This window comes from Limimaricola cinnabarinus LL-001, assembly GCF_000466965.1.
Classification (GTDB): Bacteria; Pseudomonadota; Alphaproteobacteria; order Rhodobacterales; family Rhodobacteraceae; genus Limimaricola; species Limimaricola cinnabarinus.
Genome location: NZ_BATB01000014.1, coordinates 1 through 56224, shown reverse-complemented (window position 1 = coordinate 56224; position 56224 = coordinate 1). Strand labels below are relative to the sequence as shown.

Annotated in this window: 52 protein-coding genes, 1 tRNA gene and 7 pseudogenes (1 of these 60 cut by a window edge); 24 read left to right on the top strand and 36 right to left on the bottom strand. The window is 68.3% G+C overall.

The annotated features are described in order from the left end of the window. The 9 genes and pseudogenes from MBELCI_RS07325 to MBELCI_RS07290 form a co-directional block, all read right to left on the bottom strand. Positions 1-228 carry the 5' portion of an ABC transporter permease gene (locus tag MBELCI_RS07325; RefSeq protein WP_021693544.1) on the bottom strand. Its footprint begins 570 nt before the window's first position, so 228 of the gene's 798 nt are visible here — the first part of the coding sequence; it begins with the start codon at positions 226-228; its stop codon lies off the left edge, out of view. Continuing rightward, positions 225-1085, bottom strand: coding sequence for an ABC transporter permease (locus tag MBELCI_RS07320; RefSeq protein ID WP_045319818.1), 861 nt, complete (start codon positions 1083-1085; stop codon positions 225-227). The genes MBELCI_RS07325 and MBELCI_RS07320 overlap by 4 nt, the downstream gene beginning before the upstream one ends. Beyond that, positions 1057-2043: an ABC transporter substrate-binding protein gene (locus MBELCI_RS07315; protein WP_021693542.1), complete on the bottom strand. Its 987-nt coding sequence runs from the start codon at positions 2041-2043 to the stop codon at positions 1057-1059. The genes MBELCI_RS07320 and MBELCI_RS07315 overlap by 29 nt, the downstream gene beginning before the upstream one ends. Further along, complete coding sequence (locus MBELCI_RS21535; protein ID WP_021693541.1) at positions 2013-2273, bottom strand: hypothetical protein; 261 nt, start codon at positions 2271-2273, stop codon at positions 2013-2015. The genes MBELCI_RS07315 and MBELCI_RS21535 overlap by 31 nt, the downstream gene beginning before the upstream one ends. A gap of 119 nt (positions 2274-2392) precedes the next feature. Next, positions 2393-2575, bottom strand: a complete 183-nt coding sequence (locus MBELCI_RS21530) for a hypothetical protein (RefSeq protein WP_500778220.1) — start codon at positions 2573-2575, stop codon at positions 2393-2395. Beyond that, positions 2545-4119 (bottom strand): c-type cytochrome, encoded by a 1575-nt coding sequence (locus MBELCI_RS22515; protein ID WP_021693539.1) that lies wholly within the window; start codon positions 4117-4119, stop codon positions 2545-2547. Before MBELCI_RS22515 ends, MBELCI_RS21530 begins: the two co-directional genes overlap by 31 nt. Further along, on the bottom strand, positions 4116-4538 hold the full coding sequence (locus MBELCI_RS07300) for a hypothetical protein (protein WP_021693538.1): 423 nt from the start codon (positions 4536-4538) through the stop codon (positions 4116-4118). Before MBELCI_RS07300 ends, MBELCI_RS22515 begins: the two co-directional genes overlap by 4 nt. 10 nt (positions 4539-4548) lie before the next feature. After that, positions 4549-7118: pseudogene (ctaD, locus tag MBELCI_RS07295) on the bottom strand (cytochrome c oxidase subunit I). Then, positions 7115-8123 (bottom strand): annotated as a pseudogene (locus tag MBELCI_RS07290) (cytochrome c oxidase subunit II). Before MBELCI_RS07290 ends, ctaD begins: the two co-directional pseudogenes overlap by 4 nt. 159 nt (positions 8124-8282) lie before the next feature. Here MBELCI_RS07290 and MBELCI_RS07285 point away from each other — a divergent pair. Then, complete coding sequence (locus MBELCI_RS07285) at positions 8283-8945, top strand: DUF8692 domain-containing protein (RefSeq protein WP_021693534.1); 663 nt, start codon at positions 8283-8285, stop codon at positions 8943-8945. Here MBELCI_RS07285 and queE read toward each other — a convergent pair. The 12 genes and pseudogenes from queE to pdxH form a co-directional block, all read right to left on the bottom strand. Beyond that, entirely contained in the window at positions 8942-9679 is a 738-nt protein-coding gene (gene queE, locus MBELCI_RS07280; RefSeq protein WP_045319817.1) for a 7-carboxy-7-deazaguanine synthase QueE, read from the bottom strand. The two genes, MBELCI_RS07285 and queE, sit on opposite strands and share 4 nt — an antisense overlap. Continuing rightward, on the bottom strand, positions 9658-10014 hold the full coding sequence (locus MBELCI_RS07275; protein ID WP_021693532.1) for a 6-pyruvoyl trahydropterin synthase family protein: 357 nt from the start codon (positions 10012-10014) through the stop codon (positions 9658-9660). Before MBELCI_RS07275 ends, queE begins: the two co-directional genes overlap by 22 nt. Continuing rightward, a complete protein-coding gene (gene queC / locus MBELCI_RS07270; RefSeq protein WP_021693531.1) occupies positions 10014-10712 on the bottom strand; it encodes a 7-cyano-7-deazaguanine synthase QueC in 699 nt (232 codons plus the stop codon). The genes MBELCI_RS07275 and queC overlap by 1 nt, the downstream gene beginning before the upstream one ends. 92 nt (positions 10713-10804) lie before the next feature. Next, positions 10805-12421 carry an NAD(+) synthase gene (locus MBELCI_RS07265; protein ID WP_021693530.1) on the bottom strand — a complete coding sequence of 539 codons (1617 nt, stop codon included), beginning with the start codon at positions 12419-12421 and terminating at the stop codon, positions 10805-10807. Next, the gene (locus MBELCI_RS21520) at positions 12418-12858 is read right to left on the bottom strand and encodes a nitrilase-related carbon-nitrogen hydrolase (RefSeq protein WP_235047588.1); all 441 of its coding nucleotides are present in this window, start codon (positions 12856-12858) and stop codon (positions 12418-12420) included. The genes MBELCI_RS07265 and MBELCI_RS21520 overlap by 4 nt, the downstream gene beginning before the upstream one ends. A gap of 83 nt (positions 12859-12941) precedes the next feature. Continuing rightward, positions 12942-13544 carry an exopolysaccharide biosynthesis protein gene (locus tag MBELCI_RS07260; RefSeq protein ID WP_021693528.1) on the bottom strand — a complete coding sequence of 201 codons (603 nt, stop codon included), beginning with the start codon at positions 13542-13544 and terminating at the stop codon, positions 12942-12944. Positions 13545-13615: 71 nt separating this feature from the next. Continuing rightward, the gene (locus MBELCI_RS07255) at positions 13616-14257 is read right to left on the bottom strand and encodes a hypothetical protein (RefSeq protein ID WP_021693527.1); all 642 of its coding nucleotides are present in this window, start codon (positions 14255-14257) and stop codon (positions 13616-13618) included. After that, on the bottom strand, positions 14254-15456 hold the full coding sequence (locus MBELCI_RS07250) for a hypothetical protein (protein WP_021693526.1): 1203 nt from the start codon (positions 15454-15456) through the stop codon (positions 14254-14256). Before MBELCI_RS07250 ends, MBELCI_RS07255 begins: the two co-directional genes overlap by 4 nt. A 546-nt stretch (positions 15457-16002) precedes the next feature. Next, positions 16003-16079: transfer RNA gene (locus MBELCI_RS07245), tRNA-Pro, on the bottom strand. A gap of 61 nt (positions 16080-16140) precedes the next feature. Continuing rightward, positions 16141-16614: a DUF192 domain-containing protein gene (locus MBELCI_RS07240; RefSeq protein WP_021693525.1), complete on the bottom strand. Its 474-nt coding sequence runs from the start codon at positions 16612-16614 to the stop codon at positions 16141-16143. A 116-nt stretch (positions 16615-16730) separates the two neighbouring features. Beyond that, a pseudogene (locus MBELCI_RS07235) lies at positions 16731-17261 on the bottom strand (cold-shock protein); the annotation flags it as partial. A 100-nt stretch (positions 17262-17361) separates the two neighbouring features. Next, positions 17362-17967 carry a pyridoxamine 5'-phosphate oxidase gene (pdxH, locus tag MBELCI_RS07230; RefSeq protein ID WP_045319823.1) on the bottom strand — a complete coding sequence of 202 codons (606 nt, stop codon included), beginning with the start codon at positions 17965-17967 and terminating at the stop codon, positions 17362-17364. A 168-nt stretch (positions 17968-18135) separates the two neighbouring features. Here pdxH and fabI point away from each other — a divergent pair, with 168 nt between their 5' ends. The 5 genes and pseudogenes from fabI (at position 18136) to trpE (ending at position 24242) form a co-directional block, all read left to right on the top strand. Further along, a complete protein-coding gene (gene fabI, locus MBELCI_RS07225) occupies positions 18136-18942 on the top strand; it encodes an enoyl-ACP reductase FabI (RefSeq protein WP_045319816.1) in 807 nt (268 codons plus the stop codon). 4 nt (positions 18943-18946) lie between these two features. Continuing rightward, positions 18947-19453 carry a xanthine phosphoribosyltransferase gene (gpt, locus tag MBELCI_RS07220; RefSeq protein ID WP_021693521.1) on the top strand — a complete coding sequence of 169 codons (507 nt, stop codon included), beginning with the start codon at positions 18947-18949 and terminating at the stop codon, positions 19451-19453. Between the two features lie 124 nt (positions 19454-19577). After that, complete coding sequence (locus MBELCI_RS07215) at positions 19578-20753, top strand: aminotransferase (protein ID WP_021693520.1); 1176 nt, start codon at positions 19578-19580, stop codon at positions 20751-20753. Between the two features lie 77 nt (positions 20754-20830). After that, complete coding sequence (locus MBELCI_RS07210; RefSeq protein WP_021693519.1) at positions 20831-22729, top strand: peptidylprolyl isomerase; 1899 nt, start codon at positions 20831-20833, stop codon at positions 22727-22729. A gap of 5 nt (positions 22730-22734) precedes the next feature. Then, positions 22735-24242: pseudogene (trpE, locus tag MBELCI_RS07205) on the top strand (anthranilate synthase component I). Positions 24243-24297: 55 nt separating this feature from the next. Here the strand turns inward: trpE and MBELCI_RS07200 are convergent. Beyond that, complete coding sequence (locus MBELCI_RS07200; RefSeq protein ID WP_021693517.1) at positions 24298-24702, bottom strand: DoxX family protein; 405 nt, start codon at positions 24700-24702, stop codon at positions 24298-24300. Positions 24703-24802: 100 nt separating this feature from the next. Beyond that, positions 24803-26521 carry a divergent polysaccharide deacetylase family protein gene (locus tag MBELCI_RS19215; RefSeq protein ID WP_021693516.1) on the bottom strand — a complete coding sequence of 573 codons (1719 nt, stop codon included), beginning with the start codon at positions 26519-26521 and terminating at the stop codon, positions 24803-24805. A 212-nt stretch (positions 26522-26733) separates the two neighbouring features. Here MBELCI_RS19215 and MBELCI_RS07190 point away from each other — a divergent pair, with 212 nt between their 5' ends. The 7 genes and pseudogenes from MBELCI_RS07190 to lexA all read left to right on the top strand — a co-directional run bounded on the left by MBELCI_RS07190 (position 26734) and on the right by lexA (position 32258). Next, the gene (locus MBELCI_RS07190; protein ID WP_021693515.1) at positions 26734-27336 is read left to right on the top strand and encodes an anthranilate synthase component II; all 603 of its coding nucleotides are present in this window, start codon (positions 26734-26736) and stop codon (positions 27334-27336) included. Beyond that, the gene (gene trpD, locus MBELCI_RS07185; protein ID WP_021693514.1) at positions 27333-28352 is read left to right on the top strand and encodes an anthranilate phosphoribosyltransferase; all 1020 of its coding nucleotides are present in this window, start codon (positions 27333-27335) and stop codon (positions 28350-28352) included. The genes MBELCI_RS07190 and trpD overlap by 4 nt, the downstream gene beginning before the upstream one ends. Next, positions 28349-29011 carry a uracil-DNA glycosylase gene (locus tag MBELCI_RS07180; protein WP_021693513.1) on the top strand — a complete coding sequence of 221 codons (663 nt, stop codon included), beginning with the start codon at positions 28349-28351 and terminating at the stop codon, positions 29009-29011. The genes trpD and MBELCI_RS07180 overlap by 4 nt, the downstream gene beginning before the upstream one ends. Positions 29012-29050: 39 nt before the next feature. Further along, positions 29051-29859 (top strand): annotated as a pseudogene (trpC, locus tag MBELCI_RS07175) (indole-3-glycerol phosphate synthase TrpC). After that, positions 29856-30329 carry a cyclic pyranopterin monophosphate synthase MoaC gene (gene moaC, locus MBELCI_RS07170; protein WP_110546376.1) on the top strand — a complete coding sequence of 158 codons (474 nt, stop codon included), beginning with the start codon at positions 29856-29858 and terminating at the stop codon, positions 30327-30329. The pseudogene trpC and the gene moaC overlap by 4 nt, the downstream one beginning before the upstream one ends. After that, complete coding sequence (locus MBELCI_RS07165; protein WP_021693510.1) at positions 30326-31498, top strand: molybdopterin molybdotransferase MoeA; 1173 nt, start codon at positions 30326-30328, stop codon at positions 31496-31498. The genes moaC and MBELCI_RS07165 overlap by 4 nt, the downstream gene beginning before the upstream one ends. A gap of 70 nt (positions 31499-31568) precedes the next feature. Beyond that, the gene (lexA, locus tag MBELCI_RS07160; RefSeq protein WP_021693509.1) at positions 31569-32258 is read left to right on the top strand and encodes a transcriptional repressor LexA; all 690 of its coding nucleotides are present in this window, start codon (positions 31569-31571) and stop codon (positions 32256-32258) included. Between the two features lie 21 nt (positions 32259-32279). Here lexA and MBELCI_RS07155 read toward each other — a convergent pair whose 3' ends face one another. Further along, positions 32280-34370 carry a ComEC/Rec2 family competence protein gene (locus MBELCI_RS07155; protein WP_021693508.1) on the bottom strand — a complete coding sequence of 697 codons (2091 nt, stop codon included), beginning with the start codon at positions 34368-34370 and terminating at the stop codon, positions 32280-32282. Positions 34371-34421: 51 nt separating this feature from the next. Here MBELCI_RS07155 and gltX point away from each other — a divergent pair. From gltX to MBELCI_RS19210, 3 genes and pseudogenes are all read left to right on the top strand, one after another. Beyond that, positions 34422-35824 (top strand): annotated as a pseudogene (gltX, locus tag MBELCI_RS07150) (glutamate--tRNA ligase). A 103-nt stretch (positions 35825-35927) separates the two neighbouring features. Then, the gene (locus MBELCI_RS07145; protein ID WP_021693506.1) at positions 35928-37223 is read left to right on the top strand and encodes a citrate synthase; all 1296 of its coding nucleotides are present in this window, start codon (positions 35928-35930) and stop codon (positions 37221-37223) included. Between the two features lie 463 nt (positions 37224-37686). Next, complete coding sequence (locus tag MBELCI_RS19210; protein ID WP_021693505.1) at positions 37687-38295, top strand: hypothetical protein; 609 nt, start codon at positions 37687-37689, stop codon at positions 38293-38295. A 4-nt stretch (positions 38296-38299) separates the two neighbouring features. On the opposite strand, the gene MBELCI_RS07135 is transcribed toward MBELCI_RS19210, so the two are convergent. The 8 genes and pseudogenes from MBELCI_RS07135 to MBELCI_RS07100 form a co-directional block, all read right to left on the bottom strand. After that, complete coding sequence (locus MBELCI_RS07135; RefSeq protein ID WP_021693504.1) at positions 38300-39076, bottom strand: enoyl-CoA hydratase-related protein; 777 nt, start codon at positions 39074-39076, stop codon at positions 38300-38302. 69 nt (positions 39077-39145) lie between these two features. Continuing rightward, the gene (locus MBELCI_RS07130; RefSeq protein ID WP_021693503.1) at positions 39146-39589 is read right to left on the bottom strand and encodes a cytochrome c-type biogenesis protein; all 444 of its coding nucleotides are present in this window, start codon (positions 39587-39589) and stop codon (positions 39146-39148) included. Next, complete coding sequence (locus MBELCI_RS07125) at positions 39586-41559, bottom strand: heme lyase CcmF/NrfE family subunit (RefSeq protein ID WP_021693502.1); 1974 nt, start codon at positions 41557-41559, stop codon at positions 39586-39588. The genes MBELCI_RS07130 and MBELCI_RS07125 overlap by 4 nt, the downstream gene beginning before the upstream one ends. A gap of 79 nt (positions 41560-41638) precedes the next feature. Continuing rightward, positions 41639-42178, bottom strand: a complete 540-nt coding sequence (locus MBELCI_RS07120; protein ID WP_235047586.1) for a holin family protein — start codon at positions 42176-42178, stop codon at positions 41639-41641. A 185-nt stretch (positions 42179-42363) separates the two neighbouring features. After that, a pseudogene (locus tag MBELCI_RS07115) lies at positions 42364-42765 on the bottom strand (glycosyl hydrolase 108 family protein); the annotation flags it as partial. An 80-nt stretch (positions 42766-42845) separates the two neighbouring features. After that, positions 42846-43304 carry a cytochrome c maturation protein CcmE gene (gene ccmE / locus MBELCI_RS07110; protein WP_021693499.1) on the bottom strand — a complete coding sequence of 153 codons (459 nt, stop codon included), beginning with the start codon at positions 43302-43304 and terminating at the stop codon, positions 42846-42848. Further along, positions 43304-44332: an N-acetyl-gamma-glutamyl-phosphate reductase gene (gene argC / locus MBELCI_RS07105; RefSeq protein WP_021693498.1), complete on the bottom strand. Its 1029-nt coding sequence runs from the start codon at positions 44330-44332 to the stop codon at positions 43304-43306. The genes ccmE and argC overlap by 1 nt, the downstream gene beginning before the upstream one ends. Before the next feature lie 42 nt (positions 44333-44374). Beyond that, positions 44375-45187, bottom strand: a complete 813-nt coding sequence (locus MBELCI_RS07100) for a glutamate racemase (RefSeq protein WP_021693497.1) — start codon at positions 45185-45187, stop codon at positions 44375-44377. 284 nt (positions 45188-45471) lie between these two features. Between MBELCI_RS07100 and MBELCI_RS07095 the strand changes: the two genes are divergently transcribed. The 4 genes from MBELCI_RS07095 to grxD all read left to right on the top strand — a co-directional run bounded on the left by MBELCI_RS07095 (position 45472) and on the right by grxD (position 49662). After that, on the top strand, positions 45472-46377 hold the full coding sequence (locus MBELCI_RS07095) for a LysR family transcriptional regulator (RefSeq protein ID WP_021693495.1): 906 nt from the start codon (positions 45472-45474) through the stop codon (positions 46375-46377). Between the two features lie 353 nt (positions 46378-46730). Continuing rightward, positions 46731-48920 carry a phosphoribosylformylglycinamidine synthase subunit PurL gene (gene purL, locus MBELCI_RS07090; protein WP_045319813.1) on the top strand — a complete coding sequence of 730 codons (2190 nt, stop codon included), beginning with the start codon at positions 46731-46733 and terminating at the stop codon, positions 48918-48920. Positions 48921-49012: 92 nt separating this feature from the next. Then, a complete protein-coding gene (locus tag MBELCI_RS07085) occupies positions 49013-49255 on the top strand; it encodes a BolA/IbaG family iron-sulfur metabolism protein (RefSeq protein ID WP_021693492.1) in 243 nt (80 codons plus the stop codon). A gap of 26 nt (positions 49256-49281) precedes the next feature. Continuing rightward, the gene (gene grxD / locus MBELCI_RS07080) at positions 49282-49662 is read left to right on the top strand and encodes a Grx4 family monothiol glutaredoxin (protein ID WP_021693491.1); all 381 of its coding nucleotides are present in this window, start codon (positions 49282-49284) and stop codon (positions 49660-49662) included. Positions 49663-49739: 77 nt separating this feature from the next. On the opposite strand, the gene MBELCI_RS07075 is transcribed toward grxD, so the two are convergent. Together MBELCI_RS07075 and MBELCI_RS07070 are read right to left on the bottom strand one after the other, a co-directional pair. Further along, complete coding sequence (locus MBELCI_RS07075) at positions 49740-50147, bottom strand: cell division protein ZapA (RefSeq protein WP_021693490.1); 408 nt, start codon at positions 50145-50147, stop codon at positions 49740-49742. Further along, entirely contained in the window at positions 50147-50614 is a 468-nt protein-coding gene (locus MBELCI_RS07070) for a hypothetical protein (RefSeq protein WP_021693489.1), read from the bottom strand. Before MBELCI_RS07070 ends, MBELCI_RS07075 begins: the two co-directional genes overlap by 1 nt. Positions 50615-50837: 223 nt before the next feature. Between MBELCI_RS07070 and tkt the strand changes: the two genes are divergently transcribed. Both tkt and MBELCI_RS07060 read left to right on the top strand, forming a co-directional pair. Then, positions 50838-52853, top strand: coding sequence for a transketolase (gene tkt, locus MBELCI_RS07065; RefSeq protein ID WP_021693488.1), 2016 nt, complete (start codon positions 50838-50840; stop codon positions 52851-52853). Between the two features lie 141 nt (positions 52854-52994). Next, the gene (locus tag MBELCI_RS07060; protein WP_021693487.1) at positions 52995-53819 is read left to right on the top strand and encodes a class I SAM-dependent methyltransferase; all 825 of its coding nucleotides are present in this window, start codon (positions 52995-52997) and stop codon (positions 53817-53819) included. On the opposite strand, the gene MBELCI_RS07055 is transcribed toward MBELCI_RS07060, so the two are convergent. Next, positions 53816-54244, bottom strand: coding sequence for a DoxX family protein (locus tag MBELCI_RS07055; protein WP_021693486.1), 429 nt, complete (start codon positions 54242-54244; stop codon positions 53816-53818). The two genes, MBELCI_RS07060 and MBELCI_RS07055, sit on opposite strands and share 4 nt — an antisense overlap. Between MBELCI_RS07055 and MBELCI_RS20970 the strand changes: the two genes are divergently transcribed. After that, the gene (locus tag MBELCI_RS20970) at positions 54243-54386 is read left to right on the top strand and encodes a hypothetical protein (protein ID WP_021693485.1); all 144 of its coding nucleotides are present in this window, start codon (positions 54243-54245) and stop codon (positions 54384-54386) included. The genes MBELCI_RS07055 and MBELCI_RS20970 overlap by 2 nt on opposite strands. 106 nt (positions 54387-54492) lie before the next feature. After that, positions 54493-55497 (top strand): type I glyceraldehyde-3-phosphate dehydrogenase, encoded by a 1005-nt coding sequence (gene gap, locus MBELCI_RS07050; RefSeq protein ID WP_021693484.1) that lies wholly within the window; start codon positions 54493-54495, stop codon positions 55495-55497. 51 nt (positions 55498-55548) lie between these two features. On the opposite strand, the gene MBELCI_RS07045 is transcribed toward gap, so the two are convergent. Then, positions 55549-56224 (bottom strand): extensin-like domain-containing protein (locus MBELCI_RS07045; RefSeq protein ID WP_045319812.1); only part of this gene is annotated, 676 nt, incomplete at its 5' end.

Here is a 56224-nt window from a genome sequence, read left to right as displayed (position 1 = left end):
CGCCAGCGCCGAGGCGGCCAGCGCGATCAGTGTCGTGGACACGAGCGCGCCGGGGATCTCCGAGCGCGGCGCAAAGGCCTGCATCCATGGTGCGAAGGTCCAGTTGGCGGGCAGGATCTGCGGAAAGAACCAGCCGCGTGCCACCGACCACAGCGCCAGCGGCAGCAGCGGCGCGATCAGCGCCACGATCAGCACGAGGCCGAGCGCGACCCGCGCCCGCGTGCTCATTCCCGCCTCGCAAAGGCGGCGCGGATCAGCACCGCCGAGACCAGCCCGATCAGCATCGCAATCGCCATCGCCTCGGGGCGCGCGGCGAGGTCGGGGTCGGTGAAACGCTGCCAGGCCAGCACCGGCAGCGCCGTCGGCGCGCTCTGACCCAAGAGCACCGGCACCTCCCATGCGCCAAAGGAAAAGGCGAAGACGATGGCTCCGGCGCGGATCAGCGCGGGCCGCAGCAGCGGCAGCAGCACCAGCCGCATCGCCCCGAAGGGCGAAGCCCCCAGGCTCCGCGCGGCGCTTTCGGGGTCGTCGCCCAGACTTTGCATGTTGGCCAAGAGGATCAGCCCGATGAAGGGCACCTCTTTCCAGACGTAGTGGGCGATGATGCCGATGGCGAAGCGGTCCTGCGTCAGCGCCGGAAATCCGGCGGGGCCGTCGATCAGCCCGGCGCCCGCCGAGAGCCGCGCGAGGAAACCCGATTGCGACAGGAGCCACAGGATGCCCAGCGCGCCCACGGCGTGAGGGATGGTGAGGTTGATCTGGAACAGCAGCCGCGCCATCCCCTGCCCCGGAAAGCGGCGGCGCAGCAGCAACGCGGCCCCCAGCCCGATGACACAGGAAAGCGCGGTCGAAGCGAAGGCGATCCACAGCGACAGCCCGAGCGAACGCCAGACCCGCCCCTCCGACAGCACGGCGATCCACGCGTCTAGGCCGGCATCCCCGCGCCCCATGCCGAAGGAGCCCGCGAGACCCAGCACGAGGCCGCCGCCGAACAGCACCGCGATCACGCAAAGCGCGGGCGCGAGCGACAGCCATGGATGCCCGCGCCCGATCACCTCAATTGCCGACGTTGTCGATCCAGCCATCCTCGATCGCCGAGGTCCAGTCGGCCTGCAGCTCCGGCAGCGCCGCCTGACCCAACTCCTCGATCGACACGACCGAAGGATGCCGCTCAAGCGCGGCAAAGCCCGCCTGCACCTCGTCCGACGCGCGATCCGGCTCGATCACCGTGGCAGCACCCCAGACTTCGGCCTGCGCCTTTTCAAGCTGCGCCTCGCCCGAGAGCAGCAGGTTCTGCGTCACCATGGCGGCGGCCTTGTTTGCGGCGTTGACCGGGATCACCATGTAGTTGGTGTTGGCCAGCGTGCCGTCACGCAGCCCGTAGGAGCGCGCGGTTTCGGGGAAAATGCCGTTCACCACCGCGGTGCCGACCTCGGCCGGGTCGTAGGTGAAGAAAAGGTCCACCTCCTGATTGGCGAACATCTGCTGAAGCTGGGTGATCGAAGTCGGGTAGGTCGTGCCCTCGCGCCACAGATGCGGCTCGATCCCGTTCAGGATCTCCCATGTCTCATCGGCCACCTCGTCGAACCTGGCCTGATCGAAGGGGCCGATCAGCGCGTCCGGCCCGCCCGCCACATGGGTGAAGACGTGGCGCACGAAGGCCGCGCCGGTGAAATCGGGCGGCGCGGGATAGGTGAACCGGCCCGGATTGGCCGCGATCCAGTCGAGCAGTTCGGGGATCGAGCGTGGCGGCGCGTCGGTGCGCGCGGTGTCGTGGGCAAAGGCGAACTGCACCCGGCTCCACGGCACCTCGCAGCCCTCTACAGGCGTGCCGAAATCATTGGCGATGGCGGGGTTGTCGAAGTTGACAAGTTCCGCATTGGGCAGCTTCTCGACATAGCCGCACCAGGCCAGGTCGCCCTGCTTCATGGTGCGGAAATTCTCGCCGTTGATCCAGATCATGTCGACCGCGCCCGTCGTCGCGCCCGCCTCGACCTCGCCCAGAACGATGTTCACCGCCTCGGCGGTGTCGGAGAGAGGCACACGGTTGAGCGTGATGTCGTACTCGTCTTCGAGCAGGCGCCGATGTAGTCCGAGACATAGGCGTTGATGTTGTCGGCCCCGCCCCACATGAAGACGTTGACCTCGCCGCCGCGCGCCGTCTCGACGATCTCGTCCCAGCTCATTTCGAGCAGCGCATCGCCCTCCTGCGCATGGGCCATTCCGCCCGCGAGGATCAGCGCGCCGCCAAGCCCTGCCATCATCCGCTTCATGCCGTTCTCCCGTCGATGCCGCCGGGTCGTGCCGCCCGGTCTCCCTGCCCGGGGTTTGCCCTTGCGGCGGTGATGGCGCAACACACCAATATGTCAGTCCCTTGCAACATCGAAAGGTTTCAGTGGTCGGCGGACAGGCGCATCGGGTTGATCCGGCGGCGCGGAGCCTCGCCGGCCCCGGCGATCTCCCCGGTCTCGGGGTCGAGCGCGGCATACCACGCGGCCAGCGCCTCGATTTCCTCCTCCTCCAGTTCCTGCGCCGCGACGCGCATCAGATTGTAAGCCTCGGTCCCACCGCGCACCCCGTCGCGCCAGAGCCGCAGCTGCGTGATGAGATAGGCCTCGTCCTGCCCGGCCAGCGGCGGGAACCTCCCCTCCAGATCCTCGCCGCCGAAACCCGCGAGATCGCGCGGCCCCGGCCCATGGCAGGCGGTGCAGGCCGGCACGTCGTCGCTGCCGCGCGCGCCAGCTCTTCGCCGAGCGTCAGCGTCTCGGGCGCGGCGGCACCGGTTGTCTTCGGCTCCGCCTCGTGCCCGGCGAACCATTCGGCCAGCGCGCGCAATTCATCGGGCGACATCTCCGAGGCCGCGTGCTGCATGATGCCGCTTTCGCGCCGCCCCTCGCGGTAGGCGATGAGGGCAGCCTCGATGTAATCGGCCTCGAAGATGTCGAGCCGGGGCACATGCGCCTCCGTTTCCCCATGGCAGCCCGCGCACCACCCCGCACCTTCGGGGGCGTCCAGCGCCTCGCGCGCGGTGATCTCGGCCTGCCGCCCGGGCGTGATGGCGCCGTTCTGGATCGCGCGCAGATAGGCCACGGCGGCCCAGACGTCATCCTCGCGCGATGAGGGCCATTGCGGCATGCCGGACATCTTCACGCCCTCGTAGACGATCCAGTGCAGCTCCTCCTGGCTCCATGTGCCCACGGCCTCGGTGATGTGCGGCGGCTCGGGGTTCATGCCGCGCATGGTGGCCGTGCGCTCGCGCCCCGGCACCGCATGACACATGGCGCAGGCCGTCTCGAAATGCCGCGCACCCAGTTCGATCAGCGCCGGGTCGTCAAGGTTCGGGGCGGGCGTCTCGGGGGCGCCGGAATAGAGATCGACCGCATTGCGATAGGTCGTGTGCAGCGCCCAGTAGGTGGGCGGCAGGTGCCCCGCCCGCGCCGACACGTTGTAGAGCCCGAAGGCGATGGTGGCGCCGCCCGCCACCGCCCCCGCCACGGCGAGCGCGCCCAGCGTGTAAAGAACCGTTCTCGTCCGCTGCTTCATGCCGCGGCCTCCTTTTCCTTCACCGCGCGGGAGGTGAGCCACAGCCCCGCCACGAGATAGACCGGCGTGCCGATGCCGAGCATGATCATCCCGCCCAGCCTGCTGGCCCGACAGGTTCGGCATCAACCCGCACCACGCCGCATAGAGATCGCGCGGCGCGAGGATCAAGAGCGCGCCCAGAAGCGTCATGTGCATCGATGTGAGCAAAAGCCCCCCCGCCCCGGCGAGCGGATGGCCCGCGCGCAGGCAGCCCGACCAGACCAGCAGCCCCGCGAGCAGGAAGCTCGCCTGCTCGGCCACGAACCACCCCCCCGCGCCATAGGCCAGCCCATGCGCGCGCGGCAAATGCCACGCCCAGACCACCGCGAATTCGAGAGCTGCGGCGGCGAGCGGACCCAGTGCCATGGCCCGACCCAGCGCGGGCCAGCCGATGACCAGAAGCGGTGCTGCCAGCGCCACGATGGTCATGTGCCGCAACATATGCCCCGCGAAGGCCGAGCCGAGCCACATCGACAGCGGCGCGACCCAGATCGCCGCCAGCAGCCCGGTCCCGAGGATCAGCGGCACCGGCTTCACCGGCAGGTTCCCAGCACGATCAGTGGCAGCGTGTCGTAGACGACGCCGATGAACGACACGACCGCCAGCAGAAAGCCCGCATGGCCGAGGAACTGGTGCCGGTCCTCGGCGCTGCCCTCGGGGTTCGAAAATTCACCGGTGCCGCGCACATCCCAGCGCAGATAGGCGCGCCAGCCGATCCACGCGATCGCGGCGAGCATCGCCAGCGTCATCGCGATCAGCCCCGCGCGCAGAACACCCATCGAGGCCACGGGTTCGAACTTGAAGCAATAGACCGAGACGGCGGCATAGCTGATCGCGAAATGGAACGCCCAGATGGTCGGCGCGAAGGCGATGCGCCATAGGCTCTCGCGCTCCTCGCCGAACTCGTGCTCGTCCTGCCGCGAGTGCGATGGCCGGTCGTGGTGGTTGCTGCTCATGCCGCCCTCCTCACATCAACCGGGGCACGAGGCCCATCATCGCGCCGGTCACCAACGCGGTGAGGCCCATGAAGTGCCAGAACAGCGTGACGTTCCACAGATCCGCGTCGTAGCGCGGGGTGAGCTTGCCGAAGAGCGACCCGGCGAGGCAGTAGAGCTGCATGATCGTGGCAAGAAGCCCATGCGCCACGACCCAGACCATCAGCGCCCACATCATCGCCGGATAGACATGCGCCGTCGGATCGAGATCCATGACCGACAGCACGAAGCCGCCCATCCCCGCCAGCGTCAGCACAGGCGCCAGCGCCAGAGCGCCGCGCGCCAGCCCGACGCGCCCGGCCCGGTTGAGGCTCCGCGCGCCGCGCGTCAGCGCCCATGACGCCGCGAAGGCCGCCGTGGCCAGCGCCACGAGATAACCGCTCGCATGCTCGGCCCCCGGCGGCGGGAAGGCGGTGTTCGAGGTCCAGTAGAAGAACACGCCGAAGACGAGGCTTGCAAAGGCCGTGGAATCGCCCAGCATGGTGATCCAGACCGCCCACCAGCCCACCGCCTGCGGGCCCGCCGCATAGGTCGCAGGCTCAGGCCGAGGCCGACATCCTTCATGTCCTTCTCGGGCGGCCGCGCGGTCGAGGTCCAGAGCCAGTAGAGGATGCAGACCACCGCGAAGGCCGCCGAGACGATGGCCGGACCATAGATGTGGAAGGTCGGAAGGATGAAGGCGCCGCCGGTGAAGACTGCGGCCCAGATGGTGACATAGGCCGGTCCCGTGACCCGCTGCACCTGAATGGGCCGCGCGTCGATCACGCTGGTCACGATGGTCTCGCGCAGGCCCTCCTCGGCATCGGGAAGGTAGTAGCGCCCGGCATCCATGCGCTCCACGAGCTTGGGCTGGTCCCAGAGCGGGTAGCGCGAGGTGATGTGCGGGATCGAGCGGACGCCCCACTTTGTCTCGGGGACCTCGTGGCTCCACTCCAACGTGCCGCCGCCCCACGGGTTACGCTCGATCTGCGGCTGGTCCTTCTTGGGGCGCACAATGTCCCATGCGAAGACCGCGAAGCCCGCGGCGACGATGAACGACCCCACGGTCGAGATCTGGTTGAGCCAGTCGATGCCGAGCCCCTGCGGGTAGGTGTAGACCCGGCGCGGCATCCCCAGAAGCCCGGTGAGGTGCATGGGCAGGAAGGTGATGTTGAAGCCGGTGAAGATCAGCCAGAAGGCCCAGCGCCCGAGCTTCTCGGACAGCATCTTTTTCCGGAAGAACGGGAAGAAGTAATAGACCCCCGCGATCACCGGAAACACCATGCCGCCGAACAGCGTGTAATGCAGGTGCGCCACGATGAAGTAGGTGTCGTGCACCTGCCAGTCGAAGGGCGCGACGGCGACCATCACGCCGGTCAGGCCACCGGCGGTGAAGATCGCCAGCGCCCCCGCGATCCACAGCATAGGCAGCGTCATCTTCACCCGCCCCGCGATCAGCGTGGCGACAAAGGCGAAAAGCTGGATCCCGGTGGGGATGACGACGGCTTCGGAGGCGGCCGAGAAGAAACCGAGGCTGATATTCGGCAGGCCGGTGGTGAACATGTGGTGCACCCAGAGCCCGAAGCTCAGGAACCCCGTCCCCACCGCCGACAGCACGATCCACGAATAGCCAAGGATCGGTCGCCGCGCGACCGTGGGCACGATCATCGCCGCGATGGCGATGGAGGGCAGGAAGATGATGTAGACCTCCGGATGGCCGAAAATCCAGAACAGGTGCTGCCACAGCATCGGGTCGCCGCCGCGCGTGTGATCGAAGAAAGGCCAGTCGAAAGAGCGCTCCAACTCGAACAGGAAATCGCCCGCGATCAGCGGCGGGAAGGCGAAGAGGATCATGCCGCCGACCACCAGCACGTACCACGCATAGAGCGGCATGACGTTGACACGCATGCCGGGCGGTCGGCATTTCAGTGCGCCGACGATCAACTCCACTGCGGCGGCGATCGAGGCCACCTCGATGAACGACAGACCCAGAAGCCAGATGTCGGAGCCGATGCCAAGCTCGATCGTGGCCAGCGGCGGATACATGAACCAGCCCGCCTTGGGCGCGGCCGAAAACAGGATCGAGCCGATCACGAAGATACCGCCGATCAGGAAGGCCCAGTAGCCATAGGCCGAGAGCCGCGGGAACGGCATGTCGCGCGCGCCCAGGAAAGCGGGCAGAATCAGGATCGAGATCGCTTCGAACATCGGCACCGCGAAGAGGAACATCATCGCCGAGCCGTGCATCGTGAAGAGTTGGTTGAACATGTCGGCCGAGATCAGATCGTTCTCGGGCACCCAAAGCTGCAACCGCATCAAAAGCGCCATCACGCCCGCGATCAGCATGAAGGTGAAGGCGGTCATGGTGTACCACACCCCCACTTCGGAGTTGTTGACCGCCGTCCAGTAACGCCAGCCCTCGGGCGTCTTCCAGACCTTTCGCAAGTTTTCCTTCTGCCGCTCCTGTACCTCTTCGGGCACCGGCTCGTTCAGCATCTCTTCGGTCGGCGGATAGATCCCCTCGGGCATCAGATCGCCTGCGGGAATGTGGTGGTCGGTCATTCGAGGCCCTCGAGATAGGCGGCGATCGCGCCGATCTGCGCGTCAGTGAGATGGTCATAGGCGGGCATCTCGGCGCCGGGCTTCCACGCGCCGGGGTTGGCGACCCACTTGGCGAAATCCTCCGTAGAGGTGCCCAGCCGCCCGGCGGCGAGCGAATGGCGCGAGCGACATGGGTGAGATCGGGCCCACCCGCCCCACCGCGGGCGTGCCGCGCACCGCATGGCAAGCGCCGCAGCCTTGGGCCAGGAACAGCGCGGCACCGCGCCGGGCGGCCTCGCCTTGGGGTGCGGCGGCATCGGCGGCCTCGGCATCGAGCCATGCGGCAAAGGCGTCGGGCTCCATCACCTCGGCCTCGAAGGCCATCCACGCATGGCTTTCGCCGCAGAACTCGGCGCATTGGCCGCGATAGATGCCGGGACGTTCGGGGCCGAGGGTCATCTCGTTCACCCGGCCGGGAAACATGTCCATCTTGCCACCGAGGCTCGGCACCCAGAAGGAATGGATCACCTTCTTGCTGTCGAGAAGGAAGGTCGAGCGCACGCCCGCCGGAAGCCGGATCTCGTTGGCGGTGGTCACCGTCGAGCCGTCGTCACGCTCGTATTCGACGCGCCACCACCACTGCTCGCCGGTCACGCGGATCACCGGCCCGTCGCCGGTGGCGCGCAGGTCGGGCATGATTGTGAGGCCATAGACCAGAAGCGCGCCGAGCGTGACGGTCGGAAAAGCGATGCCGCCGAGGATCACCAGCCAGTTGGCGAGCTTTTGCGAATGCGGCGCCGGGCTGCGGCGCGTGGCCCAGTAGAACAGCCCGTTCATGCCGAACCAGAGCACCACCGCGCCGATCAGCATGACGACGAAGAGATCGTTCAGGATGCGCGCATCCGCACCGCCATCGACAAGCACCGATTGCCGCCCCTCGCAGGCAGCGAGCAACAGCGGAGAGGCAAGAAGCAGCCGCGACAGGCCGGGCGGCAGGGATCTTGGGGCGCGGGGGTCGCGGGTCATGCATCGTCCGTGGAAAAGGCCCGTCGGCCGGGGTCACGACAATGAGAGTGCGCGCGGCGTTGCGGTCAACCTCGCAACATCGTTAAAGACATACGCGACGGGAGAAAGTCGGGCGCGCATGCGGTGTGTCCTTCGCCACCCCTTATTCGAAGATGACCCATGCTTGACCTGATCCGCCCCATCCACGCCTTCGCCATCGCCTGCATCGCCCTCGCGCTGGGCGTGGCGGCCGGTCTGGCGCTGGGCGATCTCGACAACCAGTTCCGCGAAAGCGGCATCGTCACCTATACCTCCGCGGCACTTCTGGCGCTGACGGCGGCGACGAGCCTGCGCATCGGCAGGCTGCGCCGGGACGGGGCCGGATTGTCATGGCGCGACCCGCGCATCGTCTGGGTGGCGATCGGGCTGGGCTTCATCTGGCTGGCGCTCGACGATCTCGCGCAGATCCACGAGAACCTCGATCGGCTGCTGCACCGCCTTGCCGGCATCGAGGAAACTTCCCTCACCGACCGGTTGGACGACGTGATCATCCTTGCCTACGGGTTCATCGGCGCGGGTGTCATGTGGGTCTGCCGCTCGGAGCTGCGGCGCTTTCCGCAGATGCTGGGCTGGCTCGGCATCGGCGCGGCGCTTCTGGTGCTTCAGGTGGCGCTCGACATGCTGCTCAATGACGAAGCCTGGGTGCTGTTTACGGGCTTTTCCACCGCCCGGCCCGATCTCGCCCATGATCTGGGCGAGATCGCCGAGGAGAGCGTCAAGCTTCTGGCCGAGGCCGCGTTCCTGAGCGGGTTCATAAGGGTGCGACAGGGCCTCGCGGCCTAGACGCCGCGCTTGTTGCCCCAGATCAGCACGTGCAGCTGCGGCAGCACGCGCGCCTCGAACCAGCCATCGGCGAGCGTGCGGCTCACCAGCCAGTCCATGCGATCGGTGATGCCATCCATGTCGATCTCGGCATCCTCGGCCTCGGGCGGCGGCGGGGTGTGGTTGCCCGGCTGGAGATAGACCGGCAGCGCGGGATAACACGCTGCCACGTCGCGGGCCCAGAGGTAATCGGTCTCGTCGAACACCACGATCTTGAGGATCGCCTCGGCCTCGCCCGCCGCCTTCAGGCAGTCGTCGAAGCGGTCCCAGTCGGGCGTCTCCCCCGATGACGGCGGCTTGGGAGAGAGCACCAGCGGCTCCAGCCGCGAAAACCAGTTGCGCGCCACCGAGCCTTGGGTTTCGAGTGCGAAGCGGTAACCCGAGGCCCGCCCCCTCTCGATCAGCGGGCCGCAATCCTGGATCGCCGGATTGCCGCCCGAGATGGTGACGGTGAGGGGCCGCCCGCCGGAGAGCGCGGTGATGCGCTCCCAGACGGCCTCGGTCTCCATCGCGGCCCATGTGTGGCGGTATTCGCTTTCGACCGCGTGCAGACTGTCGCACCACGAGCAGCGGTAGTCGCAGCCGCCAAGCCGCACGAAGACCGTCGCCTGCCCGATCAGCGCGCCCTCCCCCTGGATCGTCGGGCCGAAGATCTCCGAGATGCGCAGAAGGCTCACGGCCGGTACTCCGCCCATGTCTTGGGCGTCTCGGAGATGCGCACCGCGCTCACCTGATCCCAACGGGCCCGCGCCCAGTCGAAGATCGCACGGGCCAGCACCTCGGAGGTCACGCCGTCATGGCCGAAGACCTCGTTGAGATGGCGGTGATCGAGATGATCGTCGATCCAACGCTTGAGTGGATCGAGCGCCCGGTAGTCGAGCACGAAGCCGTTTTCGTCGAGCGTCTCGGCCCGAAGCTCCACCTCGGCGATGTAGTTGTGCCCGTGCAGTCGTGCGCAGGGGTGATCGCCCGGCAGGCCGCAGAGTTGGTGGGAGGCCGAGAAGTGGAATTCCTTGGTGATCGTGTACATCACTTCGCCCCCCGCGCGACGGCCTCGAGCCAGAAATCGGGATCGGCATAGTCGGTCGGGTCCTCGACGCCCGCGAGGTGGAACGCCTCGCGCCGCTCGACGCAGGTGCCACAGCGGCCGCAATGCTTGTCACCACCCTTGTAGCACGACCACGTCTCGGCGAATGGCGTGCCGTGCTTTGCGCCCTCGGTCACGATCGCGGATTTCGGCTCGCGCACGAAGGGGGTGTAGAGCGTCACGTCGGCATACCCATCGAGCGCCTGCTTCTGCATGGCGTCGAAAGCTTCGGTGAAGGCCGGGCGGCAATCGGGGTAGATGAAGTGATCGCCGCCATGCACCGCCGTCGCCACCGCGTCGGCCTTCTGTGCCGCCGCCAGCCCGAAGGCTACGGCGAGCATGATCGCGTTGCGGTTGGGCACGACGGTCGTTTTCATCGTCTCTTCGGCGTAATGCCCGTCGGGCACCTCGACATCGTCGGTAAGCGCCGAGCCCGACAGATGCGCACCGATCGAACGCATGTCGATCAGGTGGAACGGCACATCGAGGCGGTCAGCTGCGGCGCGGGCAAAATCCAGCTCCTTGGAATGGCGCTGACCGTAGTCGAAGGAGATGAGGCCCGCGAGTTCGTTCTCGGCGGCGACCTTGTGGGCGAGCGACACGCTATCGAGCCCGCCAGAGCAGATTACATAGGTTTTCATCAGATCCGTCCTTGTTTTGACCGGGTAGGCTGCGACCGGTGCCCGGACCATTCCGGCGCCCCCTCTAGCGCATCCCGGTCGGACGGAAAAGGTCAGCCCTCAGGCACGTTCTCGCGCAACTCTTCGAGCCAGACCGCCGCGCTCGCATCCGACGGCGCGCGCCAGTCGCCGCGCGGAGAAAGCGATCCGCCCGCCGAGACCTTGGGCCCGTTCGGCATGGCCGAGCGCTTGAACTGCGCAAAGCCGAAGAAGCGGGACACGAAGACCTCCAACCATTTGCGGATCTCGGGCAGGTCGTAGGCCTTGCGCTTTTCCTCAGGAAAATCGATCGGCCAGAGCCCCTTCCCGGCGTCGTGCCACGCATGCCAGGCGAGGAAGGCCACCTTGGAGGGCGGTAGCCCGTAGCGCATGATGTGGAACAGGAAAAAATCGTGCAGCGCATAGGGCCCGATCCGGTCCTCGGTCGATTGCAGCTCCTCCTCCTCGGATTGCGGCACCAACTCAGGCGAGATCTCGGTATCTAGGATCGCCTGCAGCACGTCGGTCGTGGCCTGCTCCTCGAACTGGCCCGAACGGATCGACCAGCGGATCAGGTATTGGATCAGCGTCTTGGGCACGCCGGAATTGACGTTGTAATGGCTCATCTGGTCGCCGACGCCATAGGTGCACCAGCCCAGCGCCAATTCGCTCAGATCCCCCGTTCCGACGACGATGCCACCATTCTGGTTGGCGAGCCTGAACAAATAATCGGTCCGAAGCCCTGCCTGCACGTTCTCGAAGGTCACGTCATAGACCGGCTCGCCGCCCGAAAACGGGTGATCCATGTCGCCCAGCATCTGCCGCGCGGCGGGACGAATATCGATCTCGGCGGCCTGCACCCCCATCGCGCGCATCAGCTTCCACGCGTTGGACTTGGTCGCGTCGCCGGTGGCGAAGCCAGGCATGGTGTAGCCAAGGATCGTGTCGCGCGGCAGGCCCAAGCGGTCGCAGGCCTTGGCGGCCACGATCAGCGCATGGGTGCTGTCGAGCCCGCCGGAAATGCCGATCACCAGCTTGGGGTTGCCGATCGACTCCATCCGGCGCCGCAGCCCCTCGACCTGGATGTTGAATGCCTCGAAGCAATCGAGATCGAGATGGCTTTCGCGGTTGGGCACGTAAGGATAGCGGCGGATCGGGCGCAGGAGCCCCGCATCCTCGAAATGCGGCTGATGCGCGAAGCGTATGCGCCGGAAGGCCGGAGCCTGCCCCTTGCCCGCATCGTTGAAGGTGCCGGTGCGCATCCGCTCGTTGAGGAGCCGCTGCGTATCCACGTCGGCCATGCACAGTTCCGGCTCCACGTCGAAGCGCCCCGATTGCGCCAGCAGGTCGCCCATCTCGTAGATCGCCCCCTGCCCGTCCCAGCTCAGATCGGTGGTGCTCTCACCGGGTCCGGCGGCGGAATAGGCATAGGCCGCGAAGCTGCGCATGCCGTGGCTGCGGCACAGCACGTGGCGGTCGTCGGATTTGCCGATCACGATGTTCGAGGCCGAGAGGTTGGTGAGGATCAGCGCGCCCTCGGTCGCGGCGGCGCTCGACGGCGGCACGGGGGCCCAGAAATCCTCGCAGATCTCGGTATGGAAGATCAGCCCCGGCAGATCTTCGGCCTCGAAGATCAGGTCGGTGCCGAAGGGCACCTCCTTTCCCCCGAGCCGCATCATGCGGTCGGTCACGCCGCGCCCCTCGGCGAACCAGCGCTTTTCGTAGACTCGCGATAGTTCGGCAGGAAGCTCTTGGGAACGATACCCAGGATATGCCCGCGCGAGATCACCACCGCACAGTTGTAGAGCCGCCCCTCATGGCGCAGCGGTGCGCCCACGAGCAGCGCCGGCGCAAGCTTGGCGCTCGCCTCGACGATCAGGGCCAGCGCCGCCTCGACCGCGTCGAGAAGCGCGGTCTGCATGTGCAGATCGTCGATCGCATAGGAAGAGACGCAAAGCTCGGGGAACACCACGAGATCGGCCTTGGCGTCATGCGCGCGCCGCGCCTCGGCGATCACCGCATCGCGATTGAACGATACGTCGGCGGGCCGCACGCGCGGCGTCGCCGTGGCGACGCGGACGAACCCGTGCCGGTGCAGGGAGTGAAAGGCTTCTGGCCCCTTGCGCATGATCGTCACCTCGTCATCCTGTGCAATTCCGGGGCGACCATGCCGCCCCTTCGGGTGCGATGCCAGCCCCCCATGGCTTGCGGTCAACCGCCTCCGCCTCCGCCGCCGAGCATCCCGAACCCGACCGCGACCGCCACCACGCTCAGCACGAAGCCCAAACCCATCAGCAGTCCGTCGCGCAGCGTCATCCCCAGCCCGAAAGCCGCGATCGCCGCCATCGGCGCGGTGGACGCGAATGGCACGAGTTCGAGCGGCGGCACGGTCAGGCACAACACCAACACCGCGACGCCCGCGATCCGCGATGCCTTGGGTCCGGTCAGCGCCTCGAGTCGCCCGTGAAACCAACGATCGAGCCAACGGCCGATGCCGCGCAGCTTGTCCGAAGCCTTGACGAGCTTGTCGCCCGAGACCGAGCGGTGTTCGAGAAACCCCGGCAGCCACATCTCATCGCGCTGCATCACGATCTGCACCGCGAAGATCGCAATGATCAGCGCCAGAAGCGTCGGCACACCGGGCACACCGCCGATGGGCGAAATCTCGATCAGGGCGGGGACAAAGAGAAACGGACCGAAGCCGCGATCCCCCAGGGCAGCGGTCACATCGCCGACCGTGGCACGGTCGTCGTCGCGGCCTTCCTGCTTCAATTGGTCGAGGATGTCCTCGACCGCATGTTGGTTCTGCCCCATCGCCGCGTCTCCAGACCTGACCTTCCAGGGCAGCAACCCCGTCGGCGCGACGTCGTTCCAAGCGAAAGCGTTCAATCGCGCGTGGTTATCGACCGGGAGTCGTCGGAGCCGGGCAGATCGGAGCTGCGGCGCGGGCTCCTTGTCGCCGGGAGCGGGTCCGCCAGAAGCCGTTCGCGCAGGGCGCGGGCGTGGCGGCGGGCCTCGGGACGGCTGCGCGCGGCGGCGTCGAGGATCTCGAGCGCTTCGGCGGGGGCCGTGCCGGGCCGGATGCCCGGCGGCAGCATGGCGAGGATCTCGCGCAGCCGGGCCGCGAGCGGCGGGCCGTCGCCCGCTTCGGGCGCGATCACCAACGCCGCCAGACCCGCACGGCGCGCCGCGCGCATCATGAGGGCCACGCTTCGGGCCGGGGCGTCCCGCCGAAGCGGCAGCAGCGCCGTCACCGGCCCTTCGAGCACCATCGAGACGGCCCCGGCCATGGCCAGAGCCGCGCGCAGGTCCGGCCCGGCCTCGAAGGCTTCGGCCTGCGTCGCGTCGATTCCCGCCGCACCCTTCAGCGTTCCATGGCCGAAGACATGGCGGTTCGCCGCGTCGATCCGCTCGGGCGCAAAGCCTAGGCGTTCCAGCAGCTCCATGCCGTGACCGGCGACATCCTCGGGCGCGAGGCCGAACCGGTCGGTGCAGAACGCACGACCCAGACGCCAAGGCGTGATCACCGCCCGAAGGTCGCGCGCTCGGACAGCGCCGCCTCGATCCGGGCGATCTGCGCGGCGTCGAGACCGCAGGCCCGCAGGCTCGCATGATCGATCCCCGGCGCCGCCGCGAGGCTGCCATGGCCCGCGACATGGCGCAGCAGCGCCGCGATCCGGTCGGGGCCGTGGCCCTGCGCCGCGAGGCCCGCCGCCAGCTCCGGTGCGGTGGCGCGGCGATGGCCGCCGCCGGGGGTCTCGGTTTCGACCGTCAGCGCGCGGGCGGGGGCGAGCGGGTCCGGCCCGCTGCCCAAAATCGCCGCCGCATCGCCCAAGGGCGCGACCACGAGGCGCGGCGCCCGCGGCGCGTCTGGCGACTTCACAAGCCCCTCTCGCAGGGCGATGGTCCGCGACAGCACGGGCTTCGCGGCGGCAACGGAGGCCGCCATGTCTTGCAGCCGCGCGAGACCACGGGCTCCCGCCGACGCGTCAAAGCCGAGCCCCAGCTCCGCCGCCGCCCTCAGGCGCGCGGCCTCGGCGAGCGCCGCCATCGCCGCGCCCATGGCCCGACCTTCGTGCGTGGCGGGCCCGAGGCCGAGGCGCAACAGCGCGCCGCCCAGACCGACGAGGCCCAGATCGCCCTGCCCCGCATCGACCGCGAGGGCCAGCGTCCAGACCCGCACCGCACCGACCAGCGCGTCGACGTCGACGGCCCCGTCGATCACGAAACGGCCAAGATCGAGCACCACGCGCGGCGCGACCGTGGCCTTGCCGAACCGCAGCTCCAGCGGAGCGCCGTCGCACGCGGCCTGCGCCAGCCGCATGGCGTGCTGCGGCAGCGCCGCGCCCATGTCGATCGCGAGTGGCAGCGACGGTGCCGGAGACGGTGTCCGAGGCGCCCGCGCCGACAACATCCAGGGTGCTGCCACCGCGATCCGCCGGGCGATCATGTGGCGCATCTCGTCGGCCCAGGCGGTCGCATCGGCCGGGTCGTCAATCTGGCCCTGCGCCTCGGCCCGCATCCGAAGCCGCAGCACCAGCCGGTCCGCCACCTGCCGCAGATCGATGGCAGCGTCTGAGACCTGCGCGGCGAGGCCGTGGGCGGCGCGGTTGGGCCAATCGCCCGGCACGTCACTGCAGCGGCCATCCGACAGCGTCACCTGCCGCATCGACAGGCCGGCCAGCGGGTCCCGCCCCGCAATGCTATAGCGCCGTTCGATCTGCATGACGTGTTCCCGTGTCGGACCTCTGATCGGGAGCCTTTGGGCCGCCCGGTGCCGCATGACCCTGTGCAGCATGGCGGGCACGGTCAACGCGCCAGGAGGGGCCGTCCGACGAATCTCAGGGCCATTCTTGCGGGGGCGGTTTTTGCCCACCGCAGCTCGCGTTTCTCCCACAGAGTTTTCCACAGGGTTGTGCGGCCTGCGGCGAGTACTCGAAGGCTCATGCCACACTGGCGGCGCGCCACCTCGGCCTTCGCGTCGTCGCGCGCTTGACCACGGGGCATCGCGGTTATCCACAGGAGGTGTGAATCGGGGACTGGAATTGTCCACTTCGGGCCGTGGCGGCACTGCAACAGGGGCTATCGGGAACCTGTCTTGCACCGTGGTGGAACCCTAGGAGAGGATTCGTCGAGAACGGCCCCGTCGGGCGACATCGCGCAATTCCTGCGACCGGTCGACCTCGGGGGGATTCGACGTGGGTACAGCGACGCGATCGCGCCTCGCACCGCGGCAAAGGCGCGGCGGGATCAATCGTGACTGGGAGAAATCTGGTCGGGGCGGCAGGATTCGAACCTGCGACCCTCTGTTCCCAAAACAGATGCGCTACCAGGCTGCGCTACGCCCCGAACCGCCGCCCTTCTAGGACGCTCCGCGCCGGGGTGCAAGCGTCCGCGTGACGATCGCGGATCAGTCGCAGGGCGCGGCTGCCGGAACCTCTTCCGAACCGATCGCGGGATGGCGCAGCGTGTCGCCCTCGGTGATGCCGAGGCGGGCCGCCATGCCGCCATTGATCTCCAGCACGTACTGGATATCCGTGCCGCCGGGGATCGGCGTCTCATCGAGCGGCTTGGCGCGGGGATGAATGCTGCGGATCACGCCGTCGGCCCCGGCGAAGATGATATCGAGCGGAATGAGCGTGTTGCGCATCCAGAACGAGACGGCTTGCGGCGCGTCATAGACGAAGAGCATCCCCGCCATGCGCGGCATCTCGGCGCGGTTCATCAGCCCCTGCGCGCGCTCGGCGGCGTCATCCGCGATTTCCACCGCGAAACCCGCCTGCCCCCAGTCGCCGCGCACGGTGACACGGTCGGGCGCGCATCCGCCGGCAAGACCCGCGACCGGCAGGCCGAGCAGCAGCGCCGTCAGCAGCAGCGCCTTCATTCGGGCGACCCGGACGAGGTGTCGGTGTCCGAGGCAGCGTCGGTATCCGTATCGGTGTCGCTCTGCGTGCCCGCATCGACGGACGCGCTCCGCTCCGTGCCGCTCCGGACCCCGCGTACCGCCGCGTCCCAGGGCAGGATTTCGGTGGCCATGCGTCCCCGGCGCCCTTGGATCACCCGTAACGCCACGGCCTCGCCCGGCTCCAGGTCCGAAAGACCCGAGCTGCGCAGCACCTCGACATGCAGGAATATGTCGTCCGACATGCCGAACTGGTTGGCGAAGCCGAAACCCTTGGCCTTGTCGAACCACTTGATCCGCGCAGGTTCGAGCGGGCGGCTGGAGAGATACTCGGCATCGAACTCGGCAAAATCGGCAAGAGGCACCGCCGAGGCGGTCGGCGGCGGGTCGAGCGACAGGATCTCCACGGCCTGCGTGCCGCGCTCCGTGCGCTGGGCCTGAATGCGGATGCGGGCGCCATCGGCGACGGAATTCTGGCCATAGTTCCGCAGCACGTTGGCGTGCAGAAGAATGTCGGCGCCGCCTGCGTCGGGCACGATGAAGCCGAACCCCTTGGCCGGATCGAACCACTTCACGTGACCATCGAGTTCGAAGCGGTCTTCAGCCTGCTTGTCCAGCATTTCGTTCATTTCCGCCTCCAGCGGCCGTCGGCCCAGCCGATCATCTTTTGATGACTGTGCAGCACAGTCGGGAATTCACTACAAGCACCGAATTTCATTTCGCATGAAATTAGGGTCCCAAGCGTAGCACATTGAACGATCCGGCTGGGCCGGATCGCGTCCATTTGTAGCGGTCGTGAAGCCTGTGGGCACCATCGGCCCAGAATTCCATTTCGAGGGGCCTGATGCGAAAGCCGCCCCAGTGGGGCGGGCGCGCGGGATCGGGGCCCAGTTCGGCCCCGAGGCGCGCGACGTCGGCCTCAAGCTGGGCGCGCGAGGCGATCGGACGGCTCTGCGGAGAGACCCAGGCCCCGATCCGGCTTTCGAGCGCGCGCGAGCGGTAATAGGCGTCGGCCTTCGGCCCGTCCTCGCGCTCCACCAACCCGCGCACCCGGATCTGGCGTCGCAGGGATTTCCAATGCAGCACGAGCGCCGCCTTGCCAGCAGAAGCTATCTGCCGGGCCTTGGCACTTTCGTAATTGGTGAAAAAGAGGAAACCGTCGTCCTCGATATCCTTGATCAGCACGACCCGCACATCGGGAAGCCCGTCAGCATCCACCGTGGCCAGCGCCGCCGCATTCGGATCCGACGGCTCATACTCTCCGGCTTCTTCGAGCCAGCGCCTTGCAATTCCGAATGGATCGTCGCCCGCAAAGATACCTTGGCGGTCGTCCATCATACCATCTCACTCACTCGTACGCCTTCATTCTAACCCGTGATCGATCTAATGCGCCATATGATCATAGGGACCAGTAGTGACGCGGCGTAGGCTGTGGCCTTGATGCCTCTCGACCTATCGCCTACACCGGATCGAAACGGCGCCGGATCGGCAAGAGGAATATTCATGACATCGCAGTTGATGGCGGGAAAACGCGGACTCATCATGGGGCTCGCCAACGACAAGTCGATCGCCTGGGGCATCGCCAAGGCCTGCGCGGGCGCGGGCGCCGAGCTGGCCTTTTCCTATCAGGGCGAGGCGCTCAAGAAGCGGGTCGATCCGCTGGCGGCCGAGGTCGGCTCTGACATCGTGCTGCCCTGCGACGTGGGCGACGAGGACAGCATCGACGCGCTGTTCACCGCGCTGCAGGAAAAGTGGGGCAAGCTCGACTTCATCGTCCATGCCATCGGCTTTTCCGACAAGTCCGAGCTGCGCGGCCGTTATGTCGACACCTCGAAGCAGAACTTCCTGATGTCGATGGACATCTCGGTGTGGTCCTTCACCTCGGTGGTCAAGCGCGCGGCACCGATGATGACCGAGGGCGGCTCCTGCCTGACGCTCACCTATTACGGCGCCGAGAAGGTGATGCCGCATTACAACGTCATGGGCGTGGCCAAGGCGGCGCTCGAGGCCTCGGTGCAGTATCTCGCCGAGGATCTGGGCCGCGACGGGGTCCGCGTCAACGCGATCTCGGCCGGCACGATCAAGACGCTCGCGGCCTCCGGCATCGGCGATTTCCGCTACATCATGAAGTGGAACGAGTACAATTCGCCGCTGCGCCGCACGGTCACGCAGGAGGAGGTCGGGAAATCCGCGCTCTACCTCTTGTCGGATCTGGGCAGCGCCGTTACCGGCGAGGTGCACCATGTCGATGCCGGTTACCACGTGATCGGCATGAAGAACCCCGACGCGCCCGACATCACGAGAGGCTGAACCGATGACCGACCGACTGCCGCATGAAAAAGGTTTCCACGTCTCCTGGGACCAGCTGCACCGCGATTCACGGGCGCTGGCCTGGCGGCTCGACGGGCGGGGCCCCGGGGACGAGGGCGCATGGAAGGCAGTGGTCGGGATCACTCGTGGCGGCATGGCCCCTGCGATGATCGTCGCGCGCGAGCTCGGCATCCGCACCGTCGACACGATCTCGGTCAAATCCTACGAGCATCAGGACCAGTCCGGTGCCAAGGTGCTCAAATCCCCCGACGCCGAGATCATGGGTGACGGCACCGGCATCCTCGTGGTGGATGATCTGGTCGATACCGGCCGCACGCTGGAGCTGGTGCGCAAGCTCTATCCACAAGCGCATTTCGCCACCGTCTACGCCAAGCCGATGGGCAACAGCCAGGTCGACACCTATGTCACCGAGGTGAGCCAGGACACCTGGATCTTCTTCCCGTGGGACATGGCGCTGCAATATGTCGAGCCCTATCGCGGCAAGGACTGAGCCGCGCCGCTGCATCTCCAAAAGGCCCCGCCCGACCGGCGGGGCCTTTCGCGTTTTGCTTGGCCGCGATTGCGCCCGCCCGGTCCCGCGTCTAGCGTCCGCCCGGACAGACAAGGGAGGCCCCATGAGCGACACGCGCACCGCATCGACCTTTTCGCCGCCGGTGATGGAGGCCCGTCGCTGGATCGAGGGGGTGACGTTCCCGGCCGAGCGCCCGCTCATCAATGTCAGCCAGGCCGCGCCGGTTGATCCGCCGCCCGAGCCGCTGCGCCGGGCCATGGCCGACATCGTGATGGAGGATGCGAGCGCGCATCTTTATGGCCCGGTGCTGGGCCTGCCGGAACTGCGCGCCGAGATCGCGGCGACATGGCGGCGCGAGTATCGCGGCGAGGTCGCGCCCGAACAGGTGGCGATCACCTCTGGCTGCAACCAGGCCTATTGCGCCGCCATCGCCGCCCTTTGCGGCGAAGGCTCGGAGGTGATCCTGCCCAGCCCGTGGTACTTCAACCACCGCATGTGGAACGACATGGCGGGCGTGCGCACCGTGCCGCTGGAGACCGGCCCCGACCTTCTGCCCAACCCCGAGCGCGCCGCCGCGCTGATCACCCCCGCGACGCGGGCCATCGTGCTGGTCAGCCCCAACAACCCTGGCGGCGTCGAATACCCCGCCGCCCTCCTCGCCGCGTACCGCGACCTGTGCCGCGCCCACGGCCTCGCGCTGATCCTCGACGAGACCTACCGCGATTTCGACAGCCGCGAAGGCCCGGCACATGATCTCTTCGCCGATCCCGACTGGGCCGAGGTGCTGGTGCAGCTCTATTCCTTCTCCAAGGCCTACCGTCTCACCGGCCACCGCATCGGCGCGGTCACCGCGAGCACCGCGCGGATCGCGCAGATGGAGCGGTTTCTCGACACGGTGACGATCTGTCCCACCAGCCTCGGTCAGAAGGCGGCGCTTTGGGGGATGCGGAATCTGGGCGACTGGCTCGCGGGCGAACGGGCCGAGATCATCGCCCGGCGCGCCGCCATGGAGACGAGCTTTTCGCGGCTCGCCGATAGGGGCTGGCGGCTGATGGGCTGCGGCGCCTATTTCGGCTGGATCGAGCACCCCTTCGATGAGGCCTCCGACGCGCTGGCGCGGCGGCTTGTGCGCGACGCGGGCGTGCTGCTGCTGCCCGGTACGATGTTCACGCCCCATGGCGCGCAGGCGGGCCGCCGGCAGCTGCGCATCGCCTTCGCCAATGTCGATGCCGCGGGCATCTCGGATCTCGAAGCGCGGCTTGGCGCCCTGCCCGGCTGAGCCATCGGCTTGCGCGGCCCTGCCCGCTTGCCTATTCAGCCTAAGACGCCGAATGGGCGCGCGACAGGGAGACCGCAATGGCATCGAGCAAGGGCAACCGCGTATTCGTCTGGATCATCCTGATCCTGCTCTTCGTGGGATTGATCGGGTTCGGCGCGACGGGGCTCTCGGGCAACGCGACCCGGCTCGGCACCGTGGGCGACAAGGAGCTCGAGGTGCAGAGCTATGCCAACGCGCTGCAGTCGCGCATCCGCGCGCTCGAGAGCCAGACCGGCTCGGCGGTGAGCATGGCGCAGGCCCAGCAGCTCGGCCTCGATCGCGTGGTTCTGGGCCAGCTCGTCACCGAACGGGTGATGGACGAGGCCGCCGACGGGCTCGGCCTGTCGGTCGGCGACGCGGCGGTGCGCGATCAGGTGCTCGCCATCCCCGCGTTTCAGGGGCTGAGCGGCAATTTCGACCGCGACACCTACCGCGAGGCGCTGAGCCCCAACGGGCTGACGGTCGCCGAATTCGAGGAAAGCCTGCGCGAAGGCGCGGCGCGTGGCCTCCTGCAATCTGCGGTGGTCGCCGGCGTCACGGCCTCGGACACCCATGTCGAGACGCTGATCGACTTTCTGATGGCGCGGCGCGACATCACATGGGCGCCCGTCTCCCTGAACGACACCGCCGCAGCCCCCGAGGAGGACGGACGCCCCCGCGTGCTCCTACCCGAGATCGCGCTCGACGCCGAGATCCCCGCGCCCACCGAGGCCGAGATCGAGGCCCGCTATGCCGCCGCGCCCGAGGCCTATACCGCGCCCGAGATCCGCGAGATCAGCTATGTCTGGCTGCGCCCCGAGGACGTGGCCGACGACATCGAAGTTGGCGAGGAGGAGGTGCGCGCGCTCTATGATCAGCGCATCGCCGAATACGTGCAGGAGGAGCGCCGTCTGGTCGAGCGCCTGATTTACCCCGACGCCGAGGCCGCGACCGAGGCGCTGGCCCGGCTCGAGGCCGATGAAACGAGCTTCGAGGATCTGGTGACGGCGCGCGGTCTGACGCTGCAGGCGGTGGATCTGGGCGACGTGGCGCGCGGCGACCTGCGCGCTGCCGCCGATGCGGTGTTCGCCGCTCAGGCCGGCGACGTGGTCGGTCCGCTCGAAACCGATCTCGGCCCGGCGCTGTTTCGCGTCAACGCCGTGCTCGCCGCCGAAGAGGTGACCTTCGAGGAGGCCGCCCCCGACCTGCGTGACGAATTGGCCCGCGCCCGCGCCCGGCGCGAGATCGACCGCCGCTCCGACGAGATCACCGATCTCATGGCTGGCGGCGCCGCGCTCGAGGATCTCGCTGAGCGCAGCGGCATGCTGCTCGACCAGATCGAGTGGACCACCGAGACCACCGGCGGCATCACCGATTACGCGCCCTTCCGCGAGGCGGCGGCGGCGGCGCAGGAAGGCGCCTTCCCCGAGCTGATGGCCTTCGAGGATGGCGGCGTCTTCGCCCTGCGCCTCGACGCGGTGACCGCGCCCGCGCTGCGTCCGCTCGACGAGGTGCGCGACGAGGTGATCGCCGATGTCGAGGCCGAGACGCGGGCGCGGCTGCGCGCCGAGCGCGCCGAGGCGCTGGCCGCCCGCATCGCGGCGGGCGAAAGCTTCGAGGCCGCGGGGCTGGCGCCGCAGACCGCCGCCAACCTCACCCGCCGCTCCTTCGTCGAGGGCACCTTGCCCGCCTTCATCCGCGACGTCTTTGCCCTAGAAGAGGGCGAGACGCGCGCCATCACCGGCGAGGGTTTCGCCGCCGTGGTGCGGCTCGATGCGACCCATCCGCCCGCCGAGGACGACGAGGGCGTCGTGGCCGAGCGTCAGGCGATCGAGGAGCGCCTCGGCACCGGCCTCGCGCAGGACATCTACGCCGCCTTCGCCACCGCCGTGCAGTCCCAGACCGAGATTCGCATCGACGATGCCGCCGTTCAGGCGGTCCACAGCTCCTTCAGGTAACGCCAATGCTCAGCCCCGATTTCGAGACGTTCCGCCAAGCTTCGAGACAGGCGCGAACCAGGTCGTCTGGACCCGGCTCGCCGCCGATCTCGACACGCCGGTCTCGCTGATGCTCAAGCTCGCCAACGCCGGAAAGCACGCCTTCATCCTCGAAAGCGTGACGGGCGGCGAAGCGCGGGGCCGCTATTCGATCATCGGCATGAACCCCGACCTGATCTGGGACTGCCGCGGCGCCCGAAGCCGCGTCAACCGCGCCGCACGCTATGACGAGGACGCGTTTGAGGCGCTCGACGGCCACCCGCTCGACACGCTGCGCGCGCTTCTGGCCGAAAGCCGGATCGACCTGCCCGAGGACCTGCCCGCCGCCTCGGCCGGGCTGTTCGGCTATCTGGGCTACGACATGATCCGGCTGGTCGAAAGGCTGCCCCATGTGAACCCCGACCCGCTCGGCTTGCCCGACGCGGTGATGATGCGCCCCACCGTGGTGGCGGTGCTCGACGGGGTGAAGGGCGAGGTGATCCTCGTGGCGCCGGTCTGGCAAGGTCAGGGCCAGTCGGCCCGCGCCGCCTTCGCCCAGGCCGCCGAGCGCGTCACCGAGGCGATGCGCGCGCTCGACCGGCCGGTGCCGCAGGAGGCGCGCGCCTTGCAAGCCCCCGCGCCGCTGTCCGAGCCGGTGTCGAACTTCACCCATGAGGGCTATCTCGCCGCCGTGGAGAAGGCCAAGGAATACATCCGCGCGGGCGACATTTTCCAGGTGGTCCCGGCGCAGCGCTGGACGCAGGATTTCCCCGAGCCGCCCTTTGCGCTCTACCGGAGCCTGCGCCGCACCAACCCCTCGCCATTCATGTTCTACTTCAATTTCGGCGGCTATCAGGTGGTGGGGGCCAGCCCCGAGATCCTCGTGCGGGTCATGGGCGGCGAGGTGACGATCCGCCCCATCGCGGGCACGCGGCCGCGCGGCGCCACCCCGGAGGAGGACCGCGCCCACGAGGTAAGCCTTCTGGCCGACGCCAAGGAGCTTTCAGAGCATCTGATGCTGCTCGATCTGGGGCGCAACGACGTGGGCCGCGTGGCCAAACCGGGCACCGTGCGCCCGACCGAACGCTTCATCATCGAGCGCTATTCCCACGTGATGCACATCGTGTCGAATGTGGTGGGCGAGCTGCGCGAGGATCAGGACGCGCTCTCGGCGTTGCTGGCGGGGCTTCCGGCGGGGACCGTGTCGGGCGCGCCCAAGGTGCGGGCGATGGAGATCATCGACGAGCTGGAGCCCGAAAAGCGCGGCGTCTATGGCGGCGGCCTGGGCTATTTCAGCGCCAATGGCGACATGGACATGTGCATCGCCCTGCGCACCGCGGTGGTGCAGGAGGGCAAGCTCTACATCCAGGCGGGCGGCGGCGTGGTCCATGACAGCGACCCCGAGGCCGAGTACCAGGAGACGGTGCACAAGTCGAACGCGCTGAGACGCGCGGCGGCGGACGCCACGATGTTCCGCCCCGAGGGCAATGGCTGAGACGGCGAAGGGCGGGGGATATCCCCGCCCTTCGCTATTCCTCTGCGGGCCGCGCTCAGCGGCGGCGCAGCAACGCGTCGAGACTCCACGGTCCCGGGCCCGCGACGAAGATGTAGAGGAACACGAAGCAATACAGGATCGCCGCGTCACCGCCATTCAGGGTCGGAGACAGGTTGCCCGGCGCGTGGAACATCCAGTACGCTATCGCCATCATGCCCGAGAGCACGAAGGCCACGGGGCGGGTGAACAGACCCAGCAGCAGCAGCACCCCGCCCACCAGTTCGAGCAGGCCGCCCACGCCCATCAGCGAGGCCAGCGGCGGCTGCTGTTCGGTCGGCGGAAAGGCGAGGATCTTCTGGCTGCCATGCAGCGTGAAGATGAGCGCGCTGACGATGCGCAGCACGCTGAGCATTTCGGGGGCGCGGGCGGAGAGGCCGGAAGCCGGGGCCTGTGTGGTCATGAACTGAGTTCCAATCGAAGAAGGGCGGGACAGCCAAAGCCATGTCCCACCCCTCTCACCGGGCCAAATCACCGCATCCGTGCGCCAGCGCGCACAAGCATTACTTGGCTGGACCGGTGCCCTGCATCTGCAACAGCGCGCTGAGCGGCGCAGGCGCGACGCCGTCGCGATCGGCGCGGTTGCCCCACAAGGTGAGCGCGGTGATCGTTTCGGGGTTGAGCTCGCCCAACAGCGCCACCGATCCCTGCTGGCGGGCCCGGAACGCCGCCTGATCGAGAAAGCGCCGGATCACCCGGTCGTCCTGCCCCACCTCGCCGAGATCGCGGTAGATCTCGATCGCGGGCACGCCGGCCCCGCGCGCCTGCCGCAGCGGCGTCGCCAGACCGGCCGAGAGCGCCGCGAGGCCGCGCCCGTCCCGCGCCAGCCACTCCAGCGCCTGCGTCGTCACAGCCTTGTCGGCGGTCAGTCCGGCGCCGCCCGCATCGAGCAGCGCAACCGTTTCCGGCAGGGTGGCAAAGGCCGAACGGTAGGCCACCTCGACATCCGAAGGCGTGGCCCCGGCGGGCAGCCGCGTCATCGCGGCGATCTCGTAGCCCGCGGCGCGCCAGCGATCCGCACGCGCTCCGGCCTGCGCCATTTCAGGATCGAGCGCGATGGTGACGGGAAAGGGGATGCTCGACGCCGCGGTGACCGGATCGTCGAGCCTGCCGTCATCGACCAGAACCACCGAGACGCGCGGCGCCCCGGCCTCGGCCAGATCGGGGGCCGCGAAGCGCAGCAGCGCCGGGGCGTCGTCGGCCAGTTCGGGCGCGGGGGCCTGCGGCTCCGCGCCGTCTGCACCCTCCGCGCCCGGCCGGCGGATCGTGACTGTGGCGTCGTCCTGAAACCCGGCGGCGCGGCCGGGCAACTCGGATGCCGAAGGTTCGGGCAGAACGGTGATCGTGCCCGCCGCCGAGCCGGGCAGCCGTTCAGGGCGCGATGGCGGCGACGGCACGCGCAGCGGCGCGCCCTCCTCCGTGACGGACGGCTCTGACGCCTCCGCCCCGGCTTCGGCCACGCGATCCGTCTCCGTCTCAGGCGTTTCGCCCAACCGGTCGCCCGGTGCCGCTTCGTCCCCGAGAACCACCACGCCCTCCGTCCCGGCATCGCCCGGCGTCTCGTCGATGACCTCGCGCGGGGTGTCGGAGGGGGCGGGGGGCGGTTCGGTCGCGACGGTGATGTCGGCCTCGTTGGCGGGGATCTCGATCACCCGCGACTGCGGCCCCGGCAGCACCGGTTCTTCCGAGCCAGCATCGAGACGCGGCAGCGCGGGAGGCACGGGACCAGCGGCGGGGGTCTCGATCGCGTCATCCGCGCGAGGCCGCAGCATCGGCACGGTATCGGCGTCGGGCGTGTCGCCGCGCCCCGACGGCACATCGGCGCGCGGCGTGCGCGGCAGGGCGTCGGCGCCCGGGTCCGGTCGCGGCGCGCTCGGGGCCTCGCTGATCGGCGTCTGCGCGGCCGGGGCCGAAGGAGCCTCGCTGCTGACCGGCGGGGCGATGTCGCCCACGGGCCCGGTCGAGGATTCGGTCGAGGTTTCGGCGGGCCCGTCCCCGAGCCGCGGCAGCGGATCGGCCTCGCCCGCCTCCGGCAGGGCGGCGGGCGCGGTGCCGGGGGACGGCAGGTCCGTATCGGTATCCGCCTCGGTCTCGGTGCCCGCAGGCGGTGCGCCCCCCCCGCCCTCACTCGTGATCGCCTGCGTCCCCGGGATCTGCCCAAGCGGCTCGGGCAACGCCGCGCGCTCGCGCGGTGGCTCGCCGATCAAGGAGGCGATGGCCAAGCCCCCGCCGAGACGATCAGACCCCAGAGTCCGCCGATGATGAACCCAGATCCCACGTTTCCTGCCCCGCTGCGCCGTTTGCCGGCATTCGCCTCAGACCCGGACCTTGACGTTTCCCGCCCTGCGGTCCCATTTATGGCCCGACCTTACCAAGGGACCACCGTCGAACGGTAGCCCCGAATTTGCACCGAACCGCCCCGGCCGGAGGGACCATGCTTCTGTTGATCGACAACTACGACAGCTTCACCTGGAACCTGGTCCACTACTTCGGCGAGCTCGGGGCCGAGGTCGTGGTCAAGCGCAACGACGAGATCGACGTCGAGACGGCGATGGCCATGGCACCCGAGAGCATCGTGCTCTCGCCCGGTCCCTGCGACCCAGATCAGGCGGGCATCTGCCTCGCCCTCACCCGTGCCGCCGCCGAAACCGCGACACCCCTCCTGGGCGTCTGCCTCGGCCACCAGACCATCGGGCAGGCCTTTGGCGGCAAGGTCGTGCGCTGCCACGAGATCGTGCACGGCAAGACCGCCGAGATGCTGCACGAGGGCGCAGGCGTCTTCGCGGGGCTGCCCTCGCCGTTCAAGGCGACGCGCTACCATTCGCTGGTGGTCGAGCGCGACAGCCTGCCCGACAGCCTCGAAGTGACCGCCGCGCTGGCCGATGGCACGATCATGGGGCTGCGGCACCGCGACCTGCCCATCGAAGGGGTGCAGTTTCACCCCGAGAGCATCGCCTCCGAGCATGGTCACCAGATGCTCAAGAATTTCCTCGACCGGTTGCCCGGCCATGCGCCCGGCACCCCGGTGGCGGCATGAGCGATCGGCTCAAGCCGCTGATCGCCGCCGCGTTGACCGGGCCGCTGACACGCGATCAGGCCGAGGCGGCCTTCGGCATCCTGTTCGACGGAGACGCCACGCCCGCGCAGATGGCCGCGTTCCTCGTGACGCTGCGGATGCGCGGCGAGACGGTCTCGGAGATCGCCGCCGCCGCGAGCGTGATGCGCGCGCGCTGCCTCAAGGTGCGGGCCCCCGAGGGCGCGATCGACATCGTGGGCACGGGCGGCGACGGCAAGAACACGCTCAACATCTCGACCGCGACGGCCTTTGTCGTGGCGGGCACGGGCGTGCCGGTGGCCAAGCACGGCAACCGCAACCTTTCCTCGAAATCCGGCACGGCGGATGCGCTGGGCCAGATGGGCGTCGAGGTGATGGTCGGGGTCGAGGTCGTCGAGCGCGCGCTGCGCGAGGCGGGGATCGGCTTCATGATGGCGCCGATGCACCACCCGGCGATGAAGCATGTGGGCCCGATCCGCGCCGAGATCGGCATTCGCACGCTGTTCAACATCCTCGGCCCGCTCACCAACCCGGCGGGCGTCAAGCGGCAGCTCACCGGCGCCTACGACGCGTCGCTCATCGTGCCGATGGCCGAGACACTGGGCCAACTCGGCTCGCAGCGGGCTTGGCTGGTTCATGGCGGCGACGGCACGGACGAGCTGTCGATCTGCGGACCGTCGCAGGTGGCCGCGCTCGATAATGGCCGGGTCGAAAGCTTCGAGATCAGCCCCTCCGACGCGGGCCTGTCCGAACACCCCTTCGAGGCGATCCTGGGCGGCACCCCGCAGGAGAACGGTCGCGCGCTGGCAGCGCTGCTCGACGGCGCGCCGGGGGCCTACCGCGACGCGGTGCTGCTCAATGCCGCCGCAGGTCTTCTGGTGGCGGGCCGGGTCGAGGATCTGCGCACCGGGGCCGAAATGGCCGCATCGAGCATCGATTCGGGCGCCGCGCGCCGTGCCATCGACCGTCTGGCAGCGATCACCTCGGGGCGCGCGTGAGCGCACTGCCCGAGGCTTGGGCCGACCTGCCGTTTTTCAGTGCCGAATGGCCCGCCCTGCGCGACCGTCTCGACGCCCTTCCCGCCGTCATGCCCGCGGCGGAGCGGCGGTTTCGGGCGCTCGAGCTGACGCCGCCGGAGGCGGTGCGCGTGGTGATTCTCGGTCAAGACCCCTATCCGACGCCCGGTCACGCCACCGGCCTCGCCTTTTCCGTGCCCTCCGAGCTGACCAAGCTGCCGCCGTCGCTGCGTAACATCTTCAAGGAGATGCGCGAGGATATCGGCTGCGCGCCCGAGACGGGCGATCTCGCCCATTGGGCGCGACAGGGGGTGCTTTTGTTGAACACCGCGCTGTCGGTCGAGCCGGGGGCGGCGGGCGGTCATGCCCGTTGGGGCTGGGACGCGCTGGTGCGTCAGGTGCTCGAGCGGGTCGCGGCGCGACCTTGCGCCTTTCTCCTTTGGGGCAACCACGCGCAGAAGGTCGCGGCCCCCTTCATCGCCCCCTCTCATGGCCCCGATCATCTCGTGATCGAAACGGCGCATCCCTCGCCGCTTTCGGCACGGCGCGGGTTTTTCGGCTCCCGCCCCTTCGGGCGCATCGACACATGGCTCGACCGACGCGGCGCGCCCGCGATCGACTGGTGCGGCCCCCTCTCCTGAACGCTTTCCAAGCCCCCATTCCCCCGGTAGAACCTTCACATGGATATTCTCGACAAGATCAAGGCCTACAAGCTCGAAGAGGTCGCGGCCCGCAAGGCGGAGCTGCCCCTCTCGGACATCGAGGCCCGCGCCGCGCAGGCCCCCGCCCCCCGCGGCTTTGCCGCCCGTCTCACCGAAGCGGCGCGCGAGGGCTATGGCCTTATCGCCGAGGTCAAGAAGGCGAGCCCCTCGAAGGGCCTGATCCGCGCCGATTTCGATCCCCCCGCCCTCGCACGCGCCTATGAGGACGGCGGCGCAGCCTGCCTGTCGGTGCTCACCGACGCACCGTCGTTCCAAGGCGCGGACGAATACCTCGTGCAGGCGCGCGAGGCGACGTCGCTGCCGGTGCTGCGCAAGGATTTCCTCTATGATCCCTGGCAGGTGGCCGAGAGCCGGTCGCTCGGGGCCGACTGCATCCTGATCATCATGGCCAGCGTGTCGGACGCGCAGGCGCGCGAGCTCGAGGATGCGGCGGCCGCTGGGGCATGGACGCGCTGATCGAGGTGCATGACCGCGCCGAGCTCGAGCGCGCGGCAGAGTTGAACTCCAAGATGATCGGCATCAACAACCGCGATCTGCGGACCTTCGAGACCTCTCTCGACGTGACCCGCAAGCTTGCCAAACATGTGCCTGTCGATCGGATGATCGTCGCCGAGAGTGGTCTGTCGACGCCTGCCGATCTTGCCGAGGTCGCCCGCTACGGCGTGCGCAGCTTCCTCATCGGCGAAAGCCTGATGCGGCAGGAGGACGTGACCGCGGCCACGCGCACGATCCTCGCCAACCCGCTGACGGCTCCGGGCGGCGCGTGATGCCGCTCACCCATTTCGACGAGGGCGGCCGCGCCCACATGGTCGATGTCACCGACAAGCAGGTGACCGACCGGCTCGCCGTGGCGACGGGCGCCGTGCGCATGCAGGTCGGAACGCTGGCGCTGGTGCGCGAGGGGCGCGCGGGCAAGGGCGACGTGCTCGGCACCGCGCGGCTCGCCGGGATCATGGCGGCCAAGAGGACCGCCGATCTGATCCCGCTGTGCCACCCGCTGCCGCTGTCGAAGGTGACGATCGAGCTTGAGCCGGACGAGGCCCTGCCCGGCGTGCGGATCACCGCGACCGTGCGCACCACCGGCCGCACCGGCGTCGAGATGGAGGCGCTGACCGCCGTGTCGGTCGCAGCGCTGACGATCTACGACATGCTCAAGGCCGCCGAAAAGGGCATGGAGATCGAGGGCATCCGCCTCGCGCTCAAGGAAGGCGGCAAGTCGGGGCGCTGGGAGGCGTGATCTCCGTCGCGCAGGCCCTCGATCGGCTCTTTGCCCTCGTCACTCCCCTTCCCGTCGAAGAGGTCGGCCTCACCGCCGGGCTGAACCGCGTGCTGCGCGCGCCCGTCGCGGCGCGGCGCGACCAGCCGCCCTTCTCGGCCTCGGCCATGGATGGCTATGCGATCCGCGACGCGGATTGCCGCGAAGCCGCGCGTCTTGCGGTGATCGGCGAGGCCGCCGCCGGTCACGCCTTTGCGGGCCGCGTCGGTCCGGGCGAGGCGCTGCGCATCTTCACCGGCGCGCCGGTGCCCGAGGGCGCGGACCGCGTGGTGATCCAGGAGGACACGACGCGCGAGGGCGAGACGGTCATCCTCGGCGCGGGCATTTCCGACAACCGCAACATCCGCCCTCTCGGGGCCGATTTCCGGACCGGCGACGCGCTGGCCGCGCCGCGTCTGCTGCGCCCCGCCGATCTCGCGCTTGCGGCGGCGATGAACGCCGACCGCCTCACCGTGTCGCGCCGCCCCGAGGTCGCGATCATCGCCACGGGCGACGAACTGGTCGCGCCGGGCGGCGATCCGCGTTCCGACCAGATCATCGCCTCGAACGCCTACGGGCTGCACGGCATCGTGGCGCAGGCGGGCGGTGTGCCACGGCTGCTGCCGATCGCGGGCGACAGCATGGGTGCGCTGGCTCAGGCCTTCGATCTGGCACGCGGCGCCGACATCGTACTGACCATCGGCGGCGCCTCGGTGGGCGATCATGACCTCGTGGGGGCCGCCGCCGAACAGGCCGGAATGGAGCGCGCCTTCTGGAAGGTCGCGCTGCGTCCGGGCAAGCCGCTGATGGCGGGACGCTTCGGCGAGGCGCTGCTTCTGGGCCTGCCGGGCAACCCGGTCTCGTCTATGGTCTGCGCGCAGGTGTTTCTGGTGCCGCTGATCCGGGCGCTGTCGGGCCTTCCCCCCGCCCCGGCCCCGCGCCGCCTCGCGCGGCTCGCCGCGCCGCTGACAGCCAACGGCCCGCGCGAGCACTACCTGCGCGCCATGAGCGGCCCCGAAGGCGTCATCGCCTTTTCCAAGCAGGACAGTTCGCTCCTGTCGGTGCTGGCCGAGGCCGATTGCCTGATCGTGCAGCCCCCGGGCGACCCTGCGCGCGATGCGGGAGAGATGGTCGAAGTGATCACGCTTTGAGCGTCTTGACACAAAACGGGAACGTGCGTAGAACGGAGCCCCAACCGTCTGCGCTTGAAAAGGGGCAATCATGCTGACCCGCAAACAGTCCGACCTGCTGGAATTCATCCATCGTCGGATCAAGGCCGACGGCGTTCCGCCCTCCTTCGACGAGATGAAGGATGCGCTCGACCTGCGCTCGAAATCCGGCATCCACCGGTTGATCACCGCCCTTGAGGAGCGGGGCTTCATCCGCCGCCTCGCACACCGCGCCCGTGCGCTTGAGATCCTCAAGCTGCCGGAGGCGATGGAGACGCGCCTTGCCAGCGAAAACACCGCCCCCACCGCGCCCGTCGTCGATCCCAAACCCTCCGCCATGCCCGCCGAGATCGCGGCCATGGCGATGAACCTGCCGGTGATGGGCCGCATCGCCGCGGGTGTCCCGATCTCCGCGATCAGCGAGATCAGCCACGAGATCACGGTCCCCGGCTCGATGCTCGGGCAAGGCAGCCATTACGCGCTCGAGGTGCGGGGCGATTCGATGATTCAGGCCGGGATCAACGACGGCGACGTCGTGGTGATCCGCGAGACCGGCACCGCCGACAACGGCGACATCGTGGTGGCGTTGATCGAGGATCAGGAAGCGACGCTCAAGCGGTTCCGCCGCAATGGCAAGCGCATCGCGCTCGAAGCGGCGAACCCGGCCTATGAGACGCGGATCTACAGCGACGATCAGGTCCGGGTGCAGGGCCGTCTCGTCGGACTGATCCGCAGCTACTGATCCTTCCCCGACCGGGGCCGCCTAGTGGCCTCTGGTCCAGAGGCGGCGGCCCGCGCGATCGGCCACCGTCTCGATCCGCAGGCCTTCGGGCGCGCGCCATAACGCCAGTGCGCCGGTGTCGCGCAGGCGGCGCGCGTCGAACCGCAGGCAGGGACGCGGGGCTGGATCGGGCTGGTTGGCGATCAGGATGTCGGCGCCGTCGCAACCGTCGAGGGCCGCGAGCGCGGTCTTGCCCGTGACCTGCACGATCTCGGTCGCCCCGAGCCGTAGCCGCAGCACCCTGTCCCGGCGCGGCAGCGCCACGGGATCATGCGCCTCGGCCTGCGCCCGCCCGTCGCCGTCATTCTCGAGCCAGACCATGGCGGCAAAGCCGTCGCCCGTGGGCTTGGACAGGGCCCGCCCTTGCGGCGTCATCAGCCCGACCAGCGCGCCGCTATCGCTCACCAGCAGGTCCGGCCTCTCGGCTCGGCTCCACAATCCCACGGCAAGCGCGAGCGGCAGCAAGGCGGCGACACGGCCCCGTCCCCGCCACAGGACCAGCCACAGCCCCCCCGCGGCCACCAGCGCCACCACCGCGCCCGGCGGCGCGATCACCGCCGAACTGGCCCCGTCGAGCGCCGCGATCCGCTCGCTCACCCACAAGATCCAGCGCGAGCCGTAATCGATCATCCACACGGCGGGCTGATCGAGGCCGAGCGGGCCGGTCACGGCGAGGATCACCGCGCCGGGCATCACCAGCCCGCCCATCGCGGGCGTCGCGAGCAGGTTGGCAAGCAGCCCGTAATGCGCGACCCGGTTGAAATGCGCGGCCGCAAATGGCGCTGTGGCCGAGCCCGCGACAAGGGAGGTGAGCAACAAGAGCGCCACCGGCATCCAGAACCGCGCGAAGCCGCTTGGCCGGTGCCAGCCGCGCGGCAGGCGCCCCATCACCGCGACCAGCGCCAGCACGGCGGCGAACGACATCTGGAAGCCGGGGTTGAGCAGCGTCTCGGGCCGAAGCCCCAGCACGATCATCGCCGCAATGGCGAGGCCCCGCAGGCTCAGCGCGCGTCGATCGGCCAGCACCGCGCCCAAGGAGACGGCGACCATGACGAAGGCGCGTTCGGTCGCCACGTCGCGCCCGGCGAGCGCGAGGTAGAAGGCGGCGGCGGGAAGCGCCGCGGCGGCGGCGATCTTGCGCGCGTTCAACCGTAGCGCCAGCGGCGGCACGGCGGCGATGCCCGCGCGCACCAGCCAGAACACGAAGCCCGCCAGCATCGCCATGTGCATGCCCGAGATCGAGACGAGGTGGTACAGGTTGGATTCGCGCATCGCGTCATTGGCCTCGCGCCCGAGGCCCGAGCGGTCGCCCGTCGCCACCGCCGCCGCGAAACCGCCCGCCTCGCCGCCGACCCGCGCCCGGATCGCCGCGCTGAGCCGGACCCGGACGCGGGCGAGCCACGCGCCATCGGCCCCCTCGCTCGATGCCAGAAGCAGCGGCACCCGCGTGTAGCCGACCGCCCCGAGCCGGATGAACCACGCATGGCGGCGAAAATCGAAGCCCCCCGGCTCCGCTGGACCCGGCGGCGGCGACAGGTGACCGGTTGTCATCACCCGCGCCCCGGGGGCAAGCGGCGCCACCACTTCGCCATGCAGCGACACGCGCACCCGCTCCGGCGTGCGCCTTACATCGTCGAGCCGCACCCGGTCGAGCGTGATCCGCAGCACGTCGCTCTGGGCGCGGTCGATATCGACGATCCGCCCCTCGATCGGGCCGTAATAGCGAAACCCGAGCACCGGCGCGGACAGGCTGTGCGCCCGCGCGCCGGCCAGCAGCACGCCGAGGCAGACGAGAAGCCCGCCCGCTGCCAGCGCGCAGATGGCATGGCGCCGCAAGCCCACCCGCAGCGCGAGGCAAAGCGACGCCGCCCCCGTTGCGATCCCATAGGCCGGTGCTCCCGGCTCCGTGCCTTGGGCGAACCACCAGGCGATCCCGACGCCGAGACAGACCGGCGCCCAGCATGCCAGCTGCCCGCGCTGCCGCGCCAGCGCGGCCTCCAGAAAGGCCAGAGGCGTCGGGGCCGCCCCCTTGCGCCACGCTTGTTTCCGCGCCCCGACCTGAGTATCCCCCATGCAAGCAAGGCTGCGCGCAGCATGGTTAGCGAAAGGTTAAATCTCCCCCAAATGTCCCAGACCCCGGTCGTCACCCGCTTCGCCCCCTCGCCCACCGGCGCGCTGCATATCGGCGGCGCGCGCACCGCGCTGTTCAATTGGCTCTATGCCCGTGGCCGCGACGGCAAGTTCCTGTTGCGGATCGAGGACACCGACCGCGCCCGCTCCACCTCCGAGAACACCCGAGCGATCCTCGACGGGCTGACATGGCTTGGTCTCGACTGGGACGGCGAGCCGATCAGCCAGGCCGAGGGCGCCGAGCGTCACGCAGAGGTGGCGCGCCGGATGCTGGCCGATGGCACGGCCTACAAGTGCTTTGCCACCCAGGAGGAGATCGAGGCCTTTCGCGAGGAGGCGCGCGCGGCGGGCGGCTCGACGCTCTATCGCTCGCCCTGGCGCGACGTGGCTGAGGCCGATCACCCCGACGCGCCCTTCGTGATCCGCATCAAGGCCCCGCGCGAGGCGCGAGCACGATCCATGACGAGGTGCAGGGCGAGATCACCATCGGCAACGACCAACTCGACGACATGGTGCTTTTGCGCTCGGACGGCTCGCCGGTCTACATGCTCGCCGTGGTGGTCGACGATCATGACATGGGCGTGACCCATGTGATCCGGGGCGACGACCACATGACCAACGCCTTCCGGCAGGCGATGATCTATCGCGCCATGGGCTGGGATCTGCCGGTCTTCGCGCATGTGCCGCTGATCTTCGGACCCGACGGCAAGAAGCTGTCGAAGCGCCACGGCGCGACGGGTGCTGCCGAATACCAGCAGATGGGCTACCCGGCGGCGGGGATGCGCAACTACCTCACGCGGCTCGGCTGGAGCCATGGCGACGCCGAGTTTTTTTCGGATGCCGAGGCGCGCGAATGGTTCGACCTGAAGGGGATCGGCAAGTCGCCCGCCCGCTTCGACACCAAGAAGCTCGAGAACCTGTGCCGCCAGCACATCGCCGCCTCGGACGATGCCGCGCTGCTGCATGAACTCGAGGCTTTTCTCGACGCGACCGGACAGCTGCCCCTGACAGACGCGCAGCGCGACGGGCTACGCGCGGCGATGCCGCATCTCAAGGACCGGGCCAAGATCTTCCCCGAACTCCTTGAAAAGGCGCATTTCGTCTTGACCGAAAGGCCGATCGCGCCGGATGAAAAATCGGCCAAGAGCCTCGATGATGTATCCCGTGGTATACTGGCAGAATTGACGCCGCAGCTGCAAACTGCTAGCTGGGAGCGTGACGCGCTGGAGGGGGTCGTGACCGCTCTTGCCGAGACTCATGGGCTCGGTCTGGGGAAAATAGCGGGGCCTTTGCGCGCCGCGTTGGCGGGGCGCATGGTCAGCCCCAGCGTATTCGACATGATGTTGGTGCTCGGCCGCGACGAAAGCGTGGCGCGGATCGGGGACGCGGCAGCCTGACACTGGCCCGCCTGTTTCCCGCCGCTATGTTGCACCGCGGCATCGAGAGATCAGAGCGCCACGCCGCGACCTGTGCGGCGGCGGGAAAACGAAGGGGACCTGAATGGCCGAAACGACCAAGACCGCGAAGCTGACGATCGACGGCAATAGCTACGATCTGGCGATGTACGCCCCCACCGACGGGCCCGAGGTCATCGACATCCGCAAGCTCTATGCGCAGGCGGGCGTCTTCACCTATGATCCGGGCTTTACCTCGACCGCGGCCTGCGACAGCACCATCACCTATATCGATGGCGAAGCGGGCGTGCTGCTGCATCGGGGCTACCCGATCGACCAGCTCGCCAAGCAGTCGCATTACCTCGAGGTGTGCTACCTGCTGCTCTACGGCGAGCTGCCCTCGGCGGCGCAGCTCGAGGAGTTCGAGACGCTGGTGACGCGTCACACGATGATCCACGAGCAGATGCACAACTTCTTCCGTGGCTTCCGCCGCGACGCGCATCCGATGGCCACCATGGTCGGCGTGGTCGGCGCGATGTCCGCCTTCTACCACGACAGCACCGACATCAATGACGAGCATCAGCGCGAGGTCGCCTCGATCCGCCTGATCGCCAAGATGCCAACCATCGCGGCGATGGCCTACAAATATTCGATCGGCCAGCCCTTCGTGTATCCGCGCAACGATCTCGACTATGCGTCGAACTTCCTGCGCATGTGCTTCTCGGTCCCGGCCGAGGAATACGAGGTGAACCCGATCCTTGCCCGCGCGATGGACCGGATCTTCACCCTGCACGCCGATCACGAGCAGAACGCCTCGACCTCGACCGTGCGTCTGGCCTCCTCCTCGGGCGCCAACCCGTTTGCCTGCATCGCCGCCGGCATCGCCTGCCTCTGGGGCCCCGCCCATGGCGGCGCCAATCAGGCCTGCCTCGAGATGCTGCGCGAGATCGGCACGCCGGACCGGATCCCCGAATTCATCGAGCGCGCCAAGGACAAGAACGATCCGTTCCGCCTGATGGGCTTCGGCCACAGGGTCTACAAGAACTTCGACCCGCGCGCGAAGGTGATGAAGGAAAGCGCCGACGAGGTGCTCGAGCTTTTGGGCATCGAGAACAACCCGACGCTGCAGGTCGCCAAGGAGCTTGAGCGCGTGGCGCTGGAGGATCCCTACTTCGCCGAAAAGAAGCTCTACCCGAACGTCGACTTCTATTCCGGCATCATCCTTGATGCGATGGGCTTCCCCACCTCGATGTTCACGCCGATCTTCGCGCTCGCGCGGACCGTCGGCTGGGTCTCGCAGTGGAAGGAGCAGCTCGCCGATCCGCAGCTCAAGATCGGCCGCCCGCGCCAGCTTTATCTTGGTGCCGCCGCGCGCAACTACGTGGATATCGAAACGCGCTGATCCGGCCACGGCCGACAGGACAAGGAACGGGCCCGGCGGCAACGCCGGGCCCGTTCGCGTCTAGGGCCTCTCTTGCCGGATCGCGCGGGATTCGCAGGCCGAAGCGCCGCAATTTCGCCACGATTCCCGCATGGCATGAGGACGCCGGCGAAAGACGGGGCGATCCGCATCAATCCCCGACGACGGACCGGTATTGTTGCGCCGCAAACCTGTCCTAATGTGCATATCCCGAGAAACGGGTGTCTCGAAAGAACCCCCGATTTCCTGAGAAAACGGCGGTGATGAAATCTTAAGAATAGGAAGGCTATACTTTGGAGACCTATCCTTTGGGCTAAGCCATTGGAGAAAAAGGGCATTTTCCGGAAGGGAGATCGCCCTGCCACGGAGATGCCGCAATTCGGGGAGATACAGATTACGTTGAGTTCGACCAGTGCCAGTTTCATCCCAGCGGAAGGATCCCCCCATGCCCGCCCATATCGCAGTGCAATCGACCCCCACCCCCGAGAGCGTTCATGCCATTTTCGGCGATGAGGTCCGTATCCGACTGGTGCTGCACGAGACGGCGGACGGTGCGCTGTCGCTCGGGTTGGAGATGGCAGAAGGCGAGGGTCAGGGCCTCGGGATCGCGGCGCTGGCGTTCGATTTCGCCGATCACGACCTTTTAGGACAGCTCAGCCTCGCCGGAACGCATCTGCGAAAGCAGAGCTTCGGCGCAGGCAAGGTGTACGGGGTGGGCCGTGGCGGTCGCGGTCATGATTGCGGCGCGCGTCTGGGCCGTGCGACCACGATCGGGGTGGCCGCCCCGCGCGAGACCCGACTGACGCTGGCCCATGACCGGATGACGCTGACGCTCGATGATCTCGCCAATTGCGCCTTTTCGCTGCAGCTCGTGCCGACGGCCGCCAACCATGTCCGCTGCGAGAGTTTCATCATCGAGGGCCGTTTCCCTACACGTCCCGCCTCGGGCCGGACGGCAGGGACCTCGGCGGACGGCTCGGTCTTTGGCGGCGTGCTCGACGAGATCCTGCCGCTGATGTCGCGGCTGACAGGCCGCCGGTCCAACGCCGCCTGAGGCGTCAGCGCCCCTCGAACCGGGGGGCGCGCTTTTCGATGAAGGCCACGACCCCCTCCTTGAAATCACGGCTGCGCCCGCAGACGCCCTGCAGGCGCGCCTCGAGGGCGAGCTGCGCCTCGAACCCGTTCTCGGGGCTGGCGCGCATCGCCTCGCGTAGCTGGCGGTAGGTTTCGGTCGGCCCCTGCGCCAGCTGCGCCGCCCGTGCCTGACAGCGCTCTTCGAAATCGGCCTCGGGCGCGGCTTCGTAGATCATGCCCCATTCGGCCGCCTGACGCGCGGGAATCCGGTCGGCAAAGAGCATCGCCCCCATCGCACGGGCCGATCCCACCTGCCGGGGCAACGTCCATGTCCCGCCCGCATCGGGGATGAGGCCGATCCGGGTGAAGGCTTGGGTGAAATGCGCGGCCTCCGAGGCGATCACCACGTCGCAGGCCAGCGCCAGGTTGGCCCCCGCCCCCGCCGCTGCGCCGTTCACCGCCGCAATGCTCGGCACCGGGAGGTCCCGCAGCGCCAGCAGCATCGGCACGTATTCGTCGCGCAGCACGCGTTCGAGATCGGTGGCGTTGGCGTTGCCTGTATCGCCCAGATCCTGACCCGAGCAGAAGGCCCGGCCCGCGCCGGTCAGCACCAGCACCCGCGCCGAAGCGTCGAGGTTGCGCAGCGCATGGGTGATCTCGGCCCGCATCTGGGTGTTGAGCGCGTTCATCACCGCCGGACGGTCGAGCGTGAGCCGCGCCACGCCCACATCCACCGCGAGACCGATCGTCTGGTAGTCCATCAAAGCTCTCCCCCTTGGTTCGCCGACGAGCCTACAGCGACGCGCCCACGAACCAAGCGCGACCGGGCGTCAGGGCTTCAGGATGTCCCTGAGCCGCGCCTCTTCGTCCTCGGTGAGGCGATCCTCGGGGCCGGAGGCGCGCCGCCGGATGGACACGAAGGCGACGCCGCCCGCGAGGATGAGCAGGCCGGGGGCCGCAAGCCACAGGATCAGGTTCGCGCCAGAGGCATCGGGTCTGAGCAGCACGTATTCGCCGTAGCGGTCGACCACGGCCTGCACGGCTTCTGCGTCGCTGTCGCCCGCCACCAGCCGCTCGCGCACCATGAGGCGCAGATCGCGGCTGACGCCGGCGTTGCTTTCGTCGATGCTCTCGTTGCGGCAAACCGGGCAGCGCAGACCGGCGCTGATGTCACGCGCGCGCGCCTCGAGCGCGGGATCGTCGAGCACCTCGTCGGGCTCCACCGCGAAGGCGGGTGCGGCCACGAGGGCGAGAAGGAGCGCGAGGCGTCTCATTCCGCCGCCACCGGCGCCGGGCTCGCGCGCCGGGCCCCCGCCGCCACGCGCATCCGTCGGTCCGACAGCGACACCACGCCGCCCAGCGCCATCAGGATCGAGCCGCCCCAGATCCATGCCGCCATCGGTTTGACATGGCTGCGCACGGCCCAGCCGCCGCCCTCCTGCGGATCGCCGATCACGACGTAGAGGTCGCGCCAGATGCCGCCATCGATCCCGGCCTCGGTCGTCGGCATGCCCGCCACCGGGTAGAACCGCTTTTCGGGATGCAGCGTCGCGATCTCGGCCCCGCTTGCGCGCAGGGTCATGTCGCCCATGGTGGTGACATAGTTCGGCCCGCGGGTCTCGCGCACCGCGTCGAGCGTGATCTCGTAGCGCCCGAGGCTCCAGCTGTCGCCGATCTCGGCGACGCGGATGTCCTCCTGCTGCCACGCCAGCAGCCCGGCGATGCCGATGATGGTGACACCGAGACCGCCATGCGCGAGGCCCCGGCCCCAATCGGCGCGCGGGAGGCGGCGCAGGCGGGCCAGACGGGCGCGCGTGGTGCCACGCCCGCTGCGCGACCACAGGTCGATCCCGGCACCGCCTATGACCCAGCCCCCGAGTGCCAAGCCGAGCGGCCCCAGCGCCGATCGCCCCGAGCCCAAGGCATAGCCGAGCAGCAGGAGCGCGCCTGCGAGCGCCGCGGCGGGCCAGAGCTGACGCAGCACCCGGACCCCGGTCGCGCGCTTCCACGCCAGCAACGTGCCGAATGGCAGCAGCAGCGCCAGCGCCACGAAGAACGGCGTGAAGGCCGCGTCGAAGAAGGGCGGTCCGACCGAGAGCACGCGCCCGAAGGCCATCTCGGCGACAAGCGGCCACAGCGTGCCGACGAAGACCACCATCGCCGCCACGGCGAGCAGCACGTTGTTGGCCACGAGCGCGCTTTCGCGGCTCACCAGACCGAACACACCCTTGGCCTCCATCGCATGGGCGCGGGCCGCATAGAGCGTCAGCGCGCCGCCGGTGAAGACGGCGAGGATCATCAGGATGAAGATGCCGCGCTCGGGGTCATTGGCAAAGGCGTGAACCGAAGTGAGCACGCCGGAGCGCACGATGAAGGTGCCGAGGAGCGAGAAGCTGAAGGCGAGGATCGCCAGCAGCACGGTCCAGCTTTTGAGCGCCTCGCGCTTTTCGGTAACGATGGCCGAGTGCAGCAGCGCCGCCGCCAGAAGCCATGGCATGAAGCTCGCATTCTCGACCGGGTCCCAGAACCAGAAGCCGCCCCAGCCCAGCTCGTAATAGGCCCACCACGAGCCCAGCGCGATGCCGACGGTGAGGAACAGCCACGCCGCCAGCGTCCATGGCCGAACCCAACGCGCCCATGCCGCATCCACCCGCCCCTCGATCAGCGCGGCGACCGCGAAGGAAAAGGACATCGAGAGGCCGACATAACCGAGATAGAGAAACGGCGGATGGAAGGCGAGGCCGGGGTCCTGCAGCAGCGGGTTCAGGTCTTGGCCGTCGAAGGGCGGCACCGCCATACGCAGGAACGGGTTCGAGGTGAAGAGCAGGAAGGCATAGAAGGCGACGCCGATCGAGGCCTGCACCGCCAGCACGCGAGCGCGCAGCCGCTCGGGCAGGTTGCCGCCGAACCATGCGGCGCTGGCGCCAAAGCCCGACAGGATCAGCAGCCACAAAAGCAGCGAGCCCTCGTGGTTGCCCCAGACGCCGCTCACTTTGTAGAGCATCGGTTTCAGCGAATGAGAGTTGGCCACCACCAGCGCCACCGAAAAATCCGAGGTGACGAAGGCCACCGTCAGCGCCCCGAAAGCGAAGGCGGTCAGCGCGAATTGCGCGGTAGCGGCGGGCTCGGCCACGCCCATCCAGCCGCGCCAGCCCTTCTGCGCGCCGATCAGCGGTACCACCATCTGCACAATGGCGGTCGCAAAGGCCAGAATCAGGGCGAAATGTCCAAGTTCGATCAACATGGACAAGGTTGTAACCGATCCGCCCGCCTCACGCTATCGCAAGCGCGGGACGGATCGTCGCTCCCGCGCCGGAAGGTGGTCACGCCTGCGTGCGCCGCCAATCCTCAAGCGCCGCGTTGACGTCGCCGGTGCCCGACGGTTGCGGCAGCGACCGTGGCAGAGGCGCGGCGATGGGTTCGGGGCCGGGAGCGGGCGGCGCGGCGGGCCGCAAAGCGCGCATCCGCACCAGCGCCTCGGCCATGTCGCGTTCGAAGCTCTGGCCATGCGCCTGCATCCGCGCCCCGAAATAGAAGCTGACGATCGCGCCCATCAGCCACCACAGCGGCTCGGGTACCAGGGCCAGCCCCTCCATCCGCGCCATGAACCAGACCGGATCGGCCATCGCCGCGCCGATGAGGCCAATCGTGCCGAAGGCCATTGCGGGACGCGGCAACCGGTTCAGCCCGTCGACGAAGCGGTCCCAGCCGCCGCGCCTTTCATGCGCCATCTCGGCGGCGAATTGCGCCAGCACATCCGCGCGATGCCCCGAGGCGCGTTCGGCCCCCGCTTCGGCGTTCTCGCGGAACGCCTCGACCGTCTCGACCACGACGTTGCGGCGCGCGCCGAACAGCGTGGCCACGATCCCCCCCGATCAGCCCCATGCCGCCACCCTTTCGCGATGTTGTGCGTCGGTGAGCCGGTATTTCGGTGAGATGAAACTCTCGGCGCGGGTGATCCATCCGCCCTTGCCGCCGTCGCGCCTGCGCGCGTATTTGCGGCTCGCCGGTCGGCGATCCGCGAGGTTGTAGTAATAGTTGCGCCGGGCGATGCCGTAGCGTCCGCCAGATGATCGGGCGCCGCCGCCTGTGCCCGCGCGGCCGCCGCGACGGTCTGGGGTCCGATGATGCCGTCGATCGCGACGGGAATGCGCATCGCCACCAGCAGGCGCTGCAGGATCTTGACCGCGTTGGCGCCGGAATTGACATACATGTCGAAGGCCGAGGCCCGCAGCCTTTCGGGCAGCGCGTCGATGCGCGGCCGCTTGTAGTAATGCTCGATGAATATATCGGTGGCCTGCGCCCGGCTCAGGCGCCTGAGATCGGCCGTGGTGATCCGGCCATCGCCATCGAGATCATAGCCCAGCCGCCGCAGCGTGCCGATGGTGACGCCCATGTTCGTCGCCCCGCCCGGATCGTCCGGGTCGTCGACATAGCCGCCCTCGCGCATGACGATCTCGGCCGCGATCTCTTCCACGCTCTTCATGTCTCACCCTCCGTAACCCCGGGGGAAAGAATGCCGAGAGACGGTTAATTCGACGCGGGCGCTGCGTTCGGTGCCTTGTAGACGCCCTGATCCTGCAGCGCGTCGATCACCTCTTTCGGCATGTAGCTCTCATCGTGCTTGGCGAGGATCTCGATCGCCTCGAACCGCTCACCGGTCCAGCGGCCCTGCCCCACCATGCCCTGTCCCTCTTCAAAGAGGTCGGGCAGGATGCCGGTATAGCTCACCGGGACCGAGGCCGCGCCGTCAGTGACCGAGAATGTCACCGTCTCGCCCTGCCCGCGCAAAAGCGTGCCCTCCTCGACCAGACCGCCGAGGCGGAACACCTCCGTGGGCGCGGGCGGCTCGGCCACGAGCTGCGCGGGCGAGCGGAAGAAATTGATGCCGTCGCGCATCGCATAGCCGATGATGCCGGTGGCCAGCACCAGCGCCACGCCGGCGAGCACGAGGATCTGGATCCTCCGGGTCTTCTTGAGGCCGCGCATCAGGGAAACACCGGGGCCAGCATCAGCCCCTCCGTCTCGGGCAGGCCGAGCATCAGGTTGGCGTTCTGCAGCGCCTGACCCGAGGAGCCCTTGCACAAATTGTCGAGCGTCGAGACGACGAGCGTGCGGCCCGAGACCCGGTCGCCCGCAACCCCCATATGGCAGAAGTTCGACCCCTGCACATGGCTCATCCCCGGCAGCTTGCCGAAGGGCAGCACGCGCAGGAACGGCTCGGCCTCGTAGCGCGATTGCAAAGCTGCATGAATGGCTTGCGGATCACCCTTGACGTAGCACGAGGCGAGGATGCCACGGTTCACCGGCACGAGATGCGGGGTGAAGAGGATGCGCACGTCGCGCCCTGCAATCCGGGAGAACTCCTGATCGAACTCGCCCAGATGCCGATGCGTGCCGCCTGCCGAATAGGCCAGAACATCCTCGCTCCGCTCGGCAAAGAGCATGTTCTCCTTGAGCGAGCGACCGGCCCCCGAGACACCGTTCTTGAGATCGCAGACGATGTCGTCGAGGTCGATCAGCCCCTTCTCGATCAGCGGGCGCAGCGCGAATTGCACGGTGGCGGCGTTGCAGCCGGTGCCCGCAACGAGCCGCGCGCCCGCGATTTCGTCGCGATAGAACTCGGTCAGGCCGTAGACCGCTTCGGCTTGCAGATCCATCGCGGCATGCGGCTTGCCGTACCATCTCTCGTATTCGCCATCGTTCCGGAGTCGGAAATCGGCCGAGAGGTCGACGATCTTCAGATCCTTCGGCAGATCCGCGATCACCGACTGGCTCATCGCATGCGGCAGCGCGCAAAAGGCGATGTCGATGGCCGAGAAGTCGATCTCGTCGATGGTACAAAGCCGGGGCAGTTCGAGATGGCCCAGATGCGGGAACACCTCACCCATCGCCATGCCGGCCTTGCGGTCGCCCGACAGTGCTGCGACCTCGATGCCGGGATGGGTGGCGATCAGGCGGACAAGCTCGGCGCCGGTATAGCCCGAGGCTCCGAGGATGGCGGCGGAATGGGTCATGTGGGGCTCCTTGCCGGAGAGGGAATGGGACGGACGCGGCGCTCAGGCCGGGATGAACTCGATCTTGCGGCGCAGGAACTGCGTGGCGCGGTTCGACACGTTTCTCGGGTTGCCGGTGGTCAGGAACAAGCTCTCGGTACCGGGGCCGACCATCTCGGGGCGACGGTCAAGGTAATCCGCGAGGCTCTCGGCCACGAGGCTGGCCTGGCTGAAGACACGCACATTGTCGCCCAGCGCGTCCTGGAATATCTCTTCCATCAGCGGGTAATGCGTGCAGCCGAGGATCGCAGCGTCGGGTTCGGGCATCTTGCGCTTGAGCGCATCGACATGGCTGCGCACCAGCGCCTCGGCGAGGATCAGGTCGCCCTCCTCGATCGCGTCGACCACGCCGCCGCAGGCCTGCGCCTCGACATCGACGCCGATGGCGCGGAAGGCCAGCTCGCGCTGGAACGCACGGCTGCGCACGGTGGCGGGGGTGGCAAAGAGCGCCACGTGCTTCACGCCGACCTCGCGCGGCGGGGAGTTGTCGCCCCAATGCCGCTCCGTCAGCGCCTCGATCAGCGGCACGAAGACGCCCAGGACCCGCTTGCCCTTGGGCACCCAGCCCTCCTGCATCCGGCGAAGTGCTGCGGCCGAGGCGGTGTTGCAGGCGAGGATCACCAGATCGCAGCCCGCATCGAACAGCCGCTCGGTCGCCTGCGTGGTCAGATCATAGATGTCGTCGGCGGTTCGCACGCCGTAGGGCGCGTGGGCGTTGTCGCCGAAATAGACGAGCGGCACCTGCGGCAGGCGCTTTTCGATCGCGCCCAGCACCGTGAGCCCGCCCAACCCGCTATCGAAGATCCCGACCGCCATCGCGCCACCTTGCTCATTTGCCTTGTAGGGCCCGAGACATACGAGGCTTTGCGGGGGAAATCCATCGGTGCTTTGGCGTGCCGCCTGCGACCGGGATGCGCCGAGCGGCGCGACGCCGCGTTTCGATGCGCGAACCGGTGAGAATTTCGGCAATTTTCATATTTTGCCGTTATGCTGCGCGCGGTCGGACTCGTCATGTCGCGAAATATCGTGCAGGCGCTTTGCAAGGACCACCTCCCGCCATAGATGGCGCGACGCAACGGACAAGTCAGGACGGGCAGACGATGGACTGGGACAAGCTGCGAATTTTTCATGCGGTGGCGGATGCGGGCAGCCTCACCCACGCGGGCGATTCGCTGCATCTGAGCCAGTCGGCGGTAAGTCGGCAGATCCGGTCGCTGGAGGAGCAGCTCAACACCACGCTGTTCCACCGCCACGCGCGCGGGCTGATCCTCACCGAGCAGGGCGAATTGCTGTTCGACGCGACCCGCGCCATGAACAAGCGGCTCGAGGCCGCCTCGGCGCGCATCCGCGACAGCGAGGAGGAGGTGTTCGGCGAGATCAAGATCACCACACCGATCGGCTTCGGAACGCTGTGGCTCGCGCCGCGCCTGCCCAAGCTCTACGAGCGCTATCCCGATCTCAAGATCGACCTGATCCTCGAGGAGCGCGTGCTCGACCTGCCGATGCGCGAGGCCGATGTCGCGATCCGCATGAAGGAGCCGAGCCAGGCCGACCTGATCCGCAAGCGGCTGATGAACGTGCGGATGCGGCTCTATGCGACGCAGGACTATCTCGACAAGAGAGGGGCCATCGACCGGGTCGAGGATTTCGAGAACCATCGCCTGATCTGCCAGAACCCGAGCTCGGCTCAGGTCGCGGCGGGGGCCACGATGGTACAGCAGCTTCTGGCCCACAACATTCCGTCCCTGCTTACCGTCAACAACTATTTCGGCGTGCTGCAGGCGGTGCTCAACAACCTCGGCGTCGGCGTGCTGCCCAACTATCTCAACGAGCATTTCCCAGGACTGGTGCGGGTGCTGCCCGATCATGAATCCGGCGAGGTCCCCGTGTTTCTCGCCTATCCCGAGGAACTGCGCCAATCCAAGCGCGTCGCCGCGTTCCGCGATTTCGTTCAGGAAGAGGTACAGGCGCATAGGCGCAAGCTCCGCGAACAGGTCGCGGATTAGGCGGGTTGCCTAAAAAACAGCCATGCGCATGACGCATGGCGGCCTTGACTGCAAGTCGGGGCATTTGAACTTGATCGTTCACTTCCTGCTATATATCTCGGCAATTGAAGCCGATGGTGCTTTGCGGCGCATCGCTTCATACCTCCCTGTTGGACTTGCCGGGCCATTGTGCCCGGCTTTTTTTTGGCCCGACACCGAAACGCTCTCGCGCTCACGGCCCTCTGCAAGGCGTCGGTGAAAGCCGAAGTCGCCTTGGTGGCCGGGCCCCCTGCCCTCGACGAAACGGTCGAAACCCGCTTTCCCCTGCGGCGTCCCGCTTGTATGACGCGCGCGACCAGCAGGAGAGCGCCCGCATGTCCGACCCCCAGATCACCGACGACCTCATCGCCGCGCACGGGCTCAAGCCCGACGAATACGCGCGCATCCTCGAGATCATCGGCCGTGCGCCGAGCTTTACCGAGCTTGGCATCTTTTCGGCGATGTGGAACGAGCACTGCTCCTACAAATCCTCGAAGAAATGGCTGCGCACTCTGCCGACCGAGGGACCGCAAGTGATCTGCGGCCCCGGCGAGAACGCGGGCGTGGTCGATATCGGCGACGGGCAGGCCGTGGTCTTCAAGATGGAGAGCCACAACCACCCGAGCTACATCGAACCCTATCAAGGTGCGGCGACCGGCGTGGGCGGCATCCTGCGCGACGTGTTCACCATGGGCGCGCGGCCTATCGCGGCGATGAACGCGCTGAGCTTCGGCAGCCTCGACCACCCCAAGACCCGCAGCCTCGTATCGGGCGTCGTCTCGGGCGTCGGCGGCTATGGCAACTGCTTCGGTGTGCCGAATGTCGGCGGCGAGGTGCGGTTCCACCCCAGCTACAACGGCAACTGCCTCGTCAACGCCTTTGCCGCCGGTCTCGCGGATGCGGATGCGATCTTCTATTCGGCCGCGAGCGGCGTCGGCATGCCGGTGGTTTATCTTGGCGCGAAAACGGGACGCGACGGCGTCGGCGGCGCGACCATGGCCTCGGCCGAGTTCGACGACACGATCGAGGACAAGCGTCCCACCGTGCAGGTCGGCGATCCCTTCACCGAAAAGCGGTTGATGGAAGCCTGCTTGGAGCTGATGGCCTCGGGCGCAGTGATCTCGATTCAGGACATGGGCGCCGCCGGTCTTACCTGTTCGGCGGTGGAGATGGGCGACAAGGGCAATCTTGGCATCCGGCTCGACCTCGACCGCGTGCCCTGCCGCGAGAAGGCGATGACCGCCTATGAAATGATGCTCTCGGAGAGCCAGGAGCGGATGCTCATGGTGCTGCGCCCCGAAAAGGAGACGCAGGCCCGCGCGATCTTCGATAAGTGGGACCTCGACTTCGCCATCGTCGGCGAGACGATCCCCGAGGACCGGTTCCTGATCATGCATGGCGACGAGGTGAAGGCCGACCTGCCGCTCAAGGCGCTGTCGGGCACTGCGCCGGAATACGACCGCCCTTGGGTCGAGACCCCGGCCCCGACGGCACTGGGTCCGGTCGATGAGATCGACGCGATCGAGGGGCTGCGCGCGCTGATCGGCTCGACCAACCACGCCCACAAGGCCTGGGTCTGGGAGCAGTACGATCACATGGTGATGGGCGACACGGCGCGCGCCCCGGGTGCGGGATCGGGACTGGTGCGGGTGCACGGCACCGACAAGACGCTGGCCTTCACCTCGGACGTGACGCCGCGCTACGTCTTTGCCAACCCCTATGAGGGTGGCAAGCAGGCGGTGGCCGAAGCGTGGCGCAACCTGATCGCCACGGGGGCCAAGCCGCTCGCCGCGACCGACAACCTGAACTTCGGCAACCCCGAAAAGCCCGAGATCATGGGTCAGCTCGTCGGCGCCATCAAGGGCATTGGCGAAGCCTGCGAAGCGCTCGACTTCCCGATCGTGTCGGGCAACGTCTCGCTCTACAACGAGACCGACGGCACCGGCATCCTGCCCACCCCCACCATCGGCGGCGTCGGGCTGATAGAAACCTCCGACCGCGCCATCGGCACCGAGCCCCGCGAGGGCGACGTGGCGCTGGTGCTGGGCACCACCGAGGGGCATCTGGGCCGCTCGGCGCTGCTGTGGGAGATGCTGGGCCGCGACGAGGGCGACGCCCCGCATGTCGATCTGGCGACCGAAAAGGCGCATGGCCTCTTCGTGCGCGACAATCACGCGGCGATCCGCGCCTGCACCGACCTTTCGGATGGTGGCCTCGCACTCGCCGCCTTCGAGATGGCCGAGGGAGCGGGGCTGGGTGTCGAGATCGGCGTCACCGGCACCGCCGCGCTCTTTGGCGAGGATCAGGGCCGCTACCTGATCGCCGCCGATGAGCAGAGCGCCGCCATGCTGGAGGCTGCCGCCGGCTCCGCCGGCCTGCCGCTGGCGCGGATCGGCCGCTTTGGCGGAACGAAAGTCAGCTTCGGTGGCGCCACCGCGCCGCTGGCCGAGCTGTCGAAGCTCTACCGCACCGCCTTCGAGAGCGCGCTGCACATCCCCGCGGCCGAGGCCGAGCTGGCGGTCTGAGGCGGCAGCGCCCCCTGCCCCGGCGGCGGCCTTGCGTGCCGCCGGGTCGCCGCCTACATCTGATGCGAAACACAAAGGCGAGGACGACCGACATGGCGATGAGCGCACAGGAAATCGAGGATCTGCTCCGCGAGACCTTTCCAGAGGCGAAGATCGTCATCACCGACCTTGCCGGAGACGGCAACCATTACGCCGCCGAAGTGATCGACGAGAGCTTTCGCGGCCAGAACCGGGTGCAGCAGCAGCGCGCCGTCTATGCAGCACTCAAGGGCCGTATGGACGGCCCCTCGGGTGATCTGCACGCGCTGGCGCTGACCACCAAGGCGCCCGACTGACCATTCCCCCGCAAAGGACACCGACCATGACCGCGCAGGACACCACCGACGCCAACGCCCGCATCGAGGAGCTCGTTACCTCGAACGACGTCGTGCTCTTCATGAAGGGCACCAAGACCATGCCGCAATGCGGCTTTTCGAGCCGCGTCGCCGGCGTGCTCAACTTCATGGGCCTCGAGTTTCGCGACGTGAACGTGCTTGAGGACAACGACATCCGTCAGGGCATCAAGGACTACTCCGAGTGGCCGACGATCCCGCAGCTCTACGTGAAGGGCGAATTCGTCGGCGGCTGCGACATCATCACCGAGATGACGCTCTCGGGCGAGCTGGACCAGCTTCTCGAAAAGAACGGCGTGACCTTCGACAAGGACGCCGCCGACAAGATCCGCGAAGCCAACAAGGGCTGATCCGCGGACCCTTGCGACGACAAAGGCCGTGCCTTCGGGCGCGGCCTTTTGCATGTGCCGAAGGGGGCGTCGTGCGCTCAGACGCCCGCCTTCTCGACCCTCTCGGCCAGCGCCTCGGCTCGCGCTGTCATCTCGGCAAGCATCTCGATCAGCCCGTGCGGGATCACCGGCACCTCGACCTCGACCTTATGCGGCTCGGTGCGCATCTTGTTTAGCGTGGCCTCCGTCTGGCTCAGCCGCCGTTCGACCTGCCCGACATAGCTCTCGGCCTGCCGCAGCCGATCCTCGAGCCCCGCCGCGCGGTCGGCCAGCATCAGCCCGGCCATCAGCAGCATCTTGCTCTCGGGCATGCGCCCGGCCTGGCTCGCCAGCCCGGAGGCCTCCTCGTCAAGCAGCTTGGCGGCGGCGGTGAGATAGGGCTCCTCGCCCGACTGGCAGGCGACGGTGAAGGCGCGCCCGCCGATGGTAACCTCGACCTGCGGCATCACTCGCGCTCCTCGACCAGCGGTTTCAGTTCGGACAGCACCGCGCCCAGCTCGGCCACCTCGGCGTCGCGCTCGGCGCGCAACGCCTCCAGCTCGGCAGCCATGGCGCGGTCGATCAGCTCGGGATCGGCCAGCTCAGCCTCCATCGCCTCGCGCAGCTCACCCGCCACCTCGCGCAGTTCGGCGTTGGAATGGCGCAGCGCCTGAAGCTGCCCGTCGAGCTCGGCCATCTGGGCGTTCTGCGCTTCGATTCGCGCCTCGAAGGCGGCGAGCCGGTTGTCCTGCTCCTCTCGCAGGGCCTTGAGCCGATCCTCGAGCTCGACATTCGCCTGCTGCTGCGCGTCGAGCTCGGCTCCGAGCGCGCCGTCATCGCCGCGCGGCCCGGCGTTCTCGATCCGGTCGAGCCCCTGGCCGATCCGGTCCAGCGCCGCGGAAAGGCGGCTCTCCAATTCGGTGATGTCGGTCATCGCGCCCCTGCCTGCCCTGCCCCGTCGCCGCCTCGGTCGGCCGGGGGGCCGTCCGAATCGCGCCGGGCTTCGGAAAACCTAGACCACGCCTCCGCGACCCGCAAACCGCGCCGCGCCAGACACATGGCTCCGCCCGTCCGCTTGAACTCGCCCGCGGCCCCTGTCAATACCATGCGCAACGAGGGGCCGCGGCCGCGCCCCCGATGCAAACCGGAGGTTACCCATGGACATCGCCGCCCTGCGCGACAAGCATCCCGAGCACTGGAGGAAGGCTGCGGCCATCCGCACCCTGACCCTCGACGCCGTTGCCGCCGCCAATTCGGGCCACTCCGGCATGCCGATGGGCATGGCCGACGTCGCGACCGTGCTGTTCGACAAGCATATGAAATTCGATCCCAAGGCGCCGACCTGGGCCGACCGCGACCGCTTCATTCTCTCGGTGGGCCACGGCTCGATGCTGCTCTACTCGGTGCTGCATCTGACCGGTTACGAGGAAGTGCCGCTCGAAGAGATCAAGAACTTCCGCCAGTGGGGCTCCAAGACCGCCGGTCACCCCGAGAGCGAGTATCTCGACGCCGTCGAGACCACCACCGGCCCGCTCGGCCAGGGCATCGCCAACTCGGTGGGCTTTGCCATCGCCGAAGAGATGCTGCGCGCGAAATACGGCCCCAAGATCATCGATCACTACACTTGGGTGATGGCCGGTGACGGCTGCCTCATGGAGGGCGTGAGCCAGGAGGCGATCGCGCTTGCGGGCATGCAGAAGCTCTCCAAGCTCGTCGTGTTCTTCGACGACAACGGCATCACCATCGACGGCAAGGTGTCGATCGCCGACATCACCGATCAGGCCAAGCGCTTCGAGGCCTCGGGCTGGCACGTGCAGTCGATCGACGGGCACGACCCCGAGGCAATCGACGCGGCCATCGAGGCCGCCAAGGCCGACCCGCGCCCCTCGATGATCGCCTGCAAGACGCATATCGCGCTCGGCTCCTCGGCGCAGGACACCGCCAAGGGCCACGGCGCGCTGACCGATGAGAAGCTGATCGCCGACACCAAGGCCGCCTATGGCTGGGAGCACGGCGCCTTCGAGATCCCCGGCGACGTCAAGGCGCAGTGGGAGGCGATGGGCGCGCGCGGCGCCAAGGCGCATGACGAGTGGCGCGAGCGTTTCGACGCGCTCTCCGAGCGCAAGCGCATGGAATTCGAGCGCGCCTTCGCCGGCGAAGCGCCCAAGGCGCTGGCCGCCAAGATCCGCGCCTTCAAGAAGGAGACCGTGGAGAACGCCAAATCGGTCGCCTCGCGCAAATCCTCCGAGATGGTGCTCAACGTCGTCAACGGCGTGATGACCGAGACCGTGGGCGGTTCGGCCGACCTGACGGGCTCGAACAACACCCGTTCGGGCGACATGGAGGTATTCTCGCCGGAGAACCGCTCGGGCCGCTATATCCATTACGGCATCCGCGAGCATGGCATGGCCGCGGCGATGAACGGCATCGCGCTGCATGGCGGTCTGCGCCCATACGGCGGCACCTTCATGGCCTTCACCGACTATGCGCGCGGCGCGATGCGCCTCTCGGCGCTGATGCATCAGCCGGTGGTCTACGTGATGACGCATGACAGCATCGGTCTGGGCGAGGACGGCCCGACCCACCAGCCGGTCGAACACCTGTCGATGCTGCGTGCGACGCCGAACACCTACGTGTTCCGTCCCGCCGACACCGTCGAGACCGCCGAGGCGTGGGAGATCGCGCTGTCGACCTCCGACCGCCCCTCGGTGCTGGCGCTGAGCCGCCAGAACCTGATGCCGGTCCGCGACGAGCACAAGTCGAAGAACCTCACCGAGCAGGGCGCCTACGTGCTGCGCGAAGCGGGCGAGAAGCGCCGCGCGATCCTCATGGCCTCGGGCTCCGAGGTCGAGATCGCGATCAAGGCGCGCGACATCCTCGAGGCCGAGGGCATCGGCACCCGCGTCGTCTCCGTGCCTTGCATGGAGCTTTTCGCCGCGCAGGACGAGAGCTACCGCAAGCGCGTGCTGCCCGCGGGCCCGGTCCGCGTGGCAGTCGAGGCCGGCGTGCGCCAGAGCTGGGACCGGCTGCTTTTGGGCGAGCGCGGCCGCGAGCCCAAGGCGGGCTTCGTCGGCATGGAGGGGTTCGGCGCATCCGCTCCGGCCGAGACGCTCTACGAGAAGTTCGGCATCACCGCCGAGGCCGTGGCCGCGAAGGTGAAATCGCTGCTCTGAGCGGGCGTCGTTTCGAGAACAAGGGGGCGGTCTTCGGGCCGCCCCTTTTGCATGCGGCCTTGGCAGATCGCGCTTCGGCGATCGGCGCGATTTCGTGTTATGCTGCGGCCCGGCGGGACCCTCTCGTCAGGGAGTACGATCATGGCCGAGGTCCCCCGCTTCTTCACCGGCGACATTCCCCGTCATTACGACGAGGGCCTCGGGCCATGGATCTTCGCGGATGCCGCCAGCGACCTTGCCCGCCGCGCCGCCGCGCTGGCGCCCGCCTCGGTATTGGAGAGCGCCGCCGGCACCGGCATCCTGAGCCGCCGCCTGCGCGACGCCCTTCCCGCCTCGGCCCGCCTCGTCGTCACCGACCTCAGCCCGGCGATGCTCGATGTGGCACGGGCCAAATTCGCTGCGGACGAAGCGGTCGACGTCGCGCAGGCAGACGCCATGTCCCTGCCCTTTCCCGGGGCGAGCTTCAATCTTGTGGTCTGCCAGTTCGGGGTGATGTTCTTTCCCGACAAGGTAGACGCCTTTCGCGAGGCCGCGCGGGTGCTGCGGCCCGGTGGGCATCTGTTGTTCAACAGCTGGGCTTTGATGCGCGACAATGCCTTCGCGCAGGTCGCCCAAGCGGTCTCGGAGCAGGTGTTGCCCGAAGATCCGCCCGGCTTTTACACGTACCCTTTTTCCTATGGCGATCCGGCGCAGGCGCTGTCGGATTTGTCGCAGGCGGGCCTTGTCGCGGGACACGCGGAGCTCTGCCTGCGCCGCGAGATCACCGACCCTGAGGGGTTCGCGCGCGGTCTCGTCCACGGCAACCCGATCATCGCCGAGCTGGCCGAGCGCGGCATCGCCCCCGACACCGTCGTCTCCGCGATGCGCGAGGAGCTGGAGGCACGCCTCGGCACGCCGCCGGTGCTCGACCTCAAGGCGCATGTGTTCACGGCGCGCAAGCCCGAGATCGCCCGAGAGAGCGCCTAGTCGAGCCGCACCGCGATCCGCCCCGCCCCCGCGACGGCCAGTGCGAGGCAGCCGCCCGCGATGGCCCAGTTCTTGACGAAGATCGTCATCTGCCACGGGTCCCCCGGCAAGAAATGGAACGCGGAGGTGACGACGCAATAAAGCGCCAGCGACAGCGCCAGCGGCCGCACCGCCACGCCGAAGGCCAGCGCCAGACCGGCGGCGGCATTGTAGGCCAGCGCGGGCCAGACAAGCAGGCCCGGCAGGTGCCACCCGCTCAGCAGCCCGATCACCTGCTGGGGGTCGAAGGCCTTTTGCAGCGCGCCGCCGACAAACAGCGCGGCGATCAGGAGGCGACCAAGCAGCAACAGCCAGTCGTCGGCGCGCAGTCGCGACACCGTTACCGCCTGCGCATCGGGGATCTTGCGGTCTAGGCTGGCCTGCATGAGCACCTCCTTCGCCCTCGCCCTGTTCGCGGCCATTCTAGCCGCCCTTGTCGCCGATCACTACTGGTTCGAGGGTCAGGTTTCGCTCACTCTTGGCCGCGCGGGGCTCGATCTGTTGCGCTGGCTCGCCGTTTGGCGCTAACGGCAGCGCTCACGCCCGGCCTTGGCGGCGATCTTTGGTTGACGCCGGGCCACAAATGCCGATCTTGGCGCCGAACCCAAGCCCGGCAATTCCCGAGGAGACCCCCATGGCTGTCAAGGTAGCAATCAACGGCTTCGGCCGCATCGGGCGCAACGTCCTGCGCGGCATCATCGAATCCGGCCGCACCGACATCGAGGTCGTGGCCATCAACGACCTCGGCCCTGTCGAGACCAACGCCCACCTGCTGCGCTATGACAGCGTGCATGGCCGTTTCCCGCACGAGGTGAAGACCACCGAGGACACGATCGACGTCGGCCGCGGCCCGATCCGCGTCACCGCGATCCGCGACCCCAAGGAGCTGCCCTGGTCGGACGTCGACGTCGCGCTCGAATGCACCGGCATCTTCGTGAGCCACGAGAAGGCCGCGATGCATCTCGAGAACGGCTCCAAGCGCGTGCTCGTCTCCGCGCCCTGCTCAGGCGCCGAGAAGACCATCGTCTACGGCGTCAACCACGAGACGCTGGTGCCCGAGGACAAGGTGATCTCGAACGCGTCGTGCACCACCAACTGCCTCGCGCCGGTGGCCAAGGTCCTCAACGACGCCATCGGCATCGACAAGGGCTTCATGACGACGATCCACAGCTATACCGGCGACCAGCCGACGCTGGACACGATGCACAAGGATCTCTACCGCGCCCGCGCCGCGGCGCTGTCGATGATCCCGACCTCGACCGGTGCCGCCAAGGCGGTGGGCCTCGCCCTGCCCGAGCTCAACGGCAAGCTCGACGGCGTCGCGATCCGCGTCCCCACCCCGAACGTCTCGGTCGTGGACCTGACCTTCGTCGCGTCGCGCGAAACCAGCGTTGAGGAGATCAACGACCTGATCCGCAAGGCTGCCGGCGAAGGCCCGCTCAAGGGCATCCTCGGCTTCACCGACGACCAGCTGGTCAGCTCGGACTTCAACCACGACCCGCATTCCTCGGTGTTCCACACCGATCAGACCAAGGTCATGGACGGCACGATGTGCCGCATCCTGACGTGGTACGACAACGAGTGGGGCTTCTCCAACCGCATGGCCGACACCGCCGTTGCGATGGGCAAGCTGGGCTGATCGCCCGCCCTTGCCCCGATGCGAAAGGCCGCCCCTTGGGGCGGCCTTTATTCATTGGCAAAGTCGGAACCCGCCGCGCCGCGATTTCACGTCGAGATGCAGGTGGTCGGCATGGGCCGCGTCCGATCCCGGCCCGAGCACGGTGGTGAACTCCAGACAGGCGCTGGCGCGCACGGCGTCCTGAAACGCCTCGGCCATGGTGCCCTCGCGCTCGCGCGGTTCGACCGCGACATCCGCGCCATCAGCAAAGCCGAAGGCCATGATATCCACCGCGTTGCCGAAGGCATGTTCGGACATGGTGTCGGAATCCGAACTGCGGCCGCGACAGTTATAGACCGTGCCTAGCCGGATTTCGGTCAACGCGCCGCGCCCGAGCCTCTCGGCGGCGGGCTGGCCGAAATCGCGGGTCCAGCGCGCCAGCGCCAGCGCCGTCTCGCAGCGCATCGGCGCAGGCGGGGTCAGGGCCACATCGGGCAGAACTTCGCTGAGCGTCACCGGATGCACGATGCCGCAATCGGCGACATCGGGATCGTCGACCGCGGCCCCGGTTTCATAGACCGCTCCCAGCGCGTCCAGCTCCGCCATGCAGGCCGTGCGCGCGGCCTCGGTCGCGGCCAGACGCTCGGGCATCGGCGGCACCTCGTCGCGGGCCAGCCCAGCCTCCGGGATGTCGGTCTCGGTCTTGGTCTCGGTCTCGGTCTCGGTCTCGGTCCCGGTCCCGGTCCCG

Excerpts from the sequence above, each read along its gene's own strand:
- MBELCI_RS07320 (WP_045319818.1), bottom strand. The coding sequence starts at position 1,085 with ATGGCTGGATCGACAACGTCGGCAATTGAGGTGATCGGGCGCGGGCAT.
- MBELCI_RS21535 (WP_021693541.1), bottom strand. The coding sequence starts at position 2,273 with ATGAAGCGGATGATGGCAGGGCTTGGCGGCGCGCTGATCCTCGCGGGC.
- MBELCI_RS07300 (WP_021693538.1), bottom strand. The coding sequence starts at position 4,538 with ATGAGCAGCAACCACCACGACCGGCCATCGCACTCGCGGCAGGACGAG.
- MBELCI_RS07285 (WP_021693534.1), top strand. The coding sequence starts at position 8,283 with ATGCTTGACCTGATCCGCCCCATCCACGCCTTCGCCATCGCCTGCATC.
- queE (WP_045319817.1), bottom strand. The coding sequence starts at position 9,679 with ATGGGCGGAGTACCGGCCGTGAGCCTTCTGCGCATCTCGGAGATCTTC.
- MBELCI_RS07275 (WP_021693532.1), bottom strand. The coding sequence starts at position 10,014 with ATGTACACGATCACCAAGGAATTCCACTTCTCGGCCTCCCACCAACTC.
- queC (WP_021693531.1), bottom strand. The coding sequence starts at position 10,712 with ATGAAAACCTATGTAATCTGCTCTGGCGGGCTCGATAGCGTGTCGCTC.
- MBELCI_RS21520 (WP_235047588.1), bottom strand. The coding sequence starts at position 12,858 with ATGCGCAAGGGGCCAGAAGCCTTTCACTCCCTGCACCGGCACGGGTTC.
- MBELCI_RS07260 (WP_021693528.1), bottom strand. The coding sequence starts at position 13,544 with ATGGGGCAGAACCAACATGCGGTCGAGGACATCCTCGACCAATTGAAG.
- MBELCI_RS07250 (WP_021693526.1), bottom strand. The coding sequence starts at position 15,456 with ATGCAGATCGAACGGCGCTATAGCATTGCGGGGCGGGACCCGCTGGCC.
- MBELCI_RS07240 (WP_021693525.1), bottom strand. The coding sequence starts at position 16,614 with ATGAAGGCGCTGCTGCTGACGGCGCTGCTGCTCGGCCTGCCGGTCGCG.
- pdxH (WP_045319823.1), bottom strand. The coding sequence starts at position 17,967 with ATGGACGACCGCCAAGGTATCTTTGCGGGCGACGATCCATTCGGAATT.
- fabI (WP_045319816.1), top strand. The coding sequence starts at position 18,136 with ATGACATCGCAGTTGATGGCGGGAAAACGCGGACTCATCATGGGGCTC.
- gpt (WP_021693521.1), top strand. The coding sequence starts at position 18,947 with ATGACCGACCGACTGCCGCATGAAAAAGGTTTCCACGTCTCCTGGGAC.
- MBELCI_RS07215 (WP_021693520.1), top strand. The coding sequence starts at position 19,578 with ATGAGCGACACGCGCACCGCATCGACCTTTTCGCCGCCGGTGATGGAG.
- MBELCI_RS07210 (WP_021693519.1), top strand. The coding sequence starts at position 20,831 with ATGGCATCGAGCAAGGGCAACCGCGTATTCGTCTGGATCATCCTGATC.
- MBELCI_RS07200 (WP_021693517.1), bottom strand. The coding sequence starts at position 24,702 with ATGACCACACAGGCCCCGGCTTCCGGCCTCTCCGCCCGCGCCCCCGAA.
- MBELCI_RS07190 (WP_021693515.1), top strand. The coding sequence starts at position 26,734 with ATGCTTCTGTTGATCGACAACTACGACAGCTTCACCTGGAACCTGGTC.
- trpD (WP_021693514.1), top strand. The coding sequence starts at position 27,333 with ATGAGCGATCGGCTCAAGCCGCTGATCGCCGCCGCGTTGACCGGGCCG.
- lexA (WP_021693509.1), top strand. The coding sequence starts at position 31,569 with ATGCTGACCCGCAAACAGTCCGACCTGCTGGAATTCATCCATCGTCGG.
- MBELCI_RS07155 (WP_021693508.1), bottom strand. The coding sequence starts at position 34,370 with ATGGGGGATACTCAGGTCGGGGCGCGGAAACAAGCGTGGCGCAAGGGG.
- MBELCI_RS07145 (WP_021693506.1), top strand. The coding sequence starts at position 35,928 with ATGGCCGAAACGACCAAGACCGCGAAGCTGACGATCGACGGCAATAGC.
- MBELCI_RS19210 (WP_021693505.1), top strand. The coding sequence starts at position 37,687 with ATGCCCGCCCATATCGCAGTGCAATCGACCCCCACCCCCGAGAGCGTT.
- MBELCI_RS07135 (WP_021693504.1), bottom strand. The coding sequence starts at position 39,076 with ATGGACTACCAGACGATCGGTCTCGCGGTGGATGTGGGCGTGGCGCGG.
- MBELCI_RS07130 (WP_021693503.1), bottom strand. The coding sequence starts at position 39,589 with ATGAGACGCCTCGCGCTCCTTCTCGCCCTCGTGGCCGCACCCGCCTTC.
- MBELCI_RS07125 (WP_021693502.1), bottom strand. The coding sequence starts at position 41,559 with ATGTTGATCGAACTTGGACATTTCGCCCTGATTCTGGCCTTTGCGACC.
- ccmE (WP_021693499.1), bottom strand. The coding sequence starts at position 43,304 with ATGCGCGGCCTCAAGAAGACCCGGAGGATCCAGATCCTCGTGCTCGCC.
- argC (WP_021693498.1), bottom strand. The coding sequence starts at position 44,332 with ATGACCCATTCCGCCGCCATCCTCGGAGCCTCGGGCTATACCGGCGCC.
- MBELCI_RS07100 (WP_021693497.1), bottom strand. The coding sequence starts at position 45,187 with ATGGCGGTCGGGATCTTCGATAGCGGGTTGGGCGGGCTCACGGTGCTG.
- MBELCI_RS07095 (WP_021693495.1), top strand. The coding sequence starts at position 45,472 with ATGGACTGGGACAAGCTGCGAATTTTTCATGCGGTGGCGGATGCGGGC.
- purL (WP_045319813.1), top strand. The coding sequence starts at position 46,731 with ATGTCCGACCCCCAGATCACCGACGACCTCATCGCCGCGCACGGGCTC.
- MBELCI_RS07085 (WP_021693492.1), top strand. The coding sequence starts at position 49,013 with ATGGCGATGAGCGCACAGGAAATCGAGGATCTGCTCCGCGAGACCTTT.
- grxD (WP_021693491.1), top strand. The coding sequence starts at position 49,282 with ATGACCGCGCAGGACACCACCGACGCCAACGCCCGCATCGAGGAGCTC.
- MBELCI_RS07075 (WP_021693490.1), bottom strand. The coding sequence starts at position 50,147 with ATGCCGCAGGTCGAGGTTACCATCGGCGGGCGCGCCTTCACCGTCGCC.
- MBELCI_RS07070 (WP_021693489.1), bottom strand. The coding sequence starts at position 50,614 with ATGACCGACATCACCGAATTGGAGAGCCGCCTTTCCGCGGCGCTGGAC.
- tkt (WP_021693488.1), top strand. The coding sequence starts at position 50,838 with ATGGACATCGCCGCCCTGCGCGACAAGCATCCCGAGCACTGGAGGAAG.
- MBELCI_RS07060 (WP_021693487.1), top strand. The coding sequence starts at position 52,995 with ATGGCCGAGGTCCCCCGCTTCTTCACCGGCGACATTCCCCGTCATTAC.
- MBELCI_RS20970 (WP_021693485.1), top strand. The coding sequence starts at position 54,243 with ATGAGCACCTCCTTCGCCCTCGCCCTGTTCGCGGCCATTCTAGCCGCC.
- MBELCI_RS07055 (WP_021693486.1), bottom strand. The coding sequence starts at position 54,244 with ATGCAGGCCAGCCTAGACCGCAAGATCCCCGATGCGCAGGCGGTAACG.
- gap (WP_021693484.1), top strand. The coding sequence starts at position 54,493 with ATGGCTGTCAAGGTAGCAATCAACGGCTTCGGCCGCATCGGGCGCAAC.